At 41.6% G+C, this 50,742-nt stretch carries 40 protein-coding genes and 1 pseudogene (1 of these 41 only partly in view); 9 read left to right on the plus strand and 32 right to left on the minus strand.

The features are described from left to right. A protein-coding gene (locus tag RM347_RS11545) for a GAF domain-containing protein (RefSeq protein ID WP_322721948.1) crosses the window boundary here: on the plus strand, positions 1–1,345 show its 3' portion. It extends 3,332 nt beyond the left edge of the window; 1,345 of the gene's 4,677 nt are visible here — the last part of the coding sequence; its start codon lies beyond the left edge, outside the window; it ends in the stop codon at positions 1,343–1,345. 26 nt (positions 1,346–1,371) lie between these two features. Here the strand turns inward: RM347_RS11545 and RM347_RS11550 are convergent, their stop codons facing one another. Beyond that, positions 1,372–2,874, minus strand: coding sequence for an acyl--CoA ligase (locus RM347_RS11550; protein WP_322721949.1), 1,503 nt, complete (start codon positions 2,872–2,874; stop codon positions 1,372–1,374). Positions 2,875–3,385: 511 nt separating this feature from the next. On the opposite strand from RM347_RS11550, the gene RM347_RS11555 reads away from it, so the two are divergent. The 3 genes from RM347_RS11555 (at position 3,386) to RM347_RS11565 (ending at position 7,312) form a co-directional block, all read left to right on the plus strand. Further along, positions 3,386–4,453, plus strand: coding sequence for a glycosyltransferase family 4 protein (locus RM347_RS11555; protein ID WP_322721950.1), 1,068 nt, complete (start codon positions 3,386–3,388; stop codon positions 4,451–4,453). Between the two features lie 229 nt (positions 4,454–4,682). Continuing rightward, positions 4,683–5,471, plus strand: coding sequence for a WecB/TagA/CpsF family glycosyltransferase (locus tag RM347_RS11560; RefSeq protein ID WP_322721951.1), 789 nt, complete (start codon positions 4,683–4,685; stop codon positions 5,469–5,471). 698 nt (positions 5,472–6,169) lie between these two features. Beyond that, on the plus strand, positions 6,170–7,312 hold the full coding sequence (locus RM347_RS11565) for a BMP family ABC transporter substrate-binding protein (RefSeq protein ID WP_322721952.1): 1,143 nt from the start codon (positions 6,170–6,172) through the stop codon (positions 7,310–7,312). A 305-nt stretch (positions 7,313–7,617) separates the two neighbouring features. Here RM347_RS11565 and RM347_RS11570 read toward each other — a convergent pair whose 3' ends face one another. The 17 genes from RM347_RS11570 to gvpN all read right to left on the minus strand — a co-directional run bounded on the left by RM347_RS11570 (position 7,618) and on the right by gvpN (position 31,270). Then, on the minus strand, positions 7,618–9,867 hold the full coding sequence (locus tag RM347_RS11570; protein WP_322721953.1) for a chemotaxis protein CheW: 2,250 nt from the start codon (positions 9,865–9,867) through the stop codon (positions 7,618–7,620). A gap of 53 nt (positions 9,868–9,920) precedes the next feature. Continuing rightward, positions 9,921–11,177 carry a GAF domain-containing protein gene (locus RM347_RS11575; RefSeq protein ID WP_322721954.1) on the minus strand — a complete coding sequence of 419 codons (1,257 nt, stop codon included), beginning with the start codon at positions 11,175–11,177 and terminating at the stop codon, positions 9,921–9,923. Positions 11,178–11,343: 166 nt separating this feature from the next. After that, the gene (locus RM347_RS11580) at positions 11,344–12,369 is read right to left on the minus strand and encodes a chemotaxis protein CheW (RefSeq protein ID WP_322721955.1); all 1,026 of its coding nucleotides are present in this window, start codon (positions 12,367–12,369) and stop codon (positions 11,344–11,346) included. 192 nt (positions 12,370–12,561) lie between these two features. Then, on the minus strand, positions 12,562–12,948 hold the full coding sequence (locus tag RM347_RS11585; RefSeq protein ID WP_190960305.1) for a four helix bundle protein: 387 nt from the start codon (positions 12,946–12,948) through the stop codon (positions 12,562–12,564). Between the two features lie 48 nt (positions 12,949–12,996). After that, positions 12,997–16,131 (minus strand): hybrid sensor histidine kinase/response regulator, encoded by a 3,135-nt coding sequence (locus tag RM347_RS11590; protein ID WP_322721956.1) that lies wholly within the window; start codon positions 16,129–16,131, stop codon positions 12,997–12,999. Positions 16,132–16,147: 16 nt separating this feature from the next. Beyond that, positions 16,148–21,394, minus strand: coding sequence for a GAF domain-containing protein (locus RM347_RS11595; RefSeq protein WP_322721957.1), 5,247 nt, complete (start codon positions 21,392–21,394; stop codon positions 16,148–16,150). A 244-nt stretch (positions 21,395–21,638) separates the two neighbouring features. Further along, on the minus strand, positions 21,639–22,172 hold the full coding sequence (locus RM347_RS11600) for a chemotaxis protein CheW (RefSeq protein ID WP_322721958.1): 534 nt from the start codon (positions 22,170–22,172) through the stop codon (positions 21,639–21,641). A 14-nt stretch (positions 22,173–22,186) separates the two neighbouring features. Next, positions 22,187–22,549 (minus strand): response regulator transcription factor, encoded by a 363-nt coding sequence (locus tag RM347_RS11605; RefSeq protein WP_229538106.1) that lies wholly within the window; start codon positions 22,547–22,549, stop codon positions 22,187–22,189. A gap of 75 nt (positions 22,550–22,624) precedes the next feature. Beyond that, positions 22,625–23,956 (minus strand): response regulator, encoded by a 1,332-nt coding sequence (locus tag RM347_RS11610; RefSeq protein ID WP_322721959.1) that lies wholly within the window; start codon positions 23,954–23,956, stop codon positions 22,625–22,627. Positions 23,957–24,390: 434 nt separating this feature from the next. After that, a complete protein-coding gene (locus tag RM347_RS11615) occupies positions 24,391–25,089 on the minus strand; it encodes a gas vesicle protein GvpC (protein ID WP_322721960.1) in 699 nt (232 codons plus the stop codon). Positions 25,090–25,163: 74 nt separating this feature from the next. After that, positions 25,164–25,385, minus strand: coding sequence for a gas vesicle structural protein GvpA (gene gvpA, locus RM347_RS11620; protein WP_012408764.1), 222 nt, complete (start codon positions 25,383–25,385; stop codon positions 25,164–25,166). 238 nt (positions 25,386–25,623) lie between these two features. Further along, a complete protein-coding gene (locus RM347_RS11625; protein ID WP_322721961.1) occupies positions 25,624–26,313 on the minus strand; it encodes a GvpL/GvpF family gas vesicle protein in 690 nt (229 codons plus the stop codon). A 217-nt stretch (positions 26,314–26,530) separates the two neighbouring features. Further along, the gene (locus RM347_RS11630) at positions 26,531–28,354 is read right to left on the minus strand and encodes an AAA family ATPase (protein ID WP_322721962.1); all 1,824 of its coding nucleotides are present in this window, start codon (positions 28,352–28,354) and stop codon (positions 26,531–26,533) included. 195 nt (positions 28,355–28,549) lie between these two features. Then, complete coding sequence (locus tag RM347_RS11635; RefSeq protein WP_322721963.1) at positions 28,550–29,293, minus strand: GvpL/GvpF family gas vesicle protein; 744 nt, start codon at positions 29,291–29,293, stop codon at positions 28,550–28,552. A gap of 36 nt (positions 29,294–29,329) precedes the next feature. After that, a complete protein-coding gene (locus tag RM347_RS11640) occupies positions 29,330–29,764 on the minus strand; it encodes a gas vesicle protein K (RefSeq protein ID WP_322721964.1) in 435 nt (144 codons plus the stop codon). Beyond that, the gene (locus RM347_RS11645) at positions 29,751–30,101 is read right to left on the minus strand and encodes a gas vesicle protein (RefSeq protein WP_096576415.1); all 351 of its coding nucleotides are present in this window, start codon (positions 30,099–30,101) and stop codon (positions 29,751–29,753) included. Before RM347_RS11645 ends, RM347_RS11640 begins: the two co-directional genes overlap by 14 nt. Continuing rightward, positions 30,098–31,270, minus strand: coding sequence for a gas vesicle protein GvpN (gvpN, locus tag RM347_RS11650; protein ID WP_322721965.1), 1,173 nt, complete (start codon positions 31,268–31,270; stop codon positions 30,098–30,100). The genes RM347_RS11645 and gvpN overlap by 4 nt, the downstream gene beginning before the upstream one ends. Before the next feature lie 211 nt (positions 31,271–31,481). Here gvpN and RM347_RS11655 point away from each other — a divergent pair, with 211 nt between their 5' ends. From RM347_RS11655 to RM347_RS11665, 3 genes are all read left to right on the plus strand, one after another. After that, the gene (locus RM347_RS11655; protein ID WP_322673887.1) at positions 31,482–31,733 is read left to right on the plus strand and encodes a gas vesicle protein GvpG; all 252 of its coding nucleotides are present in this window, start codon (positions 31,482–31,484) and stop codon (positions 31,731–31,733) included. A 116-nt stretch (positions 31,734–31,849) separates the two neighbouring features. After that, positions 31,850–32,167, plus strand: coding sequence for a hypothetical protein (locus tag RM347_RS11660; protein ID WP_322721966.1), 318 nt, complete (start codon positions 31,850–31,852; stop codon positions 32,165–32,167). Beyond that, a complete protein-coding gene (locus RM347_RS11665; RefSeq protein WP_322721967.1) occupies positions 32,164–32,529 on the plus strand; it encodes an aspartyl protease in 366 nt (121 codons plus the stop codon). The genes RM347_RS11660 and RM347_RS11665 overlap by 4 nt, the downstream gene beginning before the upstream one ends. A 116-nt stretch (positions 32,530–32,645) precedes the next feature. Here RM347_RS11665 and RM347_RS11670 read toward each other — a convergent pair whose 3' ends face one another. The 14 genes from RM347_RS11670 to RM347_RS11735 form a co-directional block, all read right to left on the minus strand. Further along, on the minus strand, positions 32,646–34,019 hold the full coding sequence (locus RM347_RS11670) for a VWA domain-containing protein (RefSeq protein ID WP_322721968.1): 1,374 nt from the start codon (positions 34,017–34,019) through the stop codon (positions 32,646–32,648). Between the two features lie 228 nt (positions 34,020–34,247). After that, positions 34,248–37,211: a calcium-translocating P-type ATPase, PMCA-type gene (locus RM347_RS11675; RefSeq protein WP_322721969.1), complete on the minus strand. Its 2,964-nt coding sequence runs from the start codon at positions 37,209–37,211 to the stop codon at positions 34,248–34,250. A 155-nt stretch (positions 37,212–37,366) separates the two neighbouring features. Further along, positions 37,367–37,516: a hypothetical protein gene (locus RM347_RS11680; RefSeq protein ID WP_322673892.1), complete on the minus strand. Its 150-nt coding sequence runs from the start codon at positions 37,514–37,516 to the stop codon at positions 37,367–37,369. Between the two features lie 159 nt (positions 37,517–37,675). Next, on the minus strand, positions 37,676–38,377 hold the full coding sequence (locus RM347_RS11685; RefSeq protein ID WP_322721970.1) for a zinc-dependent metalloprotease family protein: 702 nt from the start codon (positions 38,375–38,377) through the stop codon (positions 37,676–37,678). Between the two features lies 1 nt (position 38,378). After that, a complete protein-coding gene (locus RM347_RS11690; protein WP_322721971.1) occupies positions 38,379–38,987 on the minus strand; it encodes a tellurium resistance protein TerA in 609 nt (202 codons plus the stop codon). A 20-nt stretch (positions 38,988–39,007) separates the two neighbouring features. Further along, positions 39,008–39,613, minus strand: coding sequence for a TerD family protein (locus tag RM347_RS11695; RefSeq protein WP_322721972.1), 606 nt, complete (start codon positions 39,611–39,613; stop codon positions 39,008–39,010). A gap of 10 nt (positions 39,614–39,623) precedes the next feature. Continuing rightward, the gene (locus RM347_RS11700; RefSeq protein ID WP_322721973.1) at positions 39,624–40,199 is read right to left on the minus strand and encodes a TerD family protein; all 576 of its coding nucleotides are present in this window, start codon (positions 40,197–40,199) and stop codon (positions 39,624–39,626) included. A 133-nt stretch (positions 40,200–40,332) separates the two neighbouring features. Next, complete coding sequence (locus tag RM347_RS11705) at positions 40,333–40,908, minus strand: TerD family protein (RefSeq protein ID WP_322721974.1); 576 nt, start codon at positions 40,906–40,908, stop codon at positions 40,333–40,335. 430 nt (positions 40,909–41,338) lie between these two features. Then, complete coding sequence (locus RM347_RS11710) at positions 41,339–41,782, minus strand: tellurite resistance TerB family protein (protein ID WP_322721975.1); 444 nt, start codon at positions 41,780–41,782, stop codon at positions 41,339–41,341. A gap of 34 nt (positions 41,783–41,816) precedes the next feature. Continuing rightward, positions 41,817–42,563 (minus strand): HAD hydrolase family protein, encoded by a 747-nt coding sequence (locus RM347_RS11715; protein ID WP_322721976.1) that lies wholly within the window; start codon positions 42,561–42,563, stop codon positions 41,817–41,819. After that, positions 42,553–43,548 (minus strand): cysteine protease StiP domain-containing protein, encoded by a 996-nt coding sequence (locus tag RM347_RS11720; protein WP_322721977.1) that lies wholly within the window; start codon positions 43,546–43,548, stop codon positions 42,553–42,555. The genes RM347_RS11715 and RM347_RS11720 overlap by 11 nt, the downstream gene beginning before the upstream one ends. 1 nt (position 43,549) lies before the next feature. After that, complete coding sequence (locus tag RM347_RS11725; RefSeq protein ID WP_322721978.1) at positions 43,550–44,584, minus strand: phosphoribosyltransferase domain-containing protein; 1,035 nt, start codon at positions 44,582–44,584, stop codon at positions 43,550–43,552. Positions 44,585–44,903: 319 nt separating this feature from the next. Continuing rightward, a complete protein-coding gene (locus RM347_RS11730; protein WP_322721979.1) occupies positions 44,904–45,188 on the minus strand; it encodes a hypothetical protein in 285 nt (94 codons plus the stop codon). Between the two features lie 45 nt (positions 45,189–45,233). Next, complete coding sequence (locus RM347_RS11735) at positions 45,234–47,117, minus strand: ArsA family ATPase (protein ID WP_322721980.1); 1,884 nt, start codon at positions 47,115–47,117, stop codon at positions 45,234–45,236. Between the two features lie 404 nt (positions 47,118–47,521). On the opposite strand from RM347_RS11735, the gene RM347_RS11740 reads away from it, so the two are divergent. Both RM347_RS11740 and RM347_RS11745 read left to right on the plus strand, forming a co-directional pair. After that, positions 47,522–50,128: an eIF2A-related protein gene (locus RM347_RS11740; RefSeq protein ID WP_428850545.1), complete on the plus strand. Its 2,607-nt coding sequence runs from the start codon at positions 47,522–47,524 to the stop codon at positions 50,126–50,128. A 398-nt stretch (positions 50,129–50,526) separates the two neighbouring features. Continuing rightward, a pseudogene (locus RM347_RS11745) lies at positions 50,527–50,742 on the plus strand (hypothetical protein); the annotation flags it as partial.

Consider the following 50,742-nt stretch of genomic DNA (forward strand, 5'->3'; position numbering starts at 1 on the left):
GGTGCTTTTTACCAAGCAAATTGAGCCTGTTTTACCAAAATGCGCTCGCGGACTTTTGCACAATCGCCGCTTGTTAATGGTGGATAACAACACTACTAATTGCAAAATCATCCACCATCAAGCTACTCATTGGGGAATGCAGGTAGATCAAGCTGACAGTATTGCAGCGGCCCTTAAAGTTACTCAGAAAACTAGTGAGCAGGGTAAATCATATGATGTTGCTTTGATTGATATGCAAATACCCCAAATAAATGGCATGGCAATAGAAGAACAAATTCAAGCAAATTCTGCAATTGCTGAGATACCTTTGATTCTGCTCATCTCTACTAATCAACGCGATGAAGTGCAGCAGGCACTCAAAATCGGTGCTGCTTATTTGGTCAAACCCATTAAGCCATCACGACTTCTCGATACCATCATGACTATTTTAGAAACTCAGCCGAAATCAGGACAAGAGGCTAGAGGCTGGAGGCTAGAGGCTACCGAAGAAATCCAGAGTAAAGAAACTTCAGGCATTCTTAGTTCCTCTTCCCCTAACCCCGCTACTAAATCCAAGTTAAGAATTCTGCTGGCTGAAGATAATTTGGTGAATCAGAAAGTAGCCCTGAAGCAACTCCAGAGTTTGGGCTATAAAGCCGATGTCGTTGCCAATGGCAAGGAAGTTTTGCAGCAATTAGAAAAAATTCCTTACGATTTGATTCTAATGGATTGCCAAATGCCAATTCTCGACGGCTTGGAAACCACAAAAGAAATTCATCGTTGGCAAGAGGACGCCTTTGCCCTGCGTCGTCGTCCTGTAGTAATTGCGATGACAGCTAATGCAATGAAAGAAGATGAACAAATGTGTCTAAATGCAGGAATGGACGACTATCTGAGTAAGCCAGTGTTTAAAGAAAAATTGGCTGCGACTCTAGAGCATTGGACAGGCGTGATCGTTTCACAACAAGAGGCAGTTGTGTATGAACAGACAGTTTCCACAGACCTAGGAATTGATTGGGAACACTTGCATCGGATATCGGGAAACGATCGAGAATTTGAATTAAATCTATTGCAAATCTGCGTTGAAGATATTAAACCGCGTTTAGAAATAATTAAAGCAGCGATCGCATCTCATGACTTTGGGCAAATAGCGCGAGAAGCTCATCATCTTAAAGGTGCTAGTGCCAATATTGGAGCCACAACTATGTACCTAGCCGCTGACAAACTAGAACAACTAGCTGGCTATCAAGACCTTAGAGATAGTAATAAATTAATTTCAGAATTAGAAGAATTTGTCAACCGCATTCAAAACTTTTTAATCAACGGCAAAGTCACATCTGTCTTGGTCATTGGTACTAATGACTAATGACTAATGACCAATGACTCGAAATCCTACTCCCCTATATTCAGCAATTTCGCCATAGCCAACCGTTGCAGTTTCCCAGTAGCACCACGAGGTAGTTGCTCCAAAATGTGAATTTGCTTGGGAACTTTGAAGTCTGCCAGCATGGTTGAACAGTGAGCCAAAAGTTCTTTTTCCCCGACTTCTCCCTTGAGGACAACAGCAGCGTGGATATCTTCTCCTAAAGATTTGTGGGGAACGGCAAAGGCTAAGGCTTCAGCAACGGCGGGATGGCGCAGCAAGACATCATCCACTTCTAAGGGAGAAATTTTTTCCCCACCTCGGTTAATCAATTCTCTAATGCGTCCAGTCAAGCGGAGGTAGCCATCTTCATCCACTGTACCTTGATCCCCTGTGCGAAACCAACCGTTCACAAAAGCTGTGGCGTTAGCTTCCAGGTTGTTTTCGTAGCCATCTATAACATTAGGTGCTTTTACCACCACCTCACCCAAGTTTCCCTGAGATAATAGGTTACCTTCAGAGTCCATAATGCCGACTTCCACACCGAAGCCATAACCCACAGTACCTGGTTTCCTAACTTTTGGCGGTAGGGGGTTGGTGGTCATTAAATGAGATGCTTCAGTCATGCTGTAAGATTCCACCACGGGAGCATTGAGAGTTGCCTCTAGCTGTTCAATGATAATCGGGGGCAAGGAAGCGCTACTAGAACGAATGAAACGAAAGCGATTAGCTTTGACAATTTCTGTGTTGCGGCTAGCGCGTGCCAAAATTGTCTGGTGCATGGTTGGCGCTGCGGAGTACCAGGTAGGTTTGTAGGTATCTACCAGTTTCCAAAACTCCAGGGCATTAAAACCATTGGGACAAACTAGTGTACCACCCGATGCCAGAGTTGCCAGCAAACAGCCCACCAATCCGTGAATGTGGAACAGGGGCATTAGGCAAAGTGTAGTGTCAGCTGCTGTAAGTGAGTAAGCAGCAATGAAGTTGCCGGCTGAAGCGATTAAGTTGCGATGACGAATCGGCACACGCTTGGGACGGCTGGTAGTACCGCTAGTGTGGAGAATCATTGCTATATCATCGGCATTGGGGGCTGCGGGATTCGAGGATTCTGCTGGTTCTGAACCTGTTTTGACTAATTCAAAGCTTAATGTGCCGTCAGTGTTTACCTTGGCATTAATCAGCATCATGTCGGGTGTGACAGCGGTAATGGCTGCTTCTGGCCCCTCAGACAACGCAATCAGTGCTTTTGCCTGGGTATCTTCGTAGTAGAAGGCAAATTCTTCTTGCTTGTATTTGGGATTTAGGGGTGCAGCAGTGCCACATAAGGCAGCAGCCAAAAAGGTAATAGCCATTGGTGAACCGTTAGTCATGGCAATGGCAATGCGTTCTCCCCGTTTTAATCCAAAGCTGTTGAGTTGGGATACCAGTCCAATAACATTCTCGCGCAATTGCTTATAAGTTAGCGATCGCCCCTCAGGGGTGACTAGGGCTGGATGATTGTCTTCCCCGACTAAAAGCTCAAATAAGTTCATTAGTTTTTCTGGTCTATAATAAATAATTTAGTCAGTAGTTTTATGAGCAGTTTCTCGTACTTTGTCTTGGATCTGGACGTGATACATGATATAGTTTACAGAGTTAAAAAGTTACAACTTGTTTAAGTAGATGTTTAAAAAGTTCCAACAAGTCTACTATAAACCCTCTCTTAAAACCTCTCTCCTACTCTTGAGAGGCTTTGAAACCCCCATACCCTCATAGGGTAGAAGGGTTATATTTCTGACATTTTGCTATTACCAACAATACTTTTGAAACATCTATAACATTTCTTATGGCAGAGTTTTGTTATGCAGGTCATCCCGTTAAATGAGAAAAGTGTACATTTATGGAATCTGTGGAACTGCGATCGTAGTTCCAGTGAATACAATTGACTATCAAAATACTTTTTGAGTCTGGCTTTCGATATTAAGATATAAACTATAAGAAGTTTTCTCTTATAGTTTATCAATAAACAGTATACTGAATTTCAAAAATAGATTGATAGCAATTATGAGTTCCATAAAAATTACTATGTTAGGCGAAAGCTTGGAGCGTCAAGGTGGAATAGTTTCTGTGGAAAAGCTCATTCTTGGAGAAACTACCTCTGATATTCAAATTAAACATATTACTACTTTACCGAATGGTTCTGCTGTCCATAAAATATTAGTATTTTTGCAGGCAATAGGTGAGTTATTTTGGAACTTACTAAACCAAAAATCCGACCTAATTCATATTCATGTTTCAGATAGAGGTAGTGCTTTTCGTCAGTCAATCACGACTCTTATTGGTTGGCTATTTAAAAAACCAGTAATTATTCATACCCATAGTGCTGATTTTCATTTGTTTTACTCTAAACTTCCTCAATGGCTTAAGCAGTGGCTAAGTTGGTCATTTTGTAAATGTACCCGTTTTATTGTTTTATCAGATAGCTGGAAAAAATTCTATATTGAAAATCTTGGTTTGAAGTCAGAGCAAGTTATTGTTCTCCCTAACCCGGTAAAAATGCCTGCACAAATCCCACAGCGGATAGATTCCAAACAGATATTTTTCTTATTTTTAGGGCGTATTGGTGAGCGCAAAGGTGCATTTGATTTAATTAAGGCATTTGCCTCTATACCTGCTGATCAACAAAGCCGAGCAAAGTTGGTTATAGCGGGGGATGGAGATGTAGAACAAGCTCGTAGTTTGATTCCAACTTTAAATCTTATTGACTACGTAACTATTCTTGACTGGGTAGACCAAGAAAAACGCGACGATCTTTTAACGAAAGCTGATGTATTTGTGTTACCTTCCTACAATGAAGGTCTGCCTATGGCACTACTAGAAGCGATGAGTTGGGGTTTGGCAGTTATCACTACCGCAGTGGGAGGAATACCCGAGATAGTTACTCAAGACCAGAATGGTTTATTAGTTAGCCCGGGGGATATTCAACAATTGTCAAAAGCAATGCAATCCTTAATTGGAGACGAAAATTTGAGAATATCTTTGGGAAATAATGCACGAGTCAGGGTTAAACACTTAGATATAAACGATTATCTTGTATCTTTGAAATACATTTATGTAGCAGCTCTCGGTTGAGAGCAATCTTCATTAAGATATGCAATTATTTTAGTTCTACGTTTACCCTTATGCTCAAGCGACTTACGCTATGTGTTAAATACCAAATTTAAAAAGTATACAATTCATTCTGTATAAGGATAACAAATGTTAAAAAGTATGAATTTAATATTAGGAACAATAAAACTATTATTTTTATTGTTTGTATTTTTATAAAGTTAGTATACTGCATCATAAATGAGGTAAAGAAATGAAAACAAGTACAGAAATGAAAACTTTTCCTGAAATAAAGTTGTTTGATACAAGATTCCATAAAGTTAGAGTACAAGAATTAATTGATTATTTAATAGAAGCAGCAAAAAGCAAAAAAAAGACAATTGTAGGGCATGTGAATATCAGAGCTATGAATTTTGCGTATGAAAAATCTTGGTATCGAGATTTTTTAAATAAGGCTGATTTAGTATTTTGTGACGGATTTGGTGTATTACTAGGAGCTAAATTCAGCGGTTATTCAATTCAATCTGTATATCGCATGACAGCGCCAGATTACATAGAAGATTTAGCATTAAAATGTGAGAAAGAAAACCTTTCTTTATTTTTGTTAGCTGGAAAACCCGGCGTAGTGGATAAGGCAATTGCTAAGTTACTAGGAATTGCGCCTAATTTACGCATACAGGGTCATAATGGTTATTTTGATAAATCAGGAAAAGAGAATGATTTGGTAATAGAAAAAATTAATGAATTTCAACCAAATATCTTATATATTGGTTTTGGTATGCCGTTACAGGAACGCTGGATTTTAGATAACTTCAATAAAATTGAAACTTCTGTATTTTTACCTTTAGGTGCTTGTCTAGATTTTTATACTGACTCTATATATCGCGGTCCGCGTTGGCTGACTGATAATGGTCTTGAGTGGCTAACGCGCTTAATTACTGAACCGACTCGTCTATCAGACCGTTATCTTATAGGCATTCCATTGTTTTTTTATCGTGTACTTAAACAGCGAATCACTCAAGGAGTGATAGAAAATCGCTGAGTAAATTTTTTCTAAAATTTGCATAGGTATGACTGTGACTACTAAAAAGTCACAGGAGAAGCAAGATATCAAAGCAGTTTTTATCATTTTTACAAACCACTTGGTGGAAGCTTTGCCGGAACTAAGAAAATAGGTAAGCTATTCCTCAATACAGTTTAGTTAACGTTCAAAACTAAAATCTACGTAGTTTAGGTAGTCACTTGCGTTACTTTAGTTACCCGTACCACTTACTACAATGAAGGACTCCCTTCACCTCCGTTGTAGTAAGTGGCCTTTGAGGAACGGTAGAGGCACGGAGCATTGCCGCAGACTAGGATGGCTTAAGGGAATATACCCTTCTCTCTAGCTTGTCTGCCAAAGAAAATTTCGTCAACCTGTGATTATCGTTGCATCAAAAAGCTGGTACAGCTAACAATAAATATTTTTTATATGTCACTTTAAGCAGTGATATTAGTAATTTTTGATACAACTTATAGTATTATTCTATAATTGGAACTAATAATTTGGCATAGCAAGTACTGAAGAACCAAAAAGTTTTGTGATTTTATATAAAATTAATCATTATTTGTCTTTTTTCTTAAGTAAATTGATGGCAAAAATAAAAAGCTAAAATTAAATAATTAGCCAATTTAAACCGTATCCAGTGCTACCAGCAATAAGAAAAACCTTTTTACCCAGGTAAACCCAATCAATAAAATATGGATCGTCGGAATTTTCTAAAGTATGTCACTTTAGCAGGATCTAGCTTTGTCTTAACTAGTTGTGTTCAAGGTAGAAGTTCCAATTCACAGCCGGATGTGTCCCCCTCAGCGTCGTCTGTGGTAGTAAATGAACCTCTCAAGGTGGGATTTGTTTATGTAGGTACTGTGGGTGATTTTGGTTGGAATTATGCCCATGATTTAGGCCGCAGAGAGATGGAAGCCAATCTTCAAGATAAGGTAAAAACTACCTTTGTCGAAAATGTCAACGAAGGTGCTGACGCTGAACGGGTAATTCGCCAACTAGCATTAGATGGTAACAAGTTGATTTTTACAACTTCCTTCGGGTATATGAATCCAACAATTAAAGTTGCCAAGGACTTTAGTGATGTTGTCTTTGAACACTGTGCAGGATACAAACATGCTGCCAATGTCGGCACTTATCTGGGACGTTTTGAAGAACCGCGTTACTTAACCGGCATAATTGCTGGTAAGATGACAAAATCGAATGTAGTTGGTTTTATTGGCGCATATCCAATTCCACAAGTAATTCGGGGAATAAGTGCATTTACTCAAGGAGTACGGCTAACAAATCCCCAAGCAAAAGTTAAGGTACTTTGGGTACAAAGTTGGTACGATCCAGCTAAAGAAAGAGAAGCAGCTCAAGCTTTGGTCAATTTAGGTGCGGATGTACTGACGCAGCATACTGACTCTGGTGCCGTTGTTCAGCTGGCTGAAGAAAAAGGCATTTATGCTTTTGGTTACAACACTGATATGAGTAAGTATGGTCAAAAAGCCCACCTGACATCAGCTATTAACAAATGGGGCAAATTCTATACAGATAAAGCCTTAGCTGTAATGAGTAATACTTGGAAATCTCAAGAGGTTTGGGATGGCATTGGTGAAGGAATGGTGGATATTTCCCCAATGAATCAGGTGATTCCGGCTGATGTGCAACAACTGGTAAATGCGAAGCGCGATGAGTTTATTCAGGGTACTGCACATCCTTTTGATGGCCCGGTGAAAGACCAAAAAGGGGTAGTGCGAGTACCAAAGGGTAAGGTGTTGGATGATCAAGGACAACTGGCGATGGATTGGTATGTTGAGGGAATCGAAGGGTCAATTCCCAAAGGGAAATCCTAGCACAGCTAAACAATACTAGGATTTCTCTTTTTAATTTTTAAATTTAGTTATTGGTGTTGTTAAATTAGCAGCAGAGTTATCAATTAAAAACTTTCTTCAAATTTTCTGGCTGCTTTACTGCCAAATATTGAGCCGACATTTCCGGTGTGAGTTGTAGAGCGACAAATTATTTGTCGCTCTACATCAACTTAATTGCATTGAACAACTTCGATTCCGTCGAAATCCTGAAGCTTACTTGGCTACTCTTGAGCAACTACTTCTCTAGCAAACTTTGCGGCTCTAGTTTTTTTCGGCAGATATTGGGTTCAAGCTAGAGATTTTGTGAGAAGCTGACCATCCAAAACCAGGCTAAGTTGCCCATTGGCAAGAATGCTAGTTCCTTGTATATAAGCAGCAACTGGGATTGCTTCCCCCAGAGGATGGATCGCAGAGGATTGCTTGCCGATAATGCTATCTACTTCTAAAGCACATCGTTTGTCTAAGTAACGAAATACTAATAAAGGCTTATCCTGCTTGAAAGCATTTAGTGTATCTGTACTGTAAGTAGTAACTGAGGTGGGAAGGTGGTTAGGACAAATCAGCACATCATTCAATAAGTGGATAGGGACGAGCATTTCTGTTGTTAAATGCTCACCATCGCAACCAAGGAAGCCACTGGATCTGCCAGAAGGCTGCAAAAATAACATGCGTCCCGCTTGAGTTTGGATAATTTGTTCGGACTGGGATAGACAAATCTGCTCTACAGAATCGGCAATAAATGCATAGACTCTGGAGTTAGCTTGACAGACGATAAGTTGAGCAATTTTTTGATCGAGAGGAATTTGGAGCGAGAAAGCTGTACCATGTCCAGCTTTAGACTTCAATACTATTCTTCCCTGAATAGCTGTTAATTGCTTGCAAACTTCAGTTAATTCTACTCCTAACTCTAAGGCAGCACGATCGCATAAAACAGATGAAACCTCTGGCTCAAGTACCAGTTCAGTCACTTGTAACATATCCCCTGGTTTTGTCAGGGCGAACCCCTGGGCTAAAGCAGGTTGATAAATTTGAGATAAGTTAAGTCCTGCACCATCATCACAACCATCAATAATCAGTTGATTTCCTTGCTGATAAACTTGAATTTCGATGATACCATTGCTATTTTTACCAAGGTGTTGGCGCGTTTGACCAGACTCAATGCTTTGCTCTAGTAAATAGCAACTTATATGCAACAGAAGGACACGGAGGCGATCGCTAAATGCCCGATCGACTTGGATATCGCTAATTTGTAAATGTAGTCTAGCAGACTTATCTTGTAGAGCTTGTAACTGAGACCAAAGCCGATGCAACGGTTCTAAGGCTACTTTTAAAGGAATAGTTGTAACTATTTTGACTAAATTGGCAGAATGGTTAAGTAACTTTTCCTGCTGTATGAGTTCTTGTTTGAGTTGGTGATGATTGTTATTGAGCGAATCAACAGTTGATGCCACCTGAGACGCTTGGGTCAAAACAGATTGCAGAGTACTGTATAATTGCTGAGAGCGAGAAGCAGCTAGGGGAGAAAGGGTATCTGAAATTGCTGCTAAACGTCCTGACCATTCCTGTAGGTTATCGAGCAGGTGTTGTAATCGTTTAACTTGTCGGAGCAACCGCCCGATTGTATGTTGCTGTTGTTCTTCTTGACAGGCTTGCTGATTATATGTAGTTAATAATGTTGCAACTAGCGCGTTTAGTTGTTCGAGATGCTTAATATTGATGGGTGTAGCGGCTGGAATACTTGTTGCAAGAATGGTAGAAATCGATTCTTGCAAAGAGAGTGGATGGCGATCGCTAACAGATTTAACTAGGGATGCTTCAGTAGGCAGGGAAAAATCCCCCAACCAAGCATGAAAATCTTCTTCTCCATACTCCTTCGGGTTTGCTAGTTCCCCTACTTTGATAGGAAGCTGCTCGGTATCTACGCAAACAAGGCTGCCAGACTGGAGGGTAGTTTCATCTATTAGTTCCCTATCAAGACTTTCCTTGTCTTTAACTATAAATTGCTCTGGTAGAGCCGCAGAAGATTCTACCTCGGCCAAGCGATCGCCAAACTGAATAACTGGTTGATGTTCCTGCGGTTGCTCTATTGATGTCTCAAGGTTTGTTTCCTGGGGGATAACGCTTTGTTGGCGATCACCAAATTCTGCTTGTAGACGAGCAACAATGGCAGACATCCGCTCCAGAATTTCTACTTCGTCAATTTGCGAGGCTGTTAAAAATGCCATCAACAACATCTGTAGGCAATCTAATCCTTCCGACAACAGGGAGGCGATTGGGGCGTTGACAGTTGCTCGATACTGATGCAGCAGCTGAAAAATCTCTTCTAGTGCAGCCGCAACTATGGCAATGGCATCTAGCTCGGCTGCTATGGCAATCGAATGCAGAGAGCTAGCAGCTTCCATGAGAGCCAAAGCTGTACCAGGGTTACTGTCTTTTGTATAATTAGGCAACTCCTGCTCCAAGAACAGTAACAGATCGATCGCTTCTTCTAGAAAGCGATCGTCGTTCTGCGGTTGGGGGACAAAATCGGTACTCATGAAAACAACTCTCAGTTTCTATGGGGTTTGTGACAATTCTATGGCTTCGACATTCATTTGAGGGTACAAGCAGCGATGTCGGCGATCGCTCTGAATTGCTCCTGGATTTGCGCGATTGACTCCAGCCCGGCACTGATTTGGCGATCGCACGGTTCGATAGCAGAAGCAACGTCTCCTGCTGCCACCTGAAGTTCCTGGAACCATTCCTCTATATTTAGCGTGCTGTCGCGGGCTTGACGGGCGAGAATTTCCACCTGTTCGGCAGCAGCTAACAAACCTCTTTCCTGATCGCTAGCTTTTGTGGCTTCGATGGCTGTATTCAGGGACAAAATCTGAATTTTGCTATTCAAGCCTTCCACAAGGTGAACAAAGCCAGAAGCTTGCTGGCAAAATTCACCAAGGTATTGCAGCTGTTTATTAGTAACAGCAACAGTATCTTGAATAGACATTAAATGCTCGCCGGCAAGCTCGGCGATTCTTGCTCCTTCTTGTACAGCCTGGCTCACCTGCTGAAATGGCACTAGTAACTCAGAGCGATCGCAGGATTCAGCTTTTTGGGGAGGCGATGACAGTTGTTGAGCAGGTGGAGCTACTATTTCAGCCCAGCGCAAGTTAATTGTCAACATCATTCCTACTTGTTGTAGCAAACTGCGCTCTGCTTCCTGCCATTGTCGGGGTTGAAGGCAATGATGAATAACTAAAAAACCCCAAGGCTGTTGTTTGACAATCAAGGGCAAGCAGAGGCTAGCTTGCACCTGAAAGCGTTGCCAAAATTGCTGTTGGCGGGGAGTTAGTTCTAATACTTCAGTTAGGTTGCCCTGCGAGTTTTGTCCGTCGCCAACATCGGGTTTATTAACAAACAAATTTATCGGTAGGGATTGGTTGAGCAGGGATGTCCAACCTGCTTGTATAGCTTCAGCGATCGCTCGACTGCGATTATCTTCCTCAAAACGATAAATCAAAACGCGATCGGCGTTGAGAATATCTCGAAGGGCGGTGACTGTAACCTCCAAAAGTGCAGTTTGACCTTTTGCTTGCTGCATTTGGCGATCGATGGCCGCAAGTTGTTCTCGCTGGAGTTGAAAAGCCCCTCGAACATTTTGATCGTTGTCACTGGGCGAATCCTTAGCCAAAGCTTGGATAAAAGCTTCGATTTGACTTACCTTCTGCTGCAATTGAGCGACCTTTGGCCCCTTAGCAGATTGAAAGACTGCTTTGATTAGAGCCACATTAGCCAAAATTTCTTCTATCTGGATTTCATTTTCAACAGGCTGGGTTTCAGAATTAGCGTCTAAAGTTGCGATCGTCACGGAAAACTCCTTGGCAGCATCAAGTCAAATAAAAAAGCAGGGGAGCAGGGAGCAGGGGAGCAGGGGAGCAGGGGAGCAGGGGAGCAGGGGAGCAAAGAAGAGTTCAAATACCAAGTTCTTTCCCCTCTGCCCCTCTGCCCCTCCGCTCCCCTCCCCCTGCCTCTTATCAGTGGGTTTGCCATTGCAATGTCTGGGCGATCGCTCTGGTGTCTAAAATCCAGCGATCGCCTGGCAGAATACCTCGAACAAAATTTAGTAGTTTGTTTGGGGAAAAGTCGGTTGGTGCCGATTGTGCTTGCTGTAAATCCTGCCACTCTACATCGTAGACATGAGCCACCAAAAACCCGATTACCTGATTTTGCAGCTCGATAACTAGAACCATTGGCTTTTCTGGTCGTGACTGCCGCTTCAAAAGCGGCGCATAACCAAGCAAATGTTCTAAGTCAACCACCCGCAGCATCTGTCCTTGCCAATTATAGAAACCTAAAATCCAACTTGGTAAGGCCGGGGCTGGGGAAATTTCTTGGCTAGCAAGATCAATAATGTCCTGTAATGAGTGGAATGGTAGCAATCCACTTCCTTGATTCCCCAAGGAAAAACGCAGAAATCTTTGCCGTTGTTCGCCTGATGTCAGCCCAGGAGCCAAGGTTGGGGTTGTTCCGGGCAACCCCAACTTATCAGCCAATATCTGGCTCATACCAAGAAGAAGGACTTTGAGTGGTTCCTCGTTTGGTGCTACAGGCAAAACAGCCATGTGGCTAACACAGCTTAACTCCGCCACTTGCCGATAAGACCACGGCACGGGACGCACAGCTTCCAAAGGAATATCGATTAAAGCAGGGGGCTTGTCCACAGGAATGCCACAAATTTCCCCAGTCCGGGTTTGAGTCAGAAGTAGGAAGCGCCCTGAAGTGTCAACCGCAGAGGGAACTTGATGCACCTGTTGGCCTTGTACTTGCTGAATGAACTTCTGGCGCAAGTCTACAATTGTGATCGTTTGCGCTCCCAAATCAACCATCCCGATACCACTTTCAACCGTACTGCTAATAGAGGGACAAGCCATCACCTTGAGAACTGCACCAACTGGCAGGGCAAATAAATAGTCTGCGATCGCAAAAACAACGACTCGTAATGAGTCGCGTTCGCTCACAGCGCCAGATAATCGCTTAAACGGAAAGGGAGTGTTAAGCATAAGTCGGTCGGTGTTGAAAACTGTGGTTAGGGGGCAGGGGGGCAGAGGGGCAGAGGGGCAGAGGGGCAGAGGGGCAGGGGGCAGGAGGCAGGGGGGCAGAGAGGCAGAGGGGCAGAGAGGCAGAGAGGCAGGGGGGCAGAGGGGCAGAGGGGCAGAGAGGCAGGGGGGCAGAGGGGCAGGGGAGAAAGAATATTAACGTTTCATTAGCCAAGGTGAGGGGTCAGTAATCATATTTACCAAACCACCTAAGATCCGATTGTAGATTCCATATAATTCTCTGCCTAATTCAACATCCAAATAATTGCACTTAACAGCAAATTCAATCCATGTTTGTGTTTCTGCTGCCTCTGCTTCAGAGTCATTGAGTTTAGCCACAAAAGCTGCTTCATATCTACGCTTTCTCCAAGCTTCAGCTAGATTTGCACAAACAGAACGTGACGATCTACGAATCTGATCAGTTAATGAATACCGCTCCTCGACAGGAAACTTTTTAGAGAGTTCAAAGATTTTCATGGCTGCATCAAATGCCATTTGATAAACTTTCAAGTCTTGATGATTTTTAATTGGTTCTTTTTCCATCTTCATCTACTCCTCTGCTCCCCTGCCCCTCTGCCCCCCTGCCTTATCTCAGGTATGAACCAGTTCAGCGATCGCGGCTAGAAAGTTCTGTTCTGAATAGGGTTTGGTCAAGTAAGCTTTCGCCCCTAGAGCTAAAGCTAATTGGCGGTGCTTCTGTCCGCTACGAGTAGTCAGCATCACCACAGGAATCCCGTACAAACGCTCGTCTTGGCGATGGTGTTCTAAAAACTCAAATCCATTCATACGCGGCATTTCAATGTCACAAATCACTAGATCGACATCACCGTGTTGCAGCATTTGCGCGATCGCCTCTCGACCATCGCCTGCTTGCAATACTTGATAATCGGCTTTCTGGAGCGTCTGCACCAAACTTTGTCTTTGTACAACCGAATCTTCCACCACTAACACTGTCAGTCGGTTAGGTTGAGCAACGGCTGTATTGATTTCCATCGGCTGTTGTTGCGGTTGCGTAGTTAGCTCGAATTGCTGCCCCTCTAGAGTAAGAACAGGCTCAAGCGCGGGCAATAGTCTAGTTGCAAGACTTGAAGCCGGGGAAGTCGGCATCATATCTGTCTCCCAGGTTTGCCGAACTAACTCCAACGGGTCAACAATTAGGGTAAGACTACCATTACCCAACACGCTGTAGCCTTGGATGTAACTAGGTAAAGTCAGGACTCTGCCGAGGGATTTAATTACTAATTCCTGCTCGACTAAAATCTGATCGACTTGCAAACACAGATATTGATGCTCTGTTTCCAACAGCAGCAGAGGTTCGACGGTGTTTCGTTGTTTGACTGGAAAAGGACTTAGGTTTAAATTGTGGTCTTGGGTGAATAAAGGATATTTGTAATCCAGCAAATTGGCAAGCGGGCGGATGGGAACTAGTTGCTGACTTTGCCCTTCTCCCCACTGCCAGAATTTCTGGCTGCCTTGCCCGTGTAAAGATTGCTGGACTTGAATCTGCTCTGGCTGCGGTAATAAAACCTGGCTAATTCCTTCAGATAGCAAGCCATAAGTAATACCTTGAGATTGACAAACAAGCAAGCGTGCCGTTGTCAAGCTCAGAGGCAATTGCAGCATGAAGGTGGTTCCCTGCCCTGAAATCGATCGCACCACAATCGAACCTTGTAAAGCTTGCAATTGAGTGCGAACAACATCTAAGCCGATACCACGACCAGATAACTCACCAATCTGCTTGGCGGTAGAAAAGCCTGGTTCAAATAATAACTCTGCCAGTTGGTCTTCTGAGGCGTAGGCGGCTTGTTCGGGAGTCAGCAGGTGTTTTTCTATAGCTCGCTGACGAATGGATTCCCAGTTAAAGCCTCGACCATCATCCCGTACCTCAATAGTAGTGCGGTTGCCTTGATGATAAGCTTGAATTGTAATTGTTCCGGTTTCTGGTTTACCCTGCTGGCGGCGGGTTTCTACCGGTTCAATGCCGTGATCGAAGGCATTGCGAATCATGTGCAGCAAGGGATCGTACAACTGCTCAGAAATGGCTTTATCCACCAGTACCTTCGTACCGCCAAGCTTGAGTTCAACAGGCTTATGATAAGTTGCTACCATCTGTTGCAGCAGCCGGGGTAATCGATTCAACACTGTTCCCAGTGGAACCATTCTGGCTTGCAGCAAATCTTCCTGCGCTCCTGAAAGCAGTTGCTTGCGCTTTCCGAGACTGAAACGAGATTGCTGAACTAAGCCATTAACAGCCTCAATCCGTTCTCCTAATTGCACCATGTCTTCTGTAAGATTTTGCAGGAGAATGTGCAACTCGCTATAGTTATCCATTTCTAAGGCATCAAAATTTGATTGTGCCTCGGTAGCAGAGATAACTCGTGGAGATCCATGTATATGTCGCTGCTTGCGTTCGGGAAGCAGCAGATGTCGATCCGACCAAGTAAAAACTTTACTAAGTTGTTGTTGACAGTACAAAAACTGTAGTAGAGTGTCCTGAGCTGCTTTGTGGATGTGGTTAGATTGCAGGTTTTGTTGGTTTTCGCTGATTAGCAATTCCCCAATTGTATGGCTGAGGCGATCGAGCTGTTCTATCGCTACTCGGATACTGGGAAGTGATGCCGATGACTGAGCCTGGAGGCTTGGCGCTGGTGGTGGAGAGGCTGGCCGATCTGAGTCTGAGTATCGGCAGGATGTCTGTGGATCTCCGATCCAGATTGACTGTAAAATCCGCTCTATGGCAGAGGGTGCTACTACCGAATCCTGAGAAATAGGTGCCAGTACCTCCGGTGTTTTTGGTAGGGAGTTATCAGTCCGCTTCGGGAAAAACGACCAAATTGATTCCGCTTCGCTGGCACTGAGGAGGGGAGATGGCTGATTCTCAGTTGTAGTCGTTTGTGTTGGTTGGGCAGCGATCGCAACTGGCTGCCCTTGCAGTTCTTGGACAGGAGTAGTTATTTCTGCCCATTCTCGCAATTGTGGAGATATTTCTCCCCCTTGAGTGCGATCGCCTGCCAGTACTGCTGCTTGAGCCGCTTTAAAATTTTCTAAAGCCACCTGAGCGATTTCCAATACTTTGTCTGGATGCGCTTTGAGCGCGTTTAGGGTCGCCTGGGCAATTTCTTCCAATCCAGATAAGCCATAAGATGCTGCTAGTTCGACAAAAAATTCTGCTTGGGAGTTGAGTGTTGTTTGAATTTGTTGCGGATCTTGGCTTTGAATGTCAGTTTCCAGCTGTTGCAAATCCTGAAGTACACTCCCGGAAAAGATTGACTCTACCACATCAAAGCCAAGTTCTTCCGAACTGGGAAGCGGAGCCTCACGACCAAAAAAGTCGCCTAGTTTATGTTGGAGTTGGGCAAAGATTGAGGCAGTGCGATCGAGTATTTCTGCCTCATTGCAGGATAAGCCCATCAAAGCTGCACTCAATGGAGTTCGCAGGCACTCATAAGCATCTAGAAGCAAAGCACCCAATTCTGGATCGATTTCTAATTCTGGAGCGTATAACGCTTGGAATACATCTTCCAAATGATGGGCAATTGTCTGAATAGTTTCTTGCCCAACACTGGCAGCACTCCCTTTGATAGTATGGGCGCTTCGCATCAAGGCATGAACTTTTTCTATTGTTTTTTCATCAAGTAGACCGATTAGATTCTGCTCAATGGTTTGCAACAACTCTGCCGCTTCCGCAAGAAAAGCCTGCTCTTGATTACTGGGATCGGGGTTCATAACACATTTTGCGAGATTAGTCAACTTTGAACTGGCTAACGCTGGTTTCCAGTTGTTGTGAAGTCATCCGTAGTTCCTCAAAAGACTCGGAAATGTGGATGGCACTTTCTGAAGTCTTGCGGGCGATCGCCGAAACATCCATCATCGCCTCTGTCAACATCTGAGATTGCTGACTTTGATGGGAAACTGCTTGGGTAATTCCTTGTACTAGTCCACCAATTTCGTTGGTAGCTACCACGATCGCACTTAGGGAATGACGAGTCTCATCGATCAAGTTCGAGCCTTGGACAACTTGGCTAATCCCTATTTCCATTGCTTCGGTAACTTCGTTAGTGCCAGCTTGAATTTCTTGCACGAGTCGCTCAATTTCTGTGGTAGCACTAGCTGACTGATAAGCTAGGGAACGAACTTCATCTGCAACCACCGCAAAGCCTTTGCCATACTCTCCAGCACGGGTAGCCTCGATCGCAGCATTGAGAGCCAGCAAATTAGTTTGAGTAGCAAAGTTTTCAATCAGACTTACTACTTTCGAGATTTTCTGAGAAGCTTCACCGAGGCGTTTAATCTTCTTCGCTGTTTCCGACACCGTTTCCCGAATCTCCAAAATGCCATCTACGGTTCTTTCCATCAGGGAATCACCAGCTTGGACGGTGTTATTAGCTCTTTGCACCGCCTGTCCGACTTTTTGAGCATCAGCAGCGACTATCTGGGTGGAAGTTACCATCATTTGTAATTGTTCCAGAGCGTTTTCCAGCCGTTCTGCCTGCTGTTGAGCTTGGTCAGATAGTTTCACTACTGAGGTAGTGTTATTGCTGGAATTTTCACTCACCCTGCCAGCAGCAATCTGCACTTGTCGCACTAAATCTCGCAAACTTTGGATCGTAGTGTTGTAACCATCGGCGATCGTCCCAATTTCATCTTCAGATAGGGGCGCTCGAACGGTAAGATCGCCTCTGAAGGATGGTTCCAAAGCCATGAGAACGCGGATTGCTCCTTGTTGGAGTTTTTCGCGGGCGGTGCGTTCGCGCTCTGCTGCTTCTGCTAGTTGCTGCTCTTGAATACGCACCTGTGTTAGGTAATCTGCAAGATTCAGGGCAAGACCAATCTGGACACTGGCTTGGTTGAGAACATCCTCCTCGGATTGCTCCCACTGGCGCGATGCGCTATTTTGATAAACTCCCATCAACCCCCATAGCCGATTTTCTTGAAAAATCGGCGAAATCATGTAGGCTTTAGTTCCCCACATTTCTAACAATTGGATGTGACATTCGTCATGGCCGACACTATATATATTGTCAACCCGCAAACTTTCTTTGCGGACATAACGCCCTCCTTGGTTGTACTGGAGATAGGTATCTCTAACTCTGGCAAGGCTAGTTCCCACAAGCTTAGGCCAATCCCCAGTCACAGACTCAACGACAAATTCTCCAGACCAATCAGGCTCGAAACGGTAAACTCCAACTCGATCTACTTTCAGCAGTTGACGAAGTTCGTGGGTAGCAAACTGGACAAATTCCAGAACATTACTATGACTTTGAGCCATCTCTGTTAACCGACTTGGCAGGCGATAGGAAAATCGGGCGTTTGCTACTTCCCGTTCTGCCAGTTTGATCAGTTCTTCATTCTTGGTTAAGGTTTGTTGTAAGTACTGCGATTGCTGGACGGCAACGCCAAACTGCGTGCCGATTTTCGTTACCAAGTTAATTTCATTATCTTGCCATTGCCGCGACCCGCTATTTTGGTAAGCTCCTAACAAACCCCAGAGCTTGTTTCCGGCAATAATCGGGGTGATGATATAGGCTCTAATCTGGAATTGCTCTAAAATTTTCAAGTGGCACTGGGCATGACCAGCAGTGTAAACGTCATTAATCACAAACGTCTCGTTGTTGCGATAGCGTCCACCTTGGGTTTGTTGTAGGTGTTCGTCTTCCCATACAGTCCTGATATCGGGGCCAACCAAAGCCACCCATTCACGACTTACGGATTCGGCAATAAACTCTCCGCCCCAATCTGGATTGAAGCGATACACGGCTAGACGATCGCATTCCAAGTGCGATCGCAATTCTGGTAGGGCATTGCGGAAAATCGTATCTAGCTCTTGAACTTGGCGGATTTTTTCTGCCAGCCGTGTCAGCGCTCGTTCCCCTTCTGCGGTTCTGGCTAACTCTGCATTCTTCTTCTTGAGCTGTTCGATATACTTAACCTGTTGCAAGCCTATACCCATTTGCACAGCTACTTTTCGCAACAGTTGCACATCCTTGGATTTCCACTGCCGAGGGCCAGTATTTTGGTATGCTCCTATAAAGCCCCAGAGTTTGTTTCCAATAAAGATCGGAGCGATCGCGTAAGCTTTGGCCTGGATTTTTTCTAATATCTCTACGTAGCACTGAACGTGACCGGCAGTGGAGATATCATTGACAACAAAGGTTTCATGATTGCGATAGCGTCCGCCCTGAGTTTCTTGTAAGTGATCGTCCATCCACATCGTTTTGATATCGGAACTAGCTAAAGACAGCCATTGATCTTTTACGGATTCGGCAATAAACTCCACACTCCAGTCGGGATGAAAGCGAAATACTGCAAGGCGATCGCACTGTAGTTGTTTGCGTAAACTTGGCAGCACATTCAGGAAAATTGTATCTGCTTCTTGAGCTTGGCGAATTTTTTCCACCATCCCTGTCAGCACTTGTTCCTCTTCTGCTGCCCGCGCCAACTCTGCATTTTTCGTTTTCAGTTCTCCGATGTACTCGGCTTGCTGCACGCTTAACCCCAACTGAATGCCCAATTTGGTCAGCAATCGCACCTCCTCGGAATTCCACTGGCGCGGACCGCTATTTTGGTAAGCTCCTAACAAACCCCAAAGTTTGTTTCCAGCGAAAATAGGGGCGATGGTGTAGGCTTTAGCCTGGAACTGCTCTAACAGGTCGATGTGGCACTGGGCATGGCCAACAGTATAGATATCATTGACGGCAAAAGTTTCATTGTTGCGATAGCGCCCGCCTTCGGTTTGCTGTAAGTGTTCGTCTTCCCATACGGTCTTGATATCGGGACCAACCAAAGGCACCCAGTCACTTCCTACAGATTCAGCAATAAATTCACCGCTCCAGTCGGAGTTGAAGCGATATATTGCTAGGCGATCGCATTTGAACAACTGCCGCAATTCTGCCAAGGTAGTGCGGTAAATTGTTTCTGGGTGTTGGGAATGAAGCATTCTCTCCGTCATTCGGGCGATGGCGTGTTCTACTTCAGCTACTTGTGTCATTTCGATATTTTTTAATCGTAGCTGTTCGATATATTCAGCTTGCTGGAGGGCAATGCTCAACGGTTCGCCGATCTGCAACAAAGCACCGGTTTCTTCCTCAGTCCATTTCCGAACATCAGAATTCTGATAGGCTGCTAACAAACCCCAAAGATTACCAGCGCGGAAGATGGGAACAATGATGTACGCTTTGGCTTGGAACTTCTCTAATGTTTCTAAATAGCAAGGTGAAAAACCAGCAGCATAAATATCGTTGACTTTACGAAAGCGCGTTCCTTTGGTGTACACTCCACCCTGGGTTTCCTTCAGATAGGTATCGGCATCAGGTTTAACAGGGGAGCCATAGTCCTTAACATTACAACGTTCTGAAGACATCAGACCTGTTTTTAAAATGCTGTCTTGTTCCTGCATCTCCAACAGTGACGACCAACCAGCAGCTACAGATTCAGCGATAACTTCTCCACTCCAGTCTGGATGAAATTGATAAACGACAACGCGATCGCATTTTAAAAATCGCCGCAACTCTTGGGTTGTAATGCGGAAAAGGGTGCGAAGATCCGTTGCTTGCCCAATCTTTTCAATGATGCCGAAAACAGTACGTTCTCGTTCAACAAGTTTGGCTGACTCCTCAGAGCGATTATAAAGTTGTTGCTGATATTGCACCTGTTGAATCGCAATACTAGACAGAGATGCAACCTGCACCATCAATCGAACTTCACTATCTTTCCATTGACGAGGCTGAGAATTTTGATAAGCAGCCAGTAAGCCCCACAACTTTTCTCCCTGGAAGATGGCAACAATAATGTATCCTTTGGCTTGATAGGTTTCTAAAATTTTGATATAGCAGTCAGAAAAGCCAGCACTATAGATATCATTAGTGACTCGATAAATCTGTCCGCGATGGAAATTTTTGCCTTGGGTATGCTGAATGTAGCTGTCTGCAATGTGCGATCGCCCTGTTGTCCCAGCCAATCCGCCTTCGTCTGCAAGGTTCCTAACACTGCAATAGTTAACGTTATTGATAATTGCTGGGTTGTTTCGCTGTTCTTCTAATAGAGAAACCCACTCAGATCCAACAGATTCAGCTACAAATTCCCCACTCCAATCTGGCTGAAAACGATAAATTGCGACGCGATCGCATTTTAGTGACTGTCGCACTTCTTGGGTGGCAACACGAAAGATGGTATCCGCATCTTTGGACTGGAGAATTTTATTCGCTACACCGACCAGGATTTGGTCTTTTTCCACTTCTTGTTGCAACGCAGCCTGGATCGCGGCAACTTGCAGTTGCGCTTCTAATTCCTGCTCGATTAATTTTAGTAACTGAATTTCAGCATTCTGCCACTGGCGAGCAGCAGTGCATTGCTGCACTACCAACAAACCCCAAACCCCATCTTTTGCTAAAATCGGCAAACTCAAACAAGCTCTTACCTGAAACCGATCCACGAGCTGCTTTTGGTAAGGAGACAAGCTTGCAGTGTAGGTATCTGCGATCGCGACTAATTTTTCTTGTTGATAAAGCTTGGCAGAACCTAACCCAAAAGTGACGGCGGGCAGTTTTTCCTTCAGCATTGGGGTAAAGCCATCCCTCATCGCCTCTGCAACAACTATCCCCTGCGTCGGATTTGTAAATTCATACAGCACCACGCGATCGGCTTGCAGTGAGCTTTGTACCTCCATGACAGCAGTAGCAAGCAAAATATCTAGATCGGAAAATTGGCGGATTTTGCTAGCGATCGCCTGTACTTGTTCTACCTCTAATCCATCTCCTCCGTCTTGATATGGCAACACACTTAGCAGTTCTTTTAACTTGCGGATTCTCTCTCGCAATGGCCCTGTTTCCACCCAATCAGCTTGATCCAGTTCAGTTCGCAATTCTTCTAGAGCAGAGGTGATTTGCTGTTTTGCTGGTACATCAACGGTATGCCCGTTATCAGTTTCCTTATAACCGTTGCTAGGATTTGAGCGAGGTTGGCTGGGTGTAAGATTGTGTTGCGCTACCATGATCTTTCTTGCTATGAAGGTTGTCGGAGTTAATAAGTAGAATGCAGAGCGGAGGCTAATTACTTAAGAAAGGCAGAAGGCAGAAGGCAGAAGGAAAGAAGTATTAATAAAAACTGTCTTTTCTGGCTGGGTCTGAGCTACAGTTTAAAAAAAGAATTGTATTGAGACGCGTAGCACGAGATACAAAGCATAGTTGCCTCCTGCCTCCTGCCTCCTGCCTTTCTTCGGTAGGAAGCTCTGAACTTTAAAGAGGCTGAAGGGCTTGAATCACAACATGGGTGTCAAGTAACATCAAAGGGCTACCTTGAGAATCCACAAAGTAACCCTGTAAGAACGAGCCTAGTCGGCCAGGTAACATCGATGTCGAAATCGCTAACCGCTCTTGGGGATCGTGAACTTCAATAGTATTGACTTGCTCCACCAACAGCCCGACGGTTTGATTCTGGACTTGAACAAGCATCGCCATGCCAAAGTTACGCACACTTCCCCGCCGACACCAGTGTGTAGCTCCCAACAAACCTGCTAAATCAAGAATCCAGATCGCTTCTCCCCGCCAATTCATTATGCCTAACAAGAATTCTGCTACCTGCGGTACTGGTAAAATCTCGGTCAGTGCAACCTGAATTACTCCCCGCAAATCAGCTAATGGGAGTAACCCATTTACCTTTCCATTCAACGGAAATCTTAAAAACCTCTGGTTGTTTCCTTGGGGAGAGTTTTCAAGTCGAAATTGGCTATTAATGGGTAGCGAAGAAAAACTATCATTGCTCTGTACCATTGCCCCAGTTTCCTTTAGCGAATAAATTTACTAACAGTCTGGAGCAAGGTATTTTCGTCTACAGGTTTGACTAAATAGCCATCGGCACCACTCATATTGCCCCAAGTTCTATCAACATCTGTGTTTTTAGTTGAGCAAATCACTACCGGGATTGCTTTTGTTGTCGGATCGGCTTTCAACTTGCGGCAGAACTCAAATCCACTTTGGCCTGGCAAAATCAAATCCAGTAAGATCAAGTCAGGTTTTTGTTGTTTCAACCGCAGTTGAGCCTCTTCACCACTACGAACTTCATAAACTGAATATCCTCCTTGCTCTAGGTAACGTGTCATCTTTTCGGATTCTGTGAGGCTATCTTCAACTAAAAGAACTTTTTTCATTTTTTTCCTAACTATTTAATTCAGAAATTGAAAAATAATTGCGTTTATTTCTTAACTATTTAATTCAGATCCAACCTAAACGGTTAAATACTTGTGAAGCACATTGAGTACTTTTTCTTGTTCTACGGGTTTACCCAAAAAGTCACTTGCTCCTACTAATTTTGCTCGCATCCGATCTACTATTCCATCTTTCCCCGTTAAGATGACAACCGGTACATCTTTGAGACTTGGAGTTTTACGGATTTGAGAACAAATTTCATAGCCATTCACTTTTGGCATCAAAAGATCCAAAAAAATGAAGTCTGGCTTGCTTTTAATTAGTTTTAAAACTGCCGTCAAAGAGTCTTGAATGCCAACAAAGCGATAACCTTGATGGGTGAGAATTTCTTCTAAACTGCGACAGATCATCGGACTATCATCCACACAGGCTACTAAAGGTCTTGAGACATCAATAATTGCTTTGCTAGCCACTGGGGGGGCAACTTGTAAAATAGTCTTTTCTTCTGTCTTCAGTGAAGAATTGGAATTATTCACTGCACTGGATGGAGTGACAATTTCTTTGCCAGTCGCTGGTGGAGCAACTTTGTTAAAATTCGGCCCAACTTGTATAACAGTCTCCTCTTCTGTCTTTAGTGAAGAATTGGAATTATTCACTGCACTGGACGGATTGCCAGTTTCTTTACTAATCACAACCTGCCTGAGCTTTGGGGTAGGTGAAAAAGCGATCGCTCCTGCTTTTACCAATGGCATCAAGAATCGGGTCAAAGCTAAGACATCCCGACCGCTTTTTTGCCCTAGACCTCGTAAAGTTTTTGTACCATCAACTAGAGAAATCAGCACTTTAGAGGATGCTTGTCCTTGGAGTAGCTCAATTTGTTGAATGATCGGAAATAAATTAGGCGAGTAGGTTGCCAGTCCTGCATCTCGCCATTCTTGCCAGGCTTGTGTAGCCTGTTTCAAGACTTCCTCAGTTGGTATTACAGCTAGGAGAACCCCAGGAACTTCACCAACAACGGTAGTATGTGACAACTGCCCTGTTGGATTGTTGCCATTTCTTTTGGCTTCAATGTACTGCATGATATCAAACAGGACTTCAGCTATTGAGCTTGCAATCAGGCTAACAAGTTGTTGTTGTTCGATTAATTTTTGTTCTCGCAACTTAGCAAGAATGGAATACTCGCGGTAATTTTCCTGGGGAGAGACAAGCTGCTCCAACTGTGTCACATCCACATTAGAACAGTACCGCAACAAGTGTCGTCGCCATCGCTCATCGGCATTAGAACCGCCAGCCTGCCAAATTAATCGTCCTAAACGAAAATATAGCGTCCAAGTCGGCCCATCTCTTGCTTCAAGATTTAGCCTGCCTGTGAATAATTTAGTTTGAAGTTGCTCGATCAATTGATTCACAATGGATCGCACCTCCTTATATATCTTGAGTTTTGCATTTACATTAAAATTGCTCAAACAATCCAGCTTACTAACTTTATCGTGCGATTGCCAATAGCACAGTTCAAACCATTTATTGAGCTATCCCAGATTGTTATATTCCTTTCCAATGCGGATATTTTTAAAGTTCAAAGCCGGAAGCTTGAACACAGATTTAAGCTCTTTTTCTAATTATTAATAGGTTAACTTGTTGCCATGTTACATCTACTGAGCAAATTGCTTGTACCGATGTAGTTGCAATACAGACCTGAAAAAGATGGAAATGTTCAATACTACAAAGCATAGACCAGCTTTAATGCTTATCGATTTTGTACTCTGCTGCTTAAGGCGACAGACACAAGCGATCGCCCAACCGCTAGTCTGCAAATACAAAAAATGAGCTTGAATTAAGTTTGTCAAGAAATTGCTTGTTGCCGAATAAAGTATTGGCGATCGCGTTGTTCCAGTACCCCTTGCTTGATCAAGGAGCGCAGGATATCTATCGTTTGCACCCGGCTTAAGCCGATCACCTCTTCAATTTCTATCAGAGTAGCTCCTTCGGCTTGCTGAATGTATTGCTGCACTTTAGATTTAGCAGTATCCGCATTCAAGATCGGCACTTTCTTAGCTATGGTATTGACGGAAGTACGAAAACCAGTGGCTTTAATTGCAGAACGGGAGATTGACCATTTTGGAACTGTTACAACTGATTTCTCTTCTTTAACAGGAGTCGGGGGAACTGGTTGTTCGGGACTGTAATCGCCCCAAACACTGTTATGTAAGATTTCCCGGAAATTTTGCAAGTTTTGGAATAATGCCTGAGCCTTTGCTGAACGCTGTTGGCGGTATTCTTGCTGGCGTTGCGAGACATCTGTTTTTATTTGCAATATTTCCAATTGCCGCTCTAGAATCTCTTGCTGAAATTGCTGCTGTTGTAACTTTCTGTTGTTGTCAAGGCTGGTAACAAAACTGCTCAATTCTTGATGAAGCAAATCTGCTTGCAGCTGCAATTCTTTTTGAGTTAGCTGTTTCCACTGGTTAACTTGTTGACGGCGTTCAGCAGTTATTTGCAATCGCTGCAATCGCTCTTGTTCCCATAAATTCTTGAGAGCCATCAGCTGAAATCTCCTATTTTGTTAACTAGAAATATTAAACAGGAGCCATAAAGACTCCTTTTTCTAATATGCTGTTAAGCAGCAGAAGGAACAGCAGCCTGAGATGTTAAACCAACCGCTTCGGCATATCTTAAGTAAGTTTCAACTGAAGCAATAACAATCCGAGCTTCTATTGATAGCAGTTCAATACCAACTAAAGAAACACGTACCCAAGCATCAATTACAATTCCTTTGTCCAAGATGCGGTCAATAACTTCAGCCAGACTTGAAGATGAGTTAACTTTTTCAACAGCCATTTTCTTTTTCTCCCACAACTCTAATTATTTATTTCATCTTGCTCTGATTGAGCAGTAGGTAAAACTTACACAATGTGTTTTATTCTTCCTGGGTTTAGTATTCCCAAAAAAGGAGATAAATATAACAAAATAAAAAAATACTAAAAAGTTCACAATATTCTTTTAGACAAAAATTAAAGAAAAAATTATCTCATCTTTATATTTTCTGGTAAAGTTTTAAATATGATTTTTTATGAATTTATATGAGAGTATTTTTTAAAAAATGATACGGTGGTAGAGGTTCGCTCAGTGCCAATTGCCAGTGCGAGCATTGTACCTGCCAGAGAGAAAACAGTTGCGTACTGAGCGTTGAATCGTTGCGCTGTGCCAAAAAGTGGATTTGCCGCACATCTGAGTGTCGAGTTTCACGGATAACATTTGTATATGTTTTGAGAATTAACTCGTTCAAGAGTTCCCACTGTTCGCATTGTTGTGCTTGAAATGCTTGCTGTGTTTGGTAGCGTTGTTTTTTAGCTAATAAATAGGCTTTTCCCCTGGCATCAATAGTGTCAGAATCGTCAAGTAAAGAACAGGCTGTCACTTTTACACTGTACTCAACTTTGTCTGCTAGCTGAGTTAGGGTTTCTAGATATTGCTCTTGGTGGTTTTCTAGATGATTCAGCAGTTTTTCTACGGAAGTAAAACCCCTCCCAAAGCGTAGGGGAAGAAGGGGAGTTTGTTGAAAAAGTTCTCGAATCACGCGATCGTGGTTTAATACAGCTTGAAGTAAACGCTCATCCGTTGCCTGTATTGCCTCCAGTGAGATTTCCGGCTCTACGATCGCAGCTAAACCAGAAGAGTAAACTAGTTCAATATTCCTTTCCATCCCTAAAGGTAGAACAAGCGGTGATGCGATCGGGACTAGAAGAGCATAAACGTATATTGACATAAGTAGAACGGCGTAAATATTTGTAGTTGGGATGAGGCAAGAGACAGGAAGGAGGCAGGAGGGAAGAGGGTTTAAGTTAAATTTACTTTAGTAACATAACTTAAGTAGCTTCCGCTCTGAACTTCTGCATTTTTTAAAGTAAGTATTCATGCCTAGTTTTGGCACAATTAAGCATGAAAATTCTTACCTCTTCCTCCTGCCTCCTGCCTTCTGCCTTCTATTGAGATTGATGCTGATTAGCAAGCATTTGGTATGTAACTTGGAAATCATCATTTGTAATCTGAATCAAGCTGGAGTCAGTTAATCCCTGGGCGCGGTATCGACGAATGGCGCTTAAAGCAGCTTGATTGCTCAACAAAGCCAAGTCTGCCCCATTCCAACCCTCGGTAACTGTCGCCCAGGTTTCTAAATCGACATCAACCAGGGGACGATCTAGATTGTGAACTCGTAAAATCGCTAATCGGCTGGCTCGATCTGGTAGATCGATTTTTATCTGTAAGTCCAATCTTCCGGCTCTGAGCAAGGCAGGATCGAGCGCTTCTGGACGATTGGTTGCTCCTACTAACAGTACTTTCGGGCATTCATGCAACCCATCCAATTCGGTGAGAAGTTGACCGACAACGCGATCGCTAACTCCAGAATCACCAGTGAATCGTCCCCGTGCTGGTGCTAAGGTATCAATTTCATCTATAAACACAACGCAAGGAGCTGCTTGCCGAGCTTTGCGAAAGAGTTCTCTAACTGCCTGTTCTGCGGCACCTACCCATCGACTTAGTAATTCTGGGCCATTTACAGCAATAAAGTTGGCTCTAGCCTGGGAAGCGATCGCTTTTGCAAGTAATGTTTTTCCCGTTCCAGGCGGCCCCCACAACAGAATCCCACGGGGAGGCTTGGCTTTGGTTTGCTCGTATAGTTCGGGATAAAGGAGTGCGCCCTCTACAGATTCTTGAAGTTTTTGTTTCACATCATCCAATCCACCAATGTCATCCCAACTGACACTTGGTACTTCAACTGCTACATCTCTAAGAACTGAGGGTTTTATCTCCTTAATTGCTTCGAGAAAATCCTGCTGTACGATAGTCATGTTCTCAGGAACAGGACTGTTGAGTGAGGGGACTTGACGACGAAGGGCAATATAGGCTGCTTTTTGACAAAGAGCTTTGATATCGGCACCAACAAAACCGACAGCCAAATCGGCGATCGCTCCTAAATTAACCGAAGTCTCCAAGGGCATGGCACTTGTCAAAATCGTCAGAATTTCCAATCGTCCATTGCGATCGGGAACCCGAAACTGAACTTCGCGATCGAAGCGTCCCGGACGACGCAGCGCCGGATCGAGATAATCGGGACGATTTGTTGCCGCTAATACAAGTACGCCCTCGGTTTTGGCAAACCCATCCATTAACCCAAGCAACTGGGCTACTAGTCTTTTTTCAACTTCACCTTCTACTTGGCTGCGATCTGGGGCAAGGCTGTCAATTTCGTCAATAAATATCAGGCAGGGAGCAGAACGAGTTGCTTTCTCAAAAATACTTCGCAAACGAGCTTCTGCTTCTCCGTAATACTTGCTCATCACCTCTGGGCCATTGATGGCAATGTAGTTTAACTCTAACTCTTCTGCCAAAACACGGGCTGTTAAAGTTTTTCCCGTACCGGGCGGGCCAACGAGCAAAACCCCACGTGGAGGCTCTAACCCTAATTTCACCAATAAATCTGGACGTTTAAGTGGAATTTCAACTAACTCTCTGATTTCTTGGAGAACATCAGCCAAGCCGCCGATACCTTGCCAAGCAGCTTTTGAGTTCGTCCGATCTGATGGGGGGGTGACATCAGTATCATCCATTGGTGTAGTGCCAACGGTGGAATTGGATCTGACTCGGCTGGAATTACTTGTTCTCGGAATATTGCCTTGTCGGGGAATACTACTGAGATTATGAGAGCGAATTTGAATAGAAGTTTTTAACTCCCCTTTCTCTACTTTTTCTTCTAAGACTTTGGCAATTTCTAATAAATGTTCAAATCCTTTAAATATGTCGTCCATTGATTTTACTTAAATAAAAGGCAGAGAAAATTTTATTTTCATAGGACTTACGCAAAATAATTAAAAAACGAACCGCAAAGGAAGCAGAGAAATAACAGTTTTAGAAAGTTATTGCGTAAGTCCTGTTTCAAAAAAATTAAAAGTTTCAATAATTTTTAATTTTTAATTTTTATTGCTATTCAACACGGAAAGTAATTAATTGGAAGTGGTTAATCGAAGACGAGCAAAGTTATACGGGGCAGTGAAATTGTTGTAACGAATTCGCAAACGGTTTTCAAATTGACGATCGAGTGCTTCAACGTGTTCGCTAAATTGTGATTCTGCTTCCCAAGGAATTAGGTAGGCTGAATTGTAGATCATTGTGTCCACTTGGGGAGTATTTTCCACCACCTCGATCGCAATGGAGTTGAGCGTGCTTTTAAATACATCTATGATGCCTTGCTTGCGATCGCTCATTCCCTGTTCGATGACTTGCCCTATTTGGATTACCCGCTCCATACTCAGGGGTTGACCCACTAGCTTATCCCTTTCAGTTTTGAGATTTGGGTGTTCTGCCAATAGTCCCTGAATTTCTGCCTCGGTATCCCAAAAAACTTTGACACTAACTTCTCGGCAACCCGATAACTTCGCAAGCAATTGCGTCAATTCTTCTTGATGAGGACGAATTAATTGCTCTGAAACCTTTTCCCAACTGGAAACCAAAAGTCCAAATTGCACGGGCAGTAAATAGCGATCGCCTGCTTGCATGATCTCCTCAAGGACTTTCTCATGACTTAGCAGGTTACGACGGCTGGCCAAATAACGCTCTTGCTGTGCTTCCGAGTAGATTACTGCAAAATCATCCAAAATTTTAATTTGTACGGGTTGCCGATCTAAGCCCTCTAAATTTAAATTTTGTGGAGCAGGCAAGGTCAAAATTCCATAAATGTAAAAACTCATATAAATGTCTTACCAAGAAGAATGTAGATAAAAAAGTTACAGGGGTTTAGAGGTGAGTACTAGTCTTAACTTGGCATGAACTAAGCTTAACTGAGCCAGTCCTAAGTCCAAGTCACCTTCAACCACAACACCGGTATTTAATAGGCGATCGAGAAGTTCTAGAATAGAGGGTTGACTAGAGGTTTCACCGGGGTAGTATCCTCCAGATTGGGGAAGTAAAGTTCCCATTTCACCCAAGTTAATATTTAGATCGGCTGGGTCAACATCAAATATCTCGCAAAGCTTAACAACCTGTTGTTCAAGCTGTTGCAGGCTTTCGGCAGCTCGATCTAGCTCATGGTCGTTGAGGGTGCCAGCATCCATGCGCCGAATCACCTGAGCTTCCATGAGTTGGCGTATCAGTTCAACAACCGTCAGTAATAACGGTGCTAAACCGGAATCGGAACCTTTTGATTTGCTAATCGCCTGCATTCTGATGATTAATAGGATTGAGTGCTTTGAGCGATCGCAGTTCTGTTTCTAGACTGGCAAGACGCTCTTGAAGTTGTTGATTAGTTGCTAATAAGGTGCGAGTTTGACTATTAAGATAGGGGTCGCTCTCCCACCAGTTAATTCCAATCTCTTTGGCTTTATCAACAGAAGAAATCAACAAACGAATCCGGATGTTGAGCAATTCTGTGGAGCCTACGGAAATAGAAATATCTCCTGCGATAACAATGCCTTTATCCAGAACCCGTTCTAGAATATCTGCCAAGGTAGAACCTTGAGTTGATGTAGTGATAGCTCCCCGATTAGTATTAGTACTCATTTGTTTATTAAATGGCCAGAATCAAGAGCAACTGTTTGTGAGATGTTCGGCGACTCGGCATTGCCCTGCATTTGGACTAATACTCCCTGTTCTCTGAGAGACTTGAGTGCAGCCACAATTTGACTGCGATCGATCCCTAATTCTGTTGCCAAATCAGAGAAACGCCTTCCTGGAGACTTGTACAGGTAGTTGTAGACTTCATGCTCGTAAGGTACTCGTTGTTCCAATACAATCTGATTTTGGCTGTCTGGTATGATCTCAGCCGGCTGAGATTGAGTATTTGTACTACGATGCAATTCACTCAAAACCTCTTCCAGTAGCCGAGTTGCTTCCATCAGAGGTTGATTCGTGCGAGAAAGCAGGATATCGGCACAAATATCTTGAAAGTAAGAATCTCCAAAATTGATAGAAATTTCGTGTTCATGGCAGATTCTAGCAATCATCAGACAGGAACGTAATCCACCGCCCATCCCAGAGGCAGATCGACTCCAAAACATCCGCACTAAGCGCACGATTTTTTCTGCTTTTTCAGAATCTATGCCTGTTTTATGAACTACAATTTCCTGCTGAGTTAGTTCATCAGGTGGAGGCATATCGATGGTAATAACACGATCCATCAAAGCATCCTGAGTTGCATGGACTCCACAATACTCTTGAGGATTTGATGTTAAAATTGCCCGGAACTTAGGATGAACCCGGATATACTCGGCTCGCTGTTGATTTGTTGGCAATACCAACAACCTCTCCTCAAGTACGGAGAGTAAAACGTTATTTACCTCCGGGTGCGATCGATTGAATTCGTCGTAAACCAGCGTAAATCCTTCTTTACAAGCTAGGGTTAATCGGGCATCAACCCAGTGTTGTCGAAGTTCATCTTCAACTTTGACAACGCTGTGGATGAAATTATCAACAACCTTTTTGCGGGTATAACCTAATTGATTACCAATTAAGTCTGAGGTTTTAAACTCATCATCTCCAAATAAGAGGATGATCGGCTGGTTAAGCAAATCAGCTAGATGCATTGCCAGAGTAGTTTTTCCGACTCCCGCCGCACCACGTAAATGTACTGAAAAACCCGACTGTAGATAGCGCAAAGCACGTTGAGCGATGCGTTGAATAGCAGGGGTATTGACAAATCGTTGGGGAGATGCATTTAATACTGTTGTCAAGCTCTAAGTACCTCGTCAGTAATAATTTTATGTAAAAGTAATTTTTTGCACATCGGGAATATAAAATACAGATGTCAAGAAGCCTTAACTGAACTCAAATCCAACACATTTTGGCATCAACATAAGACTAAGTAATGTTTTATATAATGTCATCAGCAAGATTACGGTCTTGTGAGACGGCTGTAACAAATCTACACAAGTGTAAATTAATATGGTTCTGCGCTTCTTACTACTACCGATTACTGGCCCATTAATGGGGGTAACGTGGCTTGGGGAAAAAATTTTAGAACAAGCAAGTACTGAAATTGATGATAAAGAAAATCTCAGCAAGCAGCTTCTTGCACTGCAACTTGCTTTTGATATGGGAGAAATTGCTGAAGAAGAGTTTGAAATTCAGGAAGAAGCTCTTTTATTAGCGATTCTGGAAGCAGAAAAGCAGGAAGGCGATGAGACACAAGAGTAAGGCAGGAGGCAGAGGAGGAACTACACCCCCGAACGCGAGGCTTTTTTCATCGAATTTAATCTGTGATGTGTGGATGAGAGAAAATATAAGTATTGCGATTCCGAATATAATCAGCCATGACTGAAACTAAACCCACTCGTACCGCACGCAGGGGACGAATATTCCCTGAAATTCAGTGGAATGAGGAACAAAAAGCACGACGTGAAGCCGAACGCGAGGCTTTTTACCAACGTTGTAAACCTATTTTTGAGCGAGTTAAATCAGAATTAATTGAAACTCACTACAACTGGTTTGTTGCAGTTGAACCGGATAGTGGAGAATATTTTGTTGATAAAGATTTAGAAGTAGTTTCATTACAGTGTCGCAAACAGCATCCAGGCAAAATCCACTATGCTTTTCGGATTAATGAGTCTGGGGATTGCGGCACAATATGACGATTTCCGGTTTTTTTGGTGATGAGGATGCACTACTTTTTGAAATTAGTTTAATAACATCAGATGGATTAGAATTACCTGTTGAGGCGATGTTTGATACAGGTTTTTCATATTGGTTAGCGATTAATGAGCAAGATATAGATGCACTTGGTTGGGAGCGTTTACGAGAGCAAACAATGCGAACTGCACGCAAAGATGTAAAATTTGAAATCTATGTTGGTCAAGTACTATTTGACGGTCAAGAGTTTTACATACCTGTACACGTTGGCAAAGATTTAACAGAAGTTTTGCTCGGTCGTCAATGGTTAACAAATCGTCGGTTAGTCGTTGATATACAGTCGGGTGAATTAACGTTGGGATAACTAAAGACAATAATAAATTAGACAAATACCTCAAGCGCCGACAGTATCGATTGATCATTTGACCCCTATTGGCAATTAAGTAATTGGTAGAAAATACACTCATACAATGGCTGCCATTACAAAGCACTCAATATACCTTTAGCCCTTGCCTCTTTAATCCAAGTAGGAAATTCGTTTAGTAATCTTTCATACAATTGCTCATCTGTAATTTTTATTAAATCATCTACATGGAAAAAATTGGCATTATCAATAATGCGACCATTCATATTGTCTAATTTTTCTAAAATTCCATAGTTAGAGCCAGCCAAACCCACAAATTGCCAAAAGATGGGATATTTTGCTGCATCAACTATAGCTTTTTTAATTCCTTGCTCATCAGTAACTCCGCCATCACTAAGAAACACAATCAACGTAGGTAACTTACTAGCTTCTTCTTGAGTATATTTCTTGATTACATCTCGGATTACAAGGGATTCATTGTTACCACCACCTAATTCCAGCATCAGAGAGGGCATCTTAAAAACAAGTAAAGCTCTCTTGGTTTCGCCACATTCTTTTTGTATATAGCCATCAACATTGCTTTCTGTTACTATTCTTGTTCTTTTGAATGTTGATCCAAAAAACCAGATATTTAATTTACCATCATCGTCTAGTCTACTAGCCACTGGTACTATTCTTTCAAGAAATGCTTGTATTGCACCTGAATTATATTGATTTGTCATAGAACCAGAAATATCTAAAACTAAAGCAACTCTGGCTACAACATTATTAATACCTTTCTTTTTTAGAACAATCTCTACTTTTGTTTTTAAAAGGCTGATATCGGCTTTCTTTGTAATATCAATATTATGTGTTTTAGTATCTTTAGCAGGAGTTATTACAGGAATATCAGGAGTTTGTACTTTCGATTCTTCTTGTTTAATATCAACAATATATTTATCTACAAAACTTTGGAGTCCCGATTTATAACCTTCTCCTACTGCTCGAAATCGCCATTCACCATCCTTTTTATATAACCGCCCAAGTTCCAAAGCTGTCTCTTGAGCAAAATTTTCTCTCAAGTTGTAGCGAACCAAAGAATTTCCTGTTTCTTGATTATAAATTTTAATAAAGGCATGTTTGATTTGGCTAAAACTTTGATTTTTTTCCTGCCCTTCGTGAATAGTAACAACAAAAACTATTTCCTGAATAGCTGGGTTGACTTTTGATAAATCAACATAAATCGTCTTATCATCTCCATTACCTCCTCCTGTTCTATTATCTCCACTGTGTTTTATAGAAGTATCGGGAGATTGCAGGTTGTTGTAGAATACAAAATATTTTTCATTAGGAACTTTGTTATTTAGACCTAACATAAATACAGAAGCATCAATATCATACGGTTGTCTATTCTGACTTACCTGCCATCCTAAACCAATAGCTACCTTCTTTAAATTGGGAGCTTCTTTAGAAAGATTAAATCTAGCACCTTTGATTAATTCAGTTTCCATTTTATATAAATTATTTCGAGCGACTTTTGTATGAAGCTATCTATTTGAAAAGAGCATTGAGTTGAGATTTCCGGCTTTATGCTAACTAGTAGAAATGAGCGATCGCATCCAAGTTAATGCAAAAAAGCCGGAGGAGATTATTAACTGAAGTAGAGAAGGCGAACCCAGGGGGCTGGGTTGGAGGTATAACCCTGATTCAGGGCTTTACCATCCAGTGCGTTGAGTGAATTAACTAACCAGTGCCGATTTTTTCAACTTTGCTCGCATCGTTAAACGCCAAAGTTCACCAATCCAAAGAACTATAGACGTTCCAGCAATTACGCTTATCCAGTCTGTGAAAGATAAAGGTACTGTTCTAAAAACGCTACCACCAAACTGAATAATCAATATTTGTCCCACCAAAATAGTGATAGCGATCGCCACGAATCCTTTGTTATTAGACAAACCTTTAAAAGCAGACTGTTTTAACCCCAAGCATCGAGCATTAAACAAATTCCAAAACTGTAACATCACAAACACAGCGAAGAACACAGAAAGCTCATAAGTGCTGATATTCCCATCCTTACGGATATATTGTAAGAAAACTATTAGGAACATCAAAAATGCGAATCCAGTAGTGAAAATATTCTGTGCCATCGGTTTAGTGACAATAAACGCTTCTGGATTACGAGGAGGACGCTGCATAACGCTCCGATGGGGTGGTTCTGTTGCTAAAGCCAAAGCAGCAAAAGTATCCATAATCAAGTTCACCCACAGCATTTGGGTGACTGTTAGAGGCAGTGCTACTCCAATGAATGGGCCGGTTAAAGCAATTCCCAAGGCTACAACGTTAATTGTTAACTGAAACAGAATAAATTTTTGGATGTTCTGGTAAAGCGATCGTCCCCAAACAACAGCATTTACAATACTGCCAAAAGAATCATCAAGAAGAATAATGTCACTAGCTTCTTTAGCGATCGCTGTGCCACTACCCATTGCTAAACCTACTTGAGCTTGCTTGAGAGCAGCAGCATCGTTTGTGCCATCACCAGTCACACCTACTACCTGATTATTTTCCTGTAATAGTTTTACTAGCCGTAGCTTATCCAGGGGACGCGCTCTAGAAAGTATTTTTAATTCCTGCACTGCTCGACTGGCTTCTTGGTCACTTAGTTGAGCAAACTGTTGACCTGTAAGATGGAGATAACCACTATTAAAGTCATCATCTTCTTCCCAAAGTCCTATTTGCCGCCCAATCTCTTTAGCTGTCTCCGAGTTATCACCTGTAACAACTTTGACTTTGATTCCTGCATTTAAACAGCCTTGGATAGCATCAGGTACTTCTTGACGCAAAGGGTCTAAAATTGCTGTAAACCCCAGCCAGATCATCTCTTGAGCCAGATCATCCAAGTTCGTTTCACTGGAATACTCTGAGACTTTACTGTAAGCGAAGCCCAACGCTCGCATCCCGCGTTTTTGGTAATCTTTAATTGCATGAGCGATCGCCGTTTGATTCTGAAGTGGTTGTAGACCTTGCGCTGTCAGAATCTGCGAACAACGTTCTAAAATTACTTCTGGTGCTCCTTTTACATAAAGCACATCCTCTCCAGTCACAGAGGAATTACCAATTGTACCCATGTATTTTTTCTGACCAGAAAAAGGGATGCGGGATTTAATCTGAAAGTTACTCCGGTAGGCTATGTAATCAATTTCTTGACTATCTAGCCATAAAAGTAAAGCTCCCTCTGTAGCATTACCAATCGCACGAGGAGCCTGCAAAGGTTTTTTCTCTAAATCAGCAGTACTATTGGTAGCGATCGCTTCCGCTATTAATGCTTGCACATCTTTGAGTGCAGGTGCTAGTTGAGTATCCCAACTAGGAAAATTGACTTCATACACCCGCATTTGATTTTGGGTAAGAGTACCAGTCTTATCAGAGCAAATCACTGTAGCCGCACCAATAGTTTCGCAAGCGTGCATCCGACGCACTAAATTATTGGCAGCAGCCATTTTTCGCATACTATAAGCAAGACTGAGAGTGACGCTCATCGCCAAGCCTTCCGGCACAGCTACCACAATAATTGTCACAGCTACCATGAAATAATGTAGCAATGCCTTGGCAACATTACTAGGTACCCAGCTATTTACAGAACCAGGAATTAAGCCTAGAGGATATCCCAAAGCAAGTCCAATAGTAAAAATGGCTAGTCCGATACCAATAGTTTTTAGCCAATCAACAAGACCATTATTTTCCAACCATTCTGGTGCTTGGATTTTACTACCAGCTAATTCTAGTCCATCGAAAACTACAGGTAGCCATACTCGGTTCAATGCTACTAATACACCAGTAATTAATAATCCAACAACATACCACTGTTGAGAAGATAAGCTTAACTCCCCTGTAGCAAAGCCGCGTACTAGCAAAGATACAAAAGTAAGACCAGCAAAGCCAAGACCAACCACACCAATCACTTTACTGAGTTTTTCTAGTTGATGGTTGAGTGGTGTATCTTGTTCGCTTTCAACAGTCGCAACTGCTATTGCTAATTTACCAATTTCTGTGTTATCTCCAACGGCAGTGACTTGAAAATAACCGTGTCCTTGCTCAACTATCGTACTGCGATAAATATTGTAGGCAGGATAGGTTCCTTCTTCAATACCTTGATTCTTTGCGTCAATTTGAGTCAGTTTTTTAACTGGTTCTGCCTCACCAGTAATTTTTGATTGGTCAATCTCTAGGGCAACTTCTTCTAAAACTTCTCCATCAGCCGGGACTTCCTCACCTTGTTCTAGGTAAGTAATATCTCCCACAACTAACTCTTTGCGGGGGATAGTGGTAAAGTTGCCATCGCGGATGACTTTGATCGCAACTTCATCATAAACCTGATTGAGGATGTCAAATTCTTGATTGGCTTTGTATTCATTGATAAATGCCAGAGTAGTTGCTAATAAGATAGCAACTACAATCCCTAAACCTTCAGCATATTCACCTTCTAAAATCCCAACAGTAATTGCAATCGCTGCTGCAATCATCAGAATCCGAATTACGGGGTCTTCAAATTTTTCCAGAAATAATTTCCACAATGGATCTCGTTCTGGTGGTGTCAGAACATTAGCACCATATTTTTGACGATTGGCTTTAACTTCTTCGGAAGTTAATCCTTGATATGGTAATTTAACGTTATTGAGCTTATTATTCTCATTAGTAAGCATATTGCATCCATTAAATTGTCAAAAGCTATACCGAGCTAAATTGCACATCAATACCAAATAGGTATTCAGAAATGCTATCCAGAATCATGCAATGGCAATATGTAGCTTAATGCCATTGCAATTGTTTAGTAGTGAAATAGTGAAATCTCTAGAATCTACTGGGAATTTTCATCTGCTTTCATCAATGCACTTCCCACTCCCATAGTTATAAATCCTGCAAAAGGAAAGGTTTTGAAGAATCCACCTATATTGCCAAAAAAAAGAAATAAACCAAATAAGAAAACTATAGCTCCTGCTGCTTTCATCGCTTTTGTAGTGCCTCTGTATTAGGTATAGTGGTTTTATGTGTATGAAATAGACTAATCTATGCCTTCTCTTCCTAAGTCACTTTGTTCCAACAAAATGTATTGCAACCATCGATAAATACTATCAATCCCAAAGAGAATGCAGACTTCTATCAAGAGTCAAGTTGGCAAAGATTTATATTTGCGAATGGCATTATTCATTAAGATGATCTGCTCGGCATGAAATGAAGGAGGCATCAAGCTGTGAATTCGGTGGTCGAGTCCATCGTGCATCACATCTGTGGGTAATTCAGAATGATCTAATCCCAAGGTATGACCGATTTCATGGGCAATAGTATTAGCAATCAAGTTAGATAATTGGGCTAAATTTAGACTAGCCTGCTCAGAAGCAAGAAGTATTTGGTCTATACGTACAGCCGCAACATTCGTGACTTTGCCATGACTAAAACTGGCTATTCCTAGATAGTCAACTGGTTCTTGATCGATTAACACATAAATATGGGTAAAATTTTGCCCCCACTCTCTTTCATCCGGTGGTTCTGAAGTCAAAAATACATTAATGCTTCTAAAAGCACTGAAGACTTTAGCTAGAGAATCTCCCATCACTTCTAGCATTGTGCTATTATCTCCAGTGCCAACAAACATTCCCGAAATATCAACCCATACGCAATGGCGAACTTCACTATTCTTTCCAGCTATTAACCATCCACAATGGGGACAAATTCGCCAAGTCGTTTGAATTCGAGAACGACAACCTTGACAGCAAGGCTTAGGAGGTCTATCAAGGTTAATTCGTTCCCAAATGGGAATTTGTAGTTTACGATTTGGCTTAGTTAAATTCAGGCGATCGTAAAGTGACATTTTACTTAGAGCCAGCTACCCAATTAAAGCCAAAATGGTAGTTTTTGTCTGCCTCTTGATGGCTGCTAAAGTATTTTTCTTCCTTCAAAATCGCTACTTGAGAGCCGAGATTGCTAACTATAGCCGCAGCACAGAAAGGTTTATTTACACCTGGGTTATTTAGTTCTAAATAAATCTCTTCACCATTACTAATCTTGAAAAACATTCGCCCACCCACAGACCTAAAATCAGACGCTCCCCGATAAATTAGGGCAAAAAACATCACTCGTTTGATAGTATCAGGCCTGTAAATGAACATATTTTCACCGTCTGAAGCCGCTCCAGTACGGTCATCTTTATCAAGAAATATGTAGGGAGAAGAATTTTTAGCACCAAAGTTACCTCCTAGAGGTTGAATAACACCTTTAGCACCATCAACCGTCTCATACATACATCCCAAGTCCAAGTCAGGGGGACTATCAGCACCAAGCAATTTACCAAAGAATCCAACATTTTGATTAGATTGTTGGTTCCAGTTGAGGTTGACATGAACCGTTAACTGCTTAGATTGACCTGCTTTACTTAGGTCTATCTTGTGAGAATCGCCACTCTTTTTCAGAGTAATAGCCATGATTGCATAATCCTAGATATTCAACAGTAAGACTCGATCAGTTCCCCTAAACCATTGACATTCGTGCCATTGCCGACAGCCGCCATTTTCCACTCATTATTATGTAGGTACACTTCAGCTAATATCATTCCTGTCATGCCTCCATACTCTCTACCTGAGAGGTTATATCGAGCCAATTCTTTGTTATTAGCTGCATTAACGAGGCGTACAAAGGCATTTTCAATTTGGCTAAAGTCTTGTTTACGAGCAATGCATTCGTAAATATTGACTACGAAAACCAATTTAGCAATCTGGGTTGGGATGCGAGGTAAATCAACAATTATTACCTCGTCATCACCATCACCTGCACCTGTTAAATTGTCCCCAGTATGAGTGATTGCTCCTGATGGATGTTGAAGATTACCAAAGTAGATAATATTCTCTTTAGCTGTTAACTTGCCGTTTGCATCTAGGCAGATTACAGACGCATCTAGGTCATACTGATGGCCACTACCACCAAAATTGCTAAAAAATCCACCACCTGAACGTTTTGCGACATCCCAACCTAACCCACACATCAACTTGGTTAGATTAGGAGCTTCCTTAGATAGGGAAATCCTCTGTCCTTTTTGTAAACTAATTGCCATCGTAAATCTCCTAGCTATAACGATCTAATAAAGCTTTTAATCCACCTTGATAGCCAGAGCCAACGGCATTTAAACGCCACTCACCGTCCTTACGATAGATTTCAGCCATGACTAATGCAGTTTCAATGGAGTAATCCTCAACTAAGTCGTATCTGACTACTTCCTGGCTAGTCTGAGCATTGACTACACGAACAAAAGCATTTTGAACCTGACCAAAGTTTTGACTTCTTTGTGCGGCTTCATGAATAGTTACAGTGATGACAATTTTCTGAACATCAGCAGGAACTTTTTGCAGATTAATCTTGATGACTTCATCATCACCATCACCTACACCTGTAAGATTATCTCCTGTATGTTGAACTGACTTGTCGGGGTCTGGGCTAGTAAGATTGTTGTAGAAAATAAAGTGGTTGTCGGATATTAGCTTTTCGTTACTTTTGAGCAGAAAAACTGACGCGTCTAGGTCAAAGTCATGGCCAGTGTCCATTGCCTTAACATCCCATCCAAGACCAACAAATACCTCAGTAAGTCCTGGTGCAACTTTTTCAAGAGATACGCGCTGTCCTTTTGTTAATGTAACTGCCATTACTTCTTAGTCTCCTTAAATTCAACCATATACATAAGTTACTAATCATGTAAGAACAGAAGCCAAAATCAACAGAATTAGAATGCTGACTTCTGCCTACAATGAAATTGTTTTAGCTTTCTAGAGAATTACCCTAGTTGTAGCGATCGAGAAGTGCCTGTAAACCACCTTGATAGCCAGAGCCAACCGCATTTAAACGCCACTCACCGTCTTTACGATAAAGTTCAGCCATGATTAACGCTGTCTCAATCGAATAGTCTTCTGTAAGTTCATAGCGGACAGCTTCTTCCTTTGTCTGCTCATTCACAAGACGTACAAATGCGTTTTGTACTTGACCAAAATTTTGATTGCGTTTTTCTGCTTCGTGAATAGTTACAGCTATAGCAATTTTTTCAATATCACTAGGTACTTGATTCAGAGAAATTTTGATTGTCTCATCATCTCCTTCACCTTTACCCGTGAGGTTATCTCCTAAATGTTGTACTGACTTATTCGTATCAGGACTTGTAGGATTATTGTAAAAAACTAAATGAGATTCAGATACTAACTTGTCATTAGCATTTAGGAGAAAAATTGAGGCATCCAAATCAAAATCAGTACCAGTATCAGTAGATTTAATATCCCATCCAAGACCAACAAAAACTTGAGAAAGACCTGGCGCAACTTTCTCAAGAGATACACGTTGTCCTTTTGCCAGTGTGATTGTCACTATTCAATCTCCTTTAAATTAAAGCGGAGGGTAGACGCACTAAAGTAGCTGTTCTTGATTTATTCAGAATCAGTGAGAAATAAAGACTTGAGATTTTAAACAATTAAATTACTGGCAATTTTTTCTACCTTTCCAATTAGATTTGGCATTTGCCAATCTTAATTATTAGAAAACTTTTTAGCTAGTAATTCTAAATATTATTTTAGAATTACTTATGCTTGATTAAAGCAGTAAAAATACTGAAATGTTTTTAATTTAAAATATTTTAAAAATATTATTTTTTTATAAGCAAATACTTAAAAATTAATTATTTAGTCATAGCTACAATAGAAAATCTTGCTTTAGTATTAGCAAAAAAATATAATTGAGTACGTCTTCAGTTAACTATATCTGAAGACGTATTCAATTATAAAAAATACAGGAAATTTATTTATAAATGAAACTCTGATAGAGTCAAATTTAAGTGATGACAAATTTCTCGAATAACTTGCTTCTCATATTCATAAAAATTATGATCGGCAGAACCAATAGCACAACATACTCTAACCACCAATCTCGAAGCTTCAGGATTATTCTTGAGCTTACCGATAGCTTTTAGTGCTTCTCCTTTACCAATAATCGAGTTAAACTCGAAATCACTAACAAAATGATTGAATCTATTAATTACATGATTCATATCAAAAACCCGAAGTTCTTTACTTCGACTAATAAACCCAGCCATCTTTTGTTTTTCGGCAGAATCAATATTTCCATCGGCAGTAGCTACCAAAGCACATCCAGCTACGACAGCATCCATAAATTCTTTGTTTCTAAACTTTGAAATGGAATCTTGTAAATTTTTTTGTTGGTCTTTTACCCAAGTAAACAAAGTCATAATATAGCTCCTGTTTTAGTTCAAGAGTGATGATTTACACTGGTTGTAAATTTGAATAGTTCAAAAGAGAGGCTACTAGTTCGTAAGTCCATAACAATAGTTCTTCTGTAGCAGCATGAGAATTTAAAGATGAGCAATAACCACTTTTGTGATTAACAACCTCTTTCACTTCCTCATGAGCAGTACTTAAAGTAGCTGTATAAGGACTAGCGTTTAGCATATCTAAATCATTTAAATCATTTCCTAAAGTAATTAATGGAAAAAAATTTAGGGATTTAATACCTTTTAATTTACTAGGCATGGAAGGGTAAATAAAAATTTTGTGTCCATCCAAATATATATATCCAGGTAGGTCATTTTCAAATAATATTTTTCTCAAAAATTCATCACTATTCTCAAAATTTTTTGGGGCAATCAACCCTAAACAATTTTCATATCCTGTAAGTTTTGACCAGTTTGGTAGTAAGTCGGTAACGGTATTCCAATTACTTTTAGCAATAGGTGTTTCGTCTAGATGAAATTTTGCTACCAACCCGTTTTCAGTAACAAATCCACAAAAGCAAACATCTGGAATTTGTTGAACTAGTTGTTTAACATTTTGGGCATTACGGGCAGTCGCAATAACTATTGGTATAAGTTTACTAATCTCGGCTAACAAGTTAGCGGATGTTTGACTTAGATATCTACAACTTACTCTACCTGGCACTGCGATCGCTTCTGGTTCTGGATGCAGCAAAGTCCCATCTAAATCTACAACTAATACTTGTTTATTAGTATCCATTAGCCGATTTCCTTAACGAGCAAGCGACACGAGTTTTATAATCAGATAAATCTGGAAAATTATAATTAACTTTTACTTGTTTAATTTCTGCAAGTGCTAGTAATAATTTATAGTTCGCTTTAACATAATTTATGTCATCTGCAAAATAAATTATTTCAGGATTAGCATTAATTAATGCTCGACATACTTCATTGCTATGAATTCTCATAGCAGTAGATTTGAAAAATCGTTGTTGATGAGTATTAGGCGTTGATATTATTCTCGGACAATGCTTTTGCCAAGTTTTTACTAATTGATCGCGACAGTATTGTTGGGGAAATAGGTATGCAGCAAATAAATTTGCTTCATTTACGTAGAAAGTTCTAGAGAAACCAAGCGTTGCTACTCCCGTGAAACAGGCAGTTGGACATAATAAATCATCTTGAGTACCAGAAAAATCTGCCCATCCCCAAGGATCTACTAGAACTGCAAATGGCTGCAATTCCTGTTTTGATAACTCTCTGGCAACACCGCCTCGTCCCGTCCAGCCGTCAACAAAGATAATTTTTCTTTGTGGATACTGCGATCGCACTTGCTTTAGAGCAACTTTATCAATACCTATACCGCTAAACAAAGACAAAGAAACAGCGATAGAACCAGGTAACAAACGACAAAGCCAGTCTGCAACTGGAACTCCTGCTCGCAAAATAGCAACAAAAACTAGCTTGCTAGGGTCAGCTTCCCATCTGGCAATAGAAGCAGCTAAACGAGAAGCAGCCTGCTGAATTCTTTCATCTGCTAGCTCTGAGTTTACCAATTGCCAAAACTCGTTATTTAGATTAGGTTCAGGCGAAGGAACTGACCAAAATGTATTGTTGCCATCATAAGCCATGTTTAAAGAGCGGAAGTACTGTTTATCTCTAAAAGGGTCAATTTCTTTAAGAAACTGGGCATATACTAGCTGATTCCACAGATTTGTTCGGACTAAACTTGTTGATAGATTCATTTCAGAAGGCTGTTAATAATGAATTTAATTCCAAAGAATTAACTTGAATACCTTCTTGAGCAAGGATGTATTTAGCTTCTAATTCTATTTCCCGATCAATTGGATCGCTAAAAATATGAACTGGTAACTTTAGCTCTCTGTAGTTGTAAAAATAATACTTTTGGCAAATTTGTAATTTATTTAAAATATTGGTTTTGTCAACTACCCAAGGACTTAAAGTAATATGTTGAAATGATAATAATGGATTAAGCTGGACTAACCTTATACCAATATCAATTGCCTCTCCAATAACAAAAACAATACCAAACAAATTTGTTGGCAAGTCTGTTAATATATCAAGTTGTGCTTGTAAATAAGGTCTGAATTTAGAAAAAAGCCAGTCGCTATTTTTTACATTAGTTTGAATATTTTTTTCTATCTTTGATATTAATACATTTTGATTTTCTGTATTGTCTGAATATTCTTTTTTGATTAAACTATAAGTATGAGACTGAATATTATAACTAGCTAAAGTAGTTGTAAAATAATCAATTTGTACTGTTGAGCGAGTATCAGCTAGTGCAAAAAACCTAATGTACTTAACATTGAACAACGAACATAAATGTAAAGCTAATTTCAGAATTGTTCTGCCAGTTGTAATTTCATCTTCTACAAACCACAATTCTGTTGGCTGCTCTTCTGGCAAAGGTAATACATGATTTGGACTGTGTGAATGGGTTTCGCTAAAACAAATTCCGGTAGCAGACCTGCGAGTTGAACATAACCATTGTGCATTAATTCCTCGCTCTCTAGCATTTTGATACATCAATGCCGATGGAATAATCCCAGATTCAGTTAATCCAATAATTAAAGGATATTTAGAAACAGAATTTTCTAAAATTGATTGAAATAATAAACTTTGTAAATAGTTTTTACATTCCTGTATTTCTCTACCATTAGTTGGTTTTAACTTACCTAAATAAGAAAAAGTGACAGCCGTTTTTCGATGAGGATTATTTTCTCTTTGCAACCAGTGAACACGCTCTTTTAAATTCATGTTTTTGTATTTTTTAAATGTAGAGTTATAGATTTATACATAAAATATTTGTAAAACTAAATTTAGTCGCTATGATTGCCCCAGCAAAGCTAAATAAGCATTATGTATATATTTATATGTACTCTGATACAAAATACTAACGCTGAAGCTCTCTTGCAACCAGCTAAAATACTGTTTTTTGCATTACAATTCATTAATTTTCTACGTAATTTCTACAGTATTAGTCTGGTTAAAAGTAATGTGATACTTTGTACGTTTAGTTTACGCATCCAGTGTTTATTCCGTTAGGTGCAAGAGATCAGCTTGTGTGATTCTTGCATTAGTATTCCAATGTTAAGGTTTTGAATTTTGGTGTATTGTCCTCCAAGCCAGTATTTGTTTGCTGATGGATCGTGTTTTCTTCAGCAATTGTTTGACTATTTAAAATAGCAAGACGCTGCTGAATCTGATGTCGGCGTGCTTCGAGTTTCTGTAGTTCCTGCTCTAAACGCTCTTTTTCCAACATCATTTTGTAAGCATTTAAGTAAACTGTTGCTTGAGAACGTTGAGGAGGCATTGAGCTAAGTTTGGCTTGAATTTGTCCACGTTTTGGAGTGCGGTGCATAATAAATTTCTCTTTGGGTATGGAAGTATTTAGTCTAATTAGCCGTTAAAATAAACAGCCGGCTGCTGCTTGGATGCGTTCTAAAGGCTGAACTGAGCGAGGAAGCACTGGTAAGCGAACCATTGTCAAACCTGGAAAATCGCAATTAATGGTTGCTGTAGAAGTAAAGCGGTTGAGAACAAGGTAATTCTGGCTTACACCTATTTCTTGCAGAGATTTGAACAAGCGTTGTTGTTCGGCAAGTACACTGGTCTGGTTAAGCGTAACCCCAATGAACTCTGTTTGTTGTGGGTCTTTTAGCACTTTTTGGGCTTTAACTACGCGCTGTCGCAAAGTTCGTAAACGCCCCATGAACTCTGTACGACCAAGAACATTTTGATACTTGATCCAGAGTTTGAAAATCCAAGCTAGCCAGTCTGCTAGTGCATTTGGCATTTCTAGAAAACGCAGAAGATGACCTGTAGGAGCAGTGTCTAAAATAATCAAGTCTTCTTCTTGTTGCTCTAGCAATTCCATTACTGTTAACAGGGAAAGCATTTCATCAATCCCTGGTAAAGCTTGACCGACAATTTTGCGCCAAGCAGCAGGAGCATAGGCCATTTCAATAGTTTCGCTTGTTTGGGTTTCGCCACTCATCATTTCGGCCAGTTCCCACAGGTAATCGGCTCTGAATTGATCGACAATGCGATCGCCATCCACTTCCTGACCTCGAAGATTGGCAGTTATTTGATATGGTTCGTGTCCTAAACTCAAACCAAAGGCATCACCCAAGGAGTGGGCTGGATCGATGGAAACCATACGAATTTTGCGATCGGGATGTTGTTGAGCCATAGCCCAACCAATGGCAGCTGCTACTGTGGTCTTGCCTACTCCACCTTTACCGCCAATTAGTAACAGGCGACGACCTTTGGTGAGAAAATCTCCAAAGCTAGGAGGAATTGTTTCCGGCCATTGAACTGGGAGTAGATCGATAAAAGATAGCGGTTCAAGCTGAGGAACATGGATTTGGTTGATGAGATGGCTGAGGGCTAGAATCCCTAAAGGCTCTTCATCTTGCTGTGGCACAATAAAAATCGGCTTTTCGTTAGCAAGAGCCGTATACTGGCTGATGAGCGGTTGTTGTTCTTGATAACGATCTGCGTCAGTCGCACTGCTAAGGACTTGGTTAACAAACAATCCTCCGCAAGGAACCTGCATGGTTTGTAAGGCTTCTAGGAATCGTTTTGACTCTAACCAACTCATCGGTTCGGCGATCGCAACTAACAAACAAGCTGTATGCGTGGGATCTTGAAGCAGACGACGACCTTGCGACAGTTCAGCTTTCAGGGTTTGCAAAAACTCGTCAGCGCGATCGGGTGTGTAACTTCCAGCAAAGGTCTTGCTAATATACCGATGCTTTTCTTGAAACAGTTCAAGAGAGTGAAGGAAAGTGTCTAAAAAGTCCATCAATCCAAACAAGTTGAGAGTATGACCGCTAGGAGCCATATCTACTACTACTCGATCTACCTGCTGCTCGTTAAAAAGGCGTTGGATCTCTAACAAGCCCATCAACTCGTCCAGTCCAGGCCAATTTAAATCCCAAACTGGAAGCAAGTCTTCTCCTTCAACAAAACTACCGCGCTCCACTAACAGTTCTAACACCTGACCGTAACGTTCTTTAAACTCTTGTAGCAGACGCTTTGCATCCAACGCCCTTACTAGCAGATTGGGTAGTTCCGCTATGGGACGAGGAATGTCATCAACGCTAACTTGTAAGACATCTCCAAGAGAGTGAGCCGGATCGGTTGAGATTAAAAGAATTTGCTCGTTGACAAATTTCTGCGCCCAACGACATGCAAAGGTGCAGGAGATTGTCGTTTTTCCGACTCCACCTTTGCCGCTAAACATAGCAAGGTGTAGGTTATCAAAAAGTTCCATCCCGTTTGTCATTTTTGGCGTTTTAGGATAAAGTTACTACATATTTTTGAAAGTTACTTAAGTAATTTTGCTGAATAAACCTATTTAAAACCTTAATTTTTCACGGATAGGATTTACAAAACTTCTATGCTATAGGCTACCGTGTACACACAAGTTGTAAATAATTGACAAATCCGGGTTTTACCCCACCCTAACCCTCCCCTTTACAAGGGGAGGGAACTAGATTTCTTTTTTTCCCCCCTTTACACGGGGGGATTAAGGGGGGTAATTCGACTTGTGATCCTATAGGGCGGCGACAGGGAAAGCTTCACAAGAGAATGTGTAATTAATTTTGTTGAGTTACTTACAAAGATTAGCCGAGGAACTATAACTGAGGTAAAGATTTAGCCAGAGATGTCCAAAAGTAAGGAGATAAGATGGTTAACAGTTCTGAAGGCGATATAAATATTGGGTTTAATGTCCAATGTATTTCTGAATACGACTTTTTTTCTGACAGTAATTTTGAGGACATTCATTGTCATCCACTTAAAACAGACTCTCCGTACTTAGGACTAAAAACTTTTGAAATTAAAGATAAAGACAAATTTTTTGGTCGGGAGAAGTGGATTGCTAATCTGGGCGATCGCTTAAAAAAAGATAATGTACTCTTGCTTTTAGGAGCATCAGACAGTGGCAAATCATCATTGATTCGGGCAGGTTTAATTCCTTATTTAGGATCTCATAAAAATTCATTAATTAATATAAGTTTTCACCCAGATGAAAATCCTTTTAAATCTCTTTATCAGTGTCTTGCTTCTACTTATGGGAAAAAATCGCAAATAGCGGATATTGCTAAAAAAATTAGAGAAAATACCCTACTTCAAATTGTCACATTCCTCAAACAAGATTATCAGTGCGTTCTAATTTTTATTGACCAATTTGAAGAACTATTTACGAAAACTCAAAAGCCGGAACGTGATAAATTTGTTGCTAGTCTTTTTCAACTGTTCCAGCAGCAGGATAGCTCTGTCAAAATTGTTTTAACAATGCGGTTTGATTTTTTGGATAAATTTAGTGAGTATCCCCAACTTGCGAAGATCCACGATCGCTATAGCCGTATACTCACTAGAATGAGCGATGGAGAATTAAAGTTAGCGATCGCTGAACCTGCTGCTAGAAATGGCGTTACCTTTGAACAAGGATTAGTTGAGCAAATTATTCATGATTTTCACCAACAAAATGATTATTTACCACTTCTGGCATACACCTTAGATATGCTGTGGGAAAGGGAAAATATTGCAAATCGGGTTCTGAAGACAAAGACTTATCAAGAACTAAAAGAGCAAACGTTTGGTTATTTAAGCGAACAAGCTAATCGATTTATTAATACTAGTGTTGGATGGCACGATCGCCAGGAACAAGAGATTCAAAAGTTAAACCTTGCACTGACTGAATTAAAACTGCGCGAGCAATCTGCCAGGGTTTTGAATTTACTTCCTGTCCAACCGCTAGAGGGTTTGGTGCTGGCAATTCAAACAATGGGTGAGAATCTAGAGAAATATCCAAACCAGCTTCTAGCTCCTGTTTTGGGAAGCTTAAAGGAAGCAATGAACACACCCACAGAGGCAAATAGCTTGCGTGGACACGAGCAAGAGATTAATTGTCTAGCCTTTAGTCCTGATGGCAAGTTTATTGCCAGTGGCAGTAGCGATTCTACCGTGTGCTTGTGGAATATCATTGGCAATCCTACTGCTCAATTTTTGTGTGGACACGAGCAAGAGGTTAATAGTCTAGCCTTTAGTCCTGATGGCAAGTTTATTGTTAGTGGCAGTATTGACGGAATTTTGTGTTTATGGGATCTACAAGGTAATCTAATTACTCAACCGTGGCAGGGACATGAGGAAGGAGTTATTTCCGTCGCCTTTAGCTCAAATAGCGATTCTATTGTCAGTGTTGGTTTTGACGGAACGGTGTGTTTGTGGGATTTACAAGGTAACACCATCGCTCAACCTTGGCGCGGACACAAGGAAGGAGTTATTTCCGTCAGCTTTAGCCCAAATGGCGATTCTATTGTCAGTGTTGGTTTTGACGGAACGGTGTGTTTGTGGGATTTACAAGGTAACACCATCACTCAACCCTGGCACAAACATGAGGCAAAAATTATTTGCGTCGCCTTTAGCTCTGATAGCAAGTTTATTGTCAGTGGTAGTAGTGATTGTACAGTGCGGTTGTGGGATATACAAGGTAATCCCATCGGTCAACCTTGGCACGGGCATGAAGGACATGTAAATTCTGTAGCGTTTAGCCCTGATGGCAAGTTTATTATTAGTGGTGGCTGCGATCGGACAATACGCTTGTGGAATATCAATGGCAACCCCATCACACAACCTTGGCGGGGACATGAAGGACAGGTTAATTCCCTAGCCTTTAGCCCCGATGGCAAGCTGATTATCAGTGGTGGCGATCGCACTGTGCGTTTGTGGGAGCTACATCAAATATTACAAGATCGGGTCATCGGGCGATCGCAGCGCAAATATGAGAATTGGGTCAATTCTGTCGCCTTTAGCCCTGATGGTCAGTGGATTATCAGTGCCAGCAATGATTCGACAGTGCGCTTATGGGATATTCACTGCAACCCCATCGGTCAACCTTGGCGCGGGCATGAGTATTGGGTAAATTCCGCAGCTTTTAGCCCTGATGGTCAGTGGATTATCAGTGGTAGTCTTGATGGAACAGTCCGCTTGTGGCAGTGTGGATGGCAAGAATGGTTGCAAGTTTGCTGCAACAGGTTACATTATCATCCCGTCTTTCAAAATCCTGAAAATGGCAGTGATGTAGAAATTGCCCACCAAACTTGTCAAAAATATGTATGGAATCCACAATGCCCTAAACAGTTGAACAACCAAGGTGAGCAAAAAGAGAAAGCGTTTTCAGCAGCTTTGGAAGACTTTAAGCAAGCAGTTCAACTTAATTTCACATCACACTGGAAACATCACCTTGCTTGGCAATCAGTACCCACAGATGTAGAGCGACAAATTATTTGACCATAGCGACAAATTATTTGTCAAAAGATTTTATTAACTACGAATCTTTATATATCAGGGCTTTCAGGAATTAAACCCGTAAAAAGCTAATTCACTGGACGTTCGCTCATTTTGACCTAGTAAGTGAGAATTATGTCTTACAGGGCTTAAGTTCTAGCTCATAAATGGATTCAGGGATTTTCATCAATAAAAGAATCTGTTTTTGAAGCTGGTTGATAGGGGTAATGAAGACCGTAGAATCAGCGAACGCACAGTCTGTGCGTTCGCTGATTTTAAGGCAGTCAAAGGAATTAATCCGTTGAGGGGTAATGGTTAAGAGGATTTTTGAAGCAACTCCCTGATGAGAGTGGATTTGGGGGTAGTGTGAGTAGAGGATTGTGTCAGGTGGTGGTGCATCGATGAGGGAGACAGAAGTAAAAATAAGCTCTGAGCGGATAGACGATATTCCATTAATAGTTGAATGGCTTGCTCAGATAGAGATAGCTAAACATATCGACCAAAAACTGAAGAAACCGCACGGAAACCACCAAGGAATGAGCTATGGGCAGTTGAGTGTATTATTACTAACGTATATAATTACTCAATCAGACCATCGCTCATTCCTTGGTGGTTTC

The organism is Nostoc sp. ChiQUE02 (assembly GCF_034531305.2).
GTDB lineage: Bacteria > Cyanobacteriota > Cyanobacteriia > Cyanobacteriales > Nostocaceae > Nostoc.

Coding starts and splice junctions, on each gene's coding strand:
- RM347_RS11660 (WP_322721966.1), top strand. CDS start 31,850: ATGACTGAAACTAAACCCACTCGTACCGCACGCAGGGGACGAATATTC.
- RM347_RS11740 (WP_428850545.1), top strand. CDS start 47,522: ATGGTTAACAGTTCTGAAGGCGATATAAATATTGGGTTTAATGTCCAA.
- RM347_RS11690 (WP_322721971.1), bottom strand. CDS start 38,987: ATGGCTATTACTCTGAAAAAGAGTGGCGATTCTCACAAGATAGACCTA.
- RM347_RS11555 (WP_322721950.1), top strand. CDS start 3,386: ATGAGTTCCATAAAAATTACTATGTTAGGCGAAAGCTTGGAGCGTCAA.
- RM347_RS11640 (WP_322721964.1), bottom strand. CDS start 29,764: ATGCAGGCGATTAGCAAATCAAAAGGTTCCGATTCCGGTTTAGCACCG.
- RM347_RS11685 (WP_322721970.1), bottom strand. CDS start 38,377: ATGTCACTTTACGATCGCCTGAATTTAACTAAGCCAAATCGTAAACTA.
- RM347_RS11595 (WP_322721957.1), bottom strand. CDS start 21,394: ATGGTAGCGCAACACAATCTTACACCCAGCCAACCTCGCTCAAATCCT.
- RM347_RS11580 (WP_322721955.1), bottom strand. CDS start 12,369: ATGCTTAACACTCCCTTTCCGTTTAAGCGATTATCTGGCGCTGTGAGC.
- RM347_RS11630 (WP_322721962.1), bottom strand. CDS start 28,354: ATGGACGACATATTTAAAGGATTTGAACATTTATTAGAAATTGCCAAA.
- RM347_RS11645 (WP_096576415.1), bottom strand. CDS start 30,101: ATGAGTACTAATACTAATCGGGGAGCTATCACTACATCAACTCAAGGT.
- RM347_RS11550 (WP_322721949.1), bottom strand. CDS start 2,874: ATGAACTTATTTGAGCTTTTAGTCGGGGAAGACAATCATCCAGCCCTA.
- RM347_RS11565 (WP_322721952.1), top strand. CDS start 6,170: ATGGATCGTCGGAATTTTCTAAAGTATGTCACTTTAGCAGGATCTAGC.
- RM347_RS11695 (WP_322721972.1), bottom strand. CDS start 39,613: ATGGCAATTAGTTTACAAAAAGGACAGAGGATTTCCCTATCTAAGGAA.
- RM347_RS11655 (WP_322673887.1), top strand. CDS start 31,482: ATGGTTCTGCGCTTCTTACTACTACCGATTACTGGCCCATTAATGGGG.
- RM347_RS11635 (WP_322721963.1), bottom strand. CDS start 29,293: ATGAGTTTTTACATTTATGGAATTTTGACCTTGCCTGCTCCACAAAAT.
- RM347_RS11730 (WP_322721979.1), bottom strand. CDS start 45,188: ATGCACCGCACTCCAAAACGTGGACAAATTCAAGCCAAACTTAGCTCA.
- RM347_RS11560 (WP_322721951.1), top strand. CDS start 4,683: ATGAAAACAAGTACAGAAATGAAAACTTTTCCTGAAATAAAGTTGTTT.
- RM347_RS11725 (WP_322721978.1), bottom strand. CDS start 44,584: ATGAATTTAAAAGAGCGTGTTCACTGGTTGCAAAGAGAAAATAATCCT.
- RM347_RS11600 (WP_322721958.1), bottom strand. CDS start 22,172: ATGGTACAGAGCAATGATAGTTTTTCTTCGCTACCCATTAATAGCCAA.
- RM347_RS11680 (WP_322673892.1), bottom strand. CDS start 37,516: ATGAAAGCAGCAGGAGCTATAGTTTTCTTATTTGGTTTATTTCTTTTT.
- RM347_RS11605 (WP_229538106.1), bottom strand. CDS start 22,549: ATGAAAAAAGTTCTTTTAGTTGAAGATAGCCTCACAGAATCCGAAAAG.
- RM347_RS11570 (WP_322721953.1), bottom strand. CDS start 9,867: ATGAGTACCGATTTTGTCCCCCAACCGCAGAACGACGATCGCTTTCTA.
- RM347_RS11720 (WP_322721977.1), bottom strand. CDS start 43,548: ATGAATCTATCAACAAGTTTAGTCCGAACAAATCTGTGGAATCAGCTA.
- RM347_RS11700 (WP_322721973.1), bottom strand. CDS start 40,199: ATGGCAGTTACATTAACAAAAGGACAGCGCGTATCTCTTGAAAAAGTT.
- RM347_RS11735 (WP_322721980.1), bottom strand. CDS start 47,117: ATGACAAACGGGATGGAACTTTTTGATAACCTACACCTTGCTATGTTT.
- RM347_RS11710 (WP_322721975.1), bottom strand. CDS start 41,782: ATGACTTTGTTTACTTGGGTAAAAGACCAACAAAAAAATTTACAAGAT.
- gvpA (WP_012408764.1), bottom strand. CDS start 25,385: ATGGCTGTTGAAAAAGTTAACTCATCTTCAAGTCTGGCTGAAGTTATT.
- RM347_RS11665 (WP_322721967.1), top strand. CDS start 32,164: ATGACGATTTCCGGTTTTTTTGGTGATGAGGATGCACTACTTTTTGAA.
- RM347_RS11585 (WP_190960305.1), bottom strand. CDS start 12,948: ATGGAAAAAGAACCAATTAAAAATCATCAAGACTTGAAAGTTTATCAA.
- RM347_RS11615 (WP_322721960.1), bottom strand. CDS start 25,089: ATGGCTCTCAAGAATTTATGGGAACAAGAGCGATTGCAGCGATTGCAA.
- RM347_RS11675 (WP_322721969.1), bottom strand. CDS start 37,211: ATGCTTACTAATGAGAATAATAAGCTCAATAACGTTAAATTACCATAT.
- RM347_RS11625 (WP_322721961.1), bottom strand. CDS start 26,313: ATGTCAATATACGTTTATGCTCTTCTAGTCCCGATCGCATCACCGCTT.
- RM347_RS11590 (WP_322721956.1), bottom strand. CDS start 16,131: ATGAACCCCGATCCCAGTAATCAAGAGCAGGCTTTTCTTGCGGAAGCG.
- RM347_RS11715 (WP_322721976.1), bottom strand. CDS start 42,563: ATGGATACTAATAAACAAGTATTAGTTGTAGATTTAGATGGGACTTTG.
- RM347_RS11670 (WP_322721968.1), bottom strand. CDS start 34,019: ATGGAAACTGAATTAATCAAAGGTGCTAGATTTAATCTTTCTAAAGAA.